46 protein-coding genes are annotated in these 57,671 nt (G+C 62.6%); 26 read left to right on the top strand and 20 right to left on the bottom strand.

The genetic code is table 11. The features are described 5' to 3' along the window. The first annotated feature begins 73 nt into the window (after positions 1-73). Positions 74-538, top strand: coding sequence for a hypothetical protein (locus AUR04nite_RS11300; RefSeq protein WP_141365052.1), 465 nt, complete (start codon positions 74-76; stop codon positions 536-538). Positions 539-654: 116 nt separating this feature from the next. Further along, positions 655-1,095 (top strand): hypothetical protein, encoded by a 441-nt coding sequence (locus tag AUR04nite_RS11295; RefSeq protein ID WP_141365050.1) that lies wholly within the window; start codon positions 655-657, stop codon positions 1,093-1,095. A gap of 42 nt (positions 1,096-1,137) precedes the next feature. Here the strand turns inward: AUR04nite_RS11295 and AUR04nite_RS11290 are convergent, their stop codons facing one another. Continuing rightward, a complete protein-coding gene (locus tag AUR04nite_RS11290) occupies positions 1,138-1,653 on the bottom strand; it encodes a CGNR zinc finger domain-containing protein (RefSeq protein WP_141365048.1) in 516 nt (171 codons plus the stop codon). A 25-nt stretch (positions 1,654-1,678) separates the two neighbouring features. On the opposite strand from AUR04nite_RS11290, the gene AUR04nite_RS17925 reads away from it, so the two are divergent. Continuing rightward, entirely contained in the window at positions 1,679-1,849 is a 171-nt protein-coding gene (locus AUR04nite_RS17925; RefSeq protein ID WP_170184188.1) for a hypothetical protein, read from the top strand. Between the two features lie 79 nt (positions 1,850-1,928). Here AUR04nite_RS17925 and AUR04nite_RS11285 read toward each other — a convergent pair whose 3' ends face one another. The 8 genes from AUR04nite_RS11285 to AUR04nite_RS11250 form a co-directional block, all read right to left on the bottom strand. Next, a complete protein-coding gene (locus tag AUR04nite_RS11285) occupies positions 1,929-2,339 on the bottom strand; it encodes a hypothetical protein (protein WP_141365046.1) in 411 nt (136 codons plus the stop codon). An 80-nt stretch (positions 2,340-2,419) separates the two neighbouring features. Continuing rightward, positions 2,420-3,718, bottom strand: a complete 1,299-nt coding sequence (locus AUR04nite_RS11280; RefSeq protein ID WP_141365044.1) for a glutathionylspermidine synthase family protein — start codon at positions 3,716-3,718, stop codon at positions 2,420-2,422. Between the two features lie 6 nt (positions 3,719-3,724). Continuing rightward, complete coding sequence (locus AUR04nite_RS18040) at positions 3,725-4,180, bottom strand: hypothetical protein (protein ID WP_174787876.1); 456 nt, start codon at positions 4,178-4,180, stop codon at positions 3,725-3,727. Between the two features lie 90 nt (positions 4,181-4,270). Continuing rightward, positions 4,271-4,912, bottom strand: coding sequence for a Maf family protein (locus AUR04nite_RS11270; RefSeq protein WP_141365042.1), 642 nt, complete (start codon positions 4,910-4,912; stop codon positions 4,271-4,273). Beyond that, positions 4,909-8,415 (bottom strand): MMPL family transporter, encoded by a 3,507-nt coding sequence (locus AUR04nite_RS11265; RefSeq protein ID WP_141365040.1) that lies wholly within the window; start codon positions 8,413-8,415, stop codon positions 4,909-4,911. The genes AUR04nite_RS11270 and AUR04nite_RS11265 overlap by 4 nt, the downstream gene beginning before the upstream one ends. A gap of 3 nt (positions 8,416-8,418) precedes the next feature. Continuing rightward, positions 8,419-9,090 (bottom strand): TetR/AcrR family transcriptional regulator, encoded by a 672-nt coding sequence (locus AUR04nite_RS11260; RefSeq protein ID WP_141365038.1) that lies wholly within the window; start codon positions 9,088-9,090, stop codon positions 8,419-8,421. Between the two features lie 205 nt (positions 9,091-9,295). Then, on the bottom strand, positions 9,296-10,669 hold the full coding sequence (locus tag AUR04nite_RS11255; protein WP_174787875.1) for a dicarboxylate/amino acid:cation symporter: 1,374 nt from the start codon (positions 10,667-10,669) through the stop codon (positions 9,296-9,298). Positions 10,670-10,875: 206 nt separating this feature from the next. Then, positions 10,876-11,415, bottom strand: a complete 540-nt coding sequence (locus AUR04nite_RS11250; RefSeq protein ID WP_141365034.1) for a DUF2975 domain-containing protein — start codon at positions 11,413-11,415, stop codon at positions 10,876-10,878. Positions 11,416-11,637: 222 nt separating this feature from the next. Between AUR04nite_RS11250 and AUR04nite_RS11245 the strand changes: the two genes are divergently transcribed. Continuing rightward, the gene (locus tag AUR04nite_RS11245) at positions 11,638-12,027 is read left to right on the top strand and encodes a VOC family protein (RefSeq protein ID WP_141365032.1); all 390 of its coding nucleotides are present in this window, start codon (positions 11,638-11,640) and stop codon (positions 12,025-12,027) included. Positions 12,028-12,105: 78 nt separating this feature from the next. Here AUR04nite_RS11245 and AUR04nite_RS11240 read toward each other — a convergent pair whose 3' ends face one another. Further along, complete coding sequence (locus AUR04nite_RS11240; protein WP_141365030.1) at positions 12,106-13,773, bottom strand: DUF885 domain-containing protein; 1,668 nt, start codon at positions 13,771-13,773, stop codon at positions 12,106-12,108. Positions 13,774-13,943: 170 nt separating this feature from the next. Here AUR04nite_RS11240 and AUR04nite_RS11235 point away from each other — a divergent pair, with 170 nt between their 5' ends. The 12 genes from AUR04nite_RS11235 (at position 13,944) to AUR04nite_RS11180 (ending at position 36,376) form a co-directional block, all read left to right on the top strand. Then, a complete protein-coding gene (locus AUR04nite_RS11235) occupies positions 13,944-14,354 on the top strand; it encodes a RidA family protein (protein ID WP_141365028.1) in 411 nt (136 codons plus the stop codon). Positions 14,355-14,566: 212 nt separating this feature from the next. Further along, a complete protein-coding gene (locus AUR04nite_RS18320; RefSeq protein ID WP_246055503.1) occupies positions 14,567-20,914 on the top strand; it encodes an Ig-like domain-containing protein in 6,348 nt (2,115 codons plus the stop codon). A gap of 36 nt (positions 20,915-20,950) precedes the next feature. Beyond that, the gene (locus AUR04nite_RS11225) at positions 20,951-21,955 is read left to right on the top strand and encodes an AAA family ATPase (protein WP_141365229.1); all 1,005 of its coding nucleotides are present in this window, start codon (positions 20,951-20,953) and stop codon (positions 21,953-21,955) included. Next, the gene (locus tag AUR04nite_RS11220) at positions 21,952-23,286 is read left to right on the top strand and encodes a DUF58 domain-containing protein (protein ID WP_141365026.1); all 1,335 of its coding nucleotides are present in this window, start codon (positions 21,952-21,954) and stop codon (positions 23,284-23,286) included. Before AUR04nite_RS11225 ends, AUR04nite_RS11220 begins: the two co-directional genes overlap by 4 nt. Next, the gene (locus tag AUR04nite_RS11215; RefSeq protein WP_141365024.1) at positions 23,286-25,649 is read left to right on the top strand and encodes a transglutaminase TgpA family protein; all 2,364 of its coding nucleotides are present in this window, start codon (positions 23,286-23,288) and stop codon (positions 25,647-25,649) included. The genes AUR04nite_RS11220 and AUR04nite_RS11215 overlap by 1 nt, the downstream gene beginning before the upstream one ends. Positions 25,650-25,651: 2 nt before the next feature. Next, positions 25,652-27,199, top strand: a complete 1,548-nt coding sequence (locus tag AUR04nite_RS18425; protein ID WP_141365022.1) for an RDD family protein — start codon at positions 25,652-25,654, stop codon at positions 27,197-27,199. Next, positions 27,196-28,005 (top strand): PP2C family protein-serine/threonine phosphatase, encoded by an 810-nt coding sequence (locus AUR04nite_RS11205; protein ID WP_246055502.1) that lies wholly within the window; start codon positions 27,196-27,198, stop codon positions 28,003-28,005. The genes AUR04nite_RS18425 and AUR04nite_RS11205 overlap by 4 nt, the downstream gene beginning before the upstream one ends. A gap of 2 nt (positions 28,006-28,007) precedes the next feature. Next, positions 28,008-29,666 carry an FHA domain-containing protein gene (locus tag AUR04nite_RS11200; RefSeq protein ID WP_170184186.1) on the top strand — a complete coding sequence of 553 codons (1,659 nt, stop codon included), beginning with the start codon at positions 28,008-28,010 and terminating at the stop codon, positions 29,664-29,666. After that, the gene (locus tag AUR04nite_RS11195) at positions 29,663-31,201 is read left to right on the top strand and encodes a serine/threonine-protein kinase (protein ID WP_141365018.1); all 1,539 of its coding nucleotides are present in this window, start codon (positions 29,663-29,665) and stop codon (positions 31,199-31,201) included. The genes AUR04nite_RS11200 and AUR04nite_RS11195 overlap by 4 nt, the downstream gene beginning before the upstream one ends. Positions 31,202-31,237: 36 nt before the next feature. Further along, on the top strand, positions 31,238-31,939 hold the full coding sequence (locus AUR04nite_RS11190) for a hypothetical protein (protein WP_141365225.1): 702 nt from the start codon (positions 31,238-31,240) through the stop codon (positions 31,937-31,939). 1,201 nt (positions 31,940-33,140) lie between these two features. Continuing rightward, positions 33,141-33,890 carry an ABC transporter ATP-binding protein gene (locus tag AUR04nite_RS11185; protein WP_218024678.1) on the top strand — a complete coding sequence of 250 codons (750 nt, stop codon included), beginning with the start codon at positions 33,141-33,143 and terminating at the stop codon, positions 33,888-33,890. Next, positions 33,887-36,376 (top strand): FtsX-like permease family protein, encoded by a 2,490-nt coding sequence (locus tag AUR04nite_RS11180; protein ID WP_141365016.1) that lies wholly within the window; start codon positions 33,887-33,889, stop codon positions 36,374-36,376. Before AUR04nite_RS11185 ends, AUR04nite_RS11180 begins: the two co-directional genes overlap by 4 nt. Positions 36,377-36,528: 152 nt before the next feature. Here the strand turns inward: AUR04nite_RS11180 and AUR04nite_RS11175 are convergent, their stop codons facing one another. Further along, complete coding sequence (locus AUR04nite_RS11175) at positions 36,529-36,750, bottom strand: acyl-CoA carboxylase subunit epsilon (RefSeq protein ID WP_141365014.1); 222 nt, start codon at positions 36,748-36,750, stop codon at positions 36,529-36,531. 46 nt (positions 36,751-36,796) lie between these two features. After that, on the bottom strand, positions 36,797-38,407 hold the full coding sequence (locus AUR04nite_RS11170; protein WP_141365012.1) for an acyl-CoA carboxylase subunit beta: 1,611 nt from the start codon (positions 38,405-38,407) through the stop codon (positions 36,797-36,799). A 195-nt stretch (positions 38,408-38,602) separates the two neighbouring features. Between AUR04nite_RS11170 and AUR04nite_RS11165 the strand changes: the two genes are divergently transcribed. The 7 genes from AUR04nite_RS11165 (at position 38,603) to AUR04nite_RS11135 (ending at position 46,265) form a co-directional block, all read left to right on the top strand. Then, positions 38,603-39,460 carry an SDR family oxidoreductase gene (locus AUR04nite_RS11165; protein ID WP_141365010.1) on the top strand — a complete coding sequence of 286 codons (858 nt, stop codon included), beginning with the start codon at positions 38,603-38,605 and terminating at the stop codon, positions 39,458-39,460. A gap of 40 nt (positions 39,461-39,500) precedes the next feature. After that, positions 39,501-40,367, top strand: coding sequence for a biotin--[acetyl-CoA-carboxylase] ligase (locus AUR04nite_RS11160; RefSeq protein ID WP_141365008.1), 867 nt, complete (start codon positions 39,501-39,503; stop codon positions 40,365-40,367). An 89-nt stretch (positions 40,368-40,456) separates the two neighbouring features. Beyond that, complete coding sequence (locus AUR04nite_RS11155) at positions 40,457-41,005, top strand: hypothetical protein (RefSeq protein WP_218024677.1); 549 nt, start codon at positions 40,457-40,459, stop codon at positions 41,003-41,005. After that, positions 41,002-42,213 (top strand): adenylate/guanylate cyclase domain-containing protein, encoded by a 1,212-nt coding sequence (locus AUR04nite_RS11150; protein ID WP_174787874.1) that lies wholly within the window; start codon positions 41,002-41,004, stop codon positions 42,211-42,213. Before AUR04nite_RS11155 ends, AUR04nite_RS11150 begins: the two co-directional genes overlap by 4 nt. Then, a complete protein-coding gene (locus AUR04nite_RS11145) occupies positions 42,213-43,142 on the top strand; it encodes a PP2C family protein-serine/threonine phosphatase (protein ID WP_141365004.1) in 930 nt (309 codons plus the stop codon). The genes AUR04nite_RS11150 and AUR04nite_RS11145 overlap by 1 nt, the downstream gene beginning before the upstream one ends. Before the next feature lie 40 nt (positions 43,143-43,182). Next, positions 43,183-45,456 carry an NAD-dependent DNA ligase LigA gene (gene ligA / locus AUR04nite_RS11140; protein ID WP_246055501.1) on the top strand — a complete coding sequence of 758 codons (2,274 nt, stop codon included), beginning with the start codon at positions 43,183-43,185 and terminating at the stop codon, positions 45,454-45,456. Between the two features lie 2 nt (positions 45,457-45,458). Next, complete coding sequence (locus AUR04nite_RS11135; protein WP_141365000.1) at positions 45,459-46,265, top strand: inositol monophosphatase family protein; 807 nt, start codon at positions 45,459-45,461, stop codon at positions 46,263-46,265. Here AUR04nite_RS11135 and AUR04nite_RS11130 read toward each other — a convergent pair. Further along, positions 46,262-46,837: a hypothetical protein gene (locus tag AUR04nite_RS11130; protein WP_141364998.1), complete on the bottom strand. Its 576-nt coding sequence runs from the start codon at positions 46,835-46,837 to the stop codon at positions 46,262-46,264. The genes AUR04nite_RS11135 and AUR04nite_RS11130 overlap by 4 nt on opposite strands. A 249-nt stretch (positions 46,838-47,086) precedes the next feature. Between AUR04nite_RS11130 and AUR04nite_RS11125 the strand changes: the two genes are divergently transcribed. Beyond that, positions 47,087-47,548 (top strand): hypothetical protein, encoded by a 462-nt coding sequence (locus tag AUR04nite_RS11125; RefSeq protein ID WP_141364996.1) that lies wholly within the window; start codon positions 47,087-47,089, stop codon positions 47,546-47,548. A gap of 34 nt (positions 47,549-47,582) precedes the next feature. Here the strand turns inward: AUR04nite_RS11125 and AUR04nite_RS11120 are convergent, their stop codons facing one another. The 7 genes from AUR04nite_RS11120 to AUR04nite_RS11090 all read right to left on the bottom strand — a co-directional run bounded on the left by AUR04nite_RS11120 (position 47,583) and on the right by AUR04nite_RS11090 (position 54,866). Further along, entirely contained in the window at positions 47,583-48,023 is a 441-nt protein-coding gene (locus tag AUR04nite_RS11120; protein ID WP_141364994.1) for an SRPBCC family protein, read from the bottom strand. Between the two features lie 9 nt (positions 48,024-48,032). Beyond that, positions 48,033-48,839: a glucosamine-6-phosphate deaminase gene (locus tag AUR04nite_RS11115; RefSeq protein WP_141364992.1), complete on the bottom strand. Its 807-nt coding sequence runs from the start codon at positions 48,837-48,839 to the stop codon at positions 48,033-48,035. A 116-nt stretch (positions 48,840-48,955) separates the two neighbouring features. Next, entirely contained in the window at positions 48,956-50,371 is a 1,416-nt protein-coding gene (locus AUR04nite_RS11110; protein WP_141364990.1) for a glycoside hydrolase family 3 protein, read from the bottom strand. 3 nt (positions 50,372-50,374) lie between these two features. Then, a complete protein-coding gene (locus AUR04nite_RS11105) occupies positions 50,375-51,211 on the bottom strand; it encodes a carbohydrate ABC transporter permease (protein ID WP_141364988.1) in 837 nt (278 codons plus the stop codon). Next, entirely contained in the window at positions 51,211-52,161 is a 951-nt protein-coding gene (locus AUR04nite_RS11100; protein ID WP_141364986.1) for a carbohydrate ABC transporter permease, read from the bottom strand. Before AUR04nite_RS11100 ends, AUR04nite_RS11105 begins: the two co-directional genes overlap by 1 nt. Before the next feature lie 105 nt (positions 52,162-52,266). Further along, positions 52,267-53,634: an extracellular solute-binding protein gene (locus AUR04nite_RS11095; protein ID WP_246055500.1), complete on the bottom strand. Its 1,368-nt coding sequence runs from the start codon at positions 53,632-53,634 to the stop codon at positions 52,267-52,269. A gap of 80 nt (positions 53,635-53,714) precedes the next feature. After that, the gene (locus AUR04nite_RS11090) at positions 53,715-54,866 is read right to left on the bottom strand and encodes an ROK family transcriptional regulator (protein WP_141364983.1); all 1,152 of its coding nucleotides are present in this window, start codon (positions 54,864-54,866) and stop codon (positions 53,715-53,717) included. Between the two features lie 254 nt (positions 54,867-55,120). On the opposite strand from AUR04nite_RS11090, the gene AUR04nite_RS11085 reads away from it, so the two are divergent. Both AUR04nite_RS11085 and AUR04nite_RS11080 read left to right on the top strand, forming a co-directional pair. Next, the gene (locus AUR04nite_RS11085) at positions 55,121-55,654 is read left to right on the top strand and encodes a GNAT family N-acetyltransferase (protein ID WP_141364981.1); all 534 of its coding nucleotides are present in this window, start codon (positions 55,121-55,123) and stop codon (positions 55,652-55,654) included. Positions 55,655-55,701: 47 nt separating this feature from the next. Then, entirely contained in the window at positions 55,702-57,612 is a 1,911-nt protein-coding gene (locus AUR04nite_RS11080; RefSeq protein WP_141364979.1) for a penicillin-binding transpeptidase domain-containing protein, read from the top strand. Positions 57,613-57,671 lie beyond the last annotated feature (59 nt).

Here is a 57,671-nt window from a genome sequence, read left to right as displayed (position 1 = left end):
GTATCTTCCCGGTGGAGTGCGAGTGCCTCCGTAAACTTCTGCTGGGCTCGGTTTGCCTGCCTAGGATCGGTGTATGCCAATAATTCACGATGTCGCTGCGGGCCCAGGATGGATTCTGAGCGGGAAAGACCTTCGTCCCCGCATTACTGATGTCGGGCTCTTTCGCGAGGGCATGAAAGACGACCCATTGGCGCTGGCGATCGAGGCGTTATGGCTGGGAGATCCCGCTCGGGCACTTCGGATGCTAAGTAGGGAAGAGCAAACCCTTCGAGTGCGCGCTTTGAGCGCCGATTGCCTGCGGGATCTTGGGAGAGCCGACGAAGCCTTGGCGGAGTACAACAAGCTGGTGAAGCTGGCACAGGGCACGCGAAGCGAAGCGTTCATGGTCCAGCATCGCGGCAAGGTTCACCTCGTATTGGGCAACCGAAATGAGGCTATTGAAGATTTCCAGCGAAGCGTCAATCTGCGTACCGGCGGAGATGAATCGTTGCTGGCATCGGCGCTTCAAGCGCTGGAGTTTGCGCAGCAAAGTGCCTAGAAAGCCGGCAGGGAAAGCGTGCTTGGATAACGTTATCGACTCGGTTTTTCGAAACTGAGGAATATCTGCATTTCGTCAGATAGGCTCGGCTCAACTTGAGTTGAGGAGGATGTCTGGTGAAAGCACATTTTCTGGGTGCATCGGCAGTAATTGGAGTTTCAGCATTATTGCTTTCCGGGTGTACCAGCGCCACCGGAATCCCTGCCTTGGATAGAGAAGCCCAAGAGGCAGATCGGTGGCCAGGAGATCCGACGCAGCTGGACGATACAGGGATGGATATCAATACGTCGCGCTTTCTGATATCAAACGAGGGTACAGATTATTATGTTTTGACTTCTTCCGACCAAAAGATGGCTTGCTTGTTTGTTTTCGACCAGAACGCGGCTGACGAATTTGGTGGAGGCGGCTGTGGGGGAGTGACAGGCGCCCCATTCCTTGTCGGAGTAGAGCTCCCCGGTCATAAGATGGCGCTGGTCCGCAACGATGCGCGGATCAGCGACTACGAGGCAGAAGGCTGGAAGCAAATCCACGAAAACATCTTCGTTGGTGATTCATAGGCGCCCGGCCGCTGTGGGCATGATTATTCGTTCACGGCAGACTTAGCCACGCGTTCTGTGGCGGCGCACCGCAGCACGATTCGCACAGCGGACCGAACAATATTTTTGGCGCCCGTTTCTCGTGATGTCGACAACGACATTGACGCATGGATCCGCTTCGCAGCGGTGCAGCCGATGCATGCCGCGAGTCGTCAGATGCAGTGCGGTTCCTGTGCAGATCACCGACCTCAACACTTGGGGCATGCTCTGTCCGTCGTCCCGGTAGTGCAGATGCCATCCCTCATTGTCGTGGTCGACCAGCCGCGGGTAGGCGGCGGCCGTAGCCAACTGGACGTTGAGCAACAAGGCACGCTGCGGGTCGGACGGTGCATCGACAACTGCGAGCCAATCGTCGATGACTGCACGAACCTGGGCGTGGTCTGATGGCAGGTCTGGAAAAGGCATTGTCATGCCGACGTCGCGGGTGCGTTCTTCGATGCCGCTTCTGTCCGAGGGCCAGTCGTTGGCCAAAGATGCGGCTAGGAGGACAGCATATTCGCCGTAAGGGTTGAGTTGCATAAGGACATTACATCATGCTGAACTCATGACCAACACAGCAAAGGCTAAACAGCCTGAAATCACCATCCATACCGACCTCTGCAGCCATGACTGGGGCATTGAATCACGGCACTGGACCTCGGAAGGAGAAGTGCTCTACCAGCGGTGCAGCATCTGCTCCACCCGTCGAATGCGGCTGCGCGCCATGGTGGACTAATCAGCAATGCACAGCCACGAGCTTCCCGGGTGGACCGCCCGGACTTAAGGAAGCAATGGGTGCTGGCTGCTAGGCAAAGTCATGGATAGGGCACATGGCATGAGTGGCGTCCCAGCTGCCACTGCATTCGGTCCTCATCAATCATCACTGTGGTCGTGGAACCCTTCCAAAAACGGCGCCGAGTTTCTATGTGCGCCTTGCCGCTCAAATAGGAATGAGCCACCCGGCAAATGCGCCGAATATCGATTGCTTTCGTTTCATCAAGGTCGTCGTTGAAAAGTATGGCCCCGACTCCGAAATCAAGGATGTCGATATCCATCCACTCGTAGCTGACGCGGATGCGGACGGATCGCTCGATATCAAAATGAGAACTCACCTGGATTGCATAAGGTGCAGTTGGATCATTGGAACCAGCTTTTTCTACCGAGAATCGGGAATCGAAAACTTCGGTCGCCACGAGGTCCAGCAACGCCTTGACATCAATTAGCACGGCAAGGCCCTTTCACATATCTGTACGAAATTCTCAAACAAGAGTTGAGGCTGGCTGCCTGTGACGAGAGAGATGCTCGACTAGTGGGTGACGACGTGGGGAATGAAGTTGGCGAAGTTGTCAGTGATCGGGCCGTCGCTTTCACGGATGGCAAGCCCTGAAGGTTCGCCGTCAATCATCCACACACCCAGCACCGTGCTGACGTCCTTGTTCTCGTCATCGCGGTGGAAGACCGGCGGAAGCGCCAGCTCCTGGAGGATGAATCCCTCTTCGCCGTAGCCTTGGACCTCGCCCATGGTGCGCTCGCCGTTGGACTGGTGCAGCGTGATGTCTGCTCCTTCACGGCTCAGCAGCGGCTTGCGCACATAGCCCAAGCGCTTCAGGTAGTCCGGCGTCTGGTCTTCGAACCATGCAGGCAGCAGGTACTGCGAGCGCTCTGGGTCGCTGCCGAAGAGCTTCCACAGCACGGGCAGGATTGCCTTGGTGCTCCAGAGCATCTTGTAGGGTGGCTCGATCCAGATGGTTCCGCCCTGATATGGCGCTCCGTTGAAGCCAGAGTCGAGCATGTCGTTGAACAGGTCGTCTGCATGCTCGGTGTGCACCATGTGCTCCCATGGGTACAGCTTGAAGATGACCTGGATCAGCGGGCCGTTTTCGCCGGCGCGGTAGCGGCCGTCGCCGTCCACCCACAGGTTCTCGATATAGATCGTTTCGGTCGGATAGCCCGCCGCCGCGCAGGTATCGCGCAGCACTAGGGTGTTCATTTCGTCCTCGTGGGACAAATCCAAGGCGCTGCAGGCGAAGTAGACGGTGGGCACGCTGCCGATCTTGCGGGAGATCAGCCCCAGGTTGCGCTGCCAGGCCGCAACGAGGTCTTCATACATGTTGGTCCACTGGGTGGCGCCGAGGCGCCGGTTGTCCTCGAACCATTCCCACTGCACCAGCGACTCAACCAGCGAAGTGGGGGTGTCTGCGTTGAATTCGTAGAGCTTGGGGATGCGCTGATCCGGCTCCGGGTGCCGCAGCCCGCCGAAGCGGAAGTCGAAGCGCCCATAGACCGATCCGCAGGCAGGCTCCTCGTTCCAGCTTTCAATAATGGAGCGCATGGCGCGGTAGGGGATGCCGAAGCGCGCCAGATCGGCGGACCCGGCAGGGGAGAGCAGGTAGTCTCCGGCTTCTTCCAGCATGGAGAACACGGTGGTCGAGGCCTTGTGCAGCACCTCGATCTCCTTGGGAGTCAGCTCGTAGTAGGCGTCGTCCCGCCAGTAGCGGTAGAGCTCGGGAGAGGTGCTGTCCAGATCCTCATGGGTATAGACCAGCCCTGAGGCATTGACCTTCGCCAGGTAGTCCGGGCGGGCTGTGGTCATCTTGCGCTGCATAAATCCCTAGCCTCCGGAGTGTCCGCCGCCGAAGCCGCCCGAGTGGCCGCTGCCGCTGCGCTGCTTGGAGCTGGAGCCGAATCCGGCAGGCTTGCCGGTGGACGCCGAATAGCCGTTGCGCACGGTGCCGGAGAGTCCTGCCTTGGCGCGGGCTGCGGTGTCATTTGAGCGGAAGCGCTGGGTGGACTGCGAGGGATCCAGCTGGGTGCCGGGGCGCAGGCCGCCGGCAAAGCGCCCGATCATGAAGAACATCAACGCGGTGCCCACTCCGCTGTGGTGCGTGGTGGACGGATGGTCGTCGTTGCACTGGGCTTCGTCGACGACAACATTGTTCTTATCGACGCAGTACACGGTGTCTTCGGGGGTGGATGATTCAAAGCCCGAGTCGCTGCCGCAGCTGGTCAAGACCAGCGCCGCGGCGGCGGCTACCGCCGGCAGGGTGAATCGTCGTGAGGCGCTCAAAACGGTAATACCTTCAAACTGTGAAACGGGAAAGCACTAGTAATTCTACCTGCTGGAGGTAGCCTGCGGGGCCGCGGCCCCGCAGGCCCGCTACTTCCACAGGTCGATGATCTGCACGCCGGCCTGGGCCAGCAGGCTGCGCAGGACCGAAACGTCCAGTCCGACGACGTTTTGGAAGTTGCCCTCGATCGATTCAATGAAGGCGGCGGCCAGCCCGTCGATGGTGAACGCTCCGGCGCAGGGCAGCGGCTCGCCGCTGGCCACGTAGGCTTCAATTTCAGCATCCGAGACCTTGTGGAAGCGGACGACGGTGGAGGAAACTCTGCCCCGCGCCGAGGCAGGATCTGCGGTGTCGACCAGCCAGTGCCCGGAGTGCAGCACGCCGGTGGCTCCGCTCAGCTGCCGCCAGCGTTCGCGGGCCACCTCCGGGGTGTGCGGCTTGCCGTAGGCCACACCGTCCAGTTCGAAGACCGAATCGCAGCCCAGCACCAGGGTGCCTGCCGGATGATCCGACGCCGCCACGGCGAGGGCCTTGGACTTGGCCAGCAGCAGCGCGGTCTGCGCAGGAGTCTGCGGGCCGTGCTCGGCCTCTGCCTGTGCGAGGACCGCATCCTCGTCGACATTCGAAACCTGGGTTTCGAAAGCTAATCCGGCATCGCTCAAGACTTTTTTGCGGCCCCAGGACGCGGAAGCGAGCAGCAGCCGGGCCGGCGCTGTGGTTGATTCACTCATACTGCGACATTCTCCTTGGTGCTTGCGTCGTTGCCGTCTTCATAGCCATCGTACGATTCTTCGGCATCCAGCAGCTCGTTGAGCTTGGAGCCCTCGACGTCCACGTCCGGAAGGATCTTGTCCAGCCACTTCGGCAGGTACCAGGCCTTGTCGCCCAGCAGGTGCATGAGCGCCGGGATCAGCGTCATGCGCACCACGAAGGCGTCGAAGAGCACGCCGAAGGCCAGGGCGAAGCCCAGCGGGCGGATCATCGACAGATGCGAGAACACGAAGCCGGCGAATACCGAGATCATGATCAGCGCCGCTGCGGTGACCACCGGGGCGGCCATGGAGAAGCCCGAGCGGACAGCATCCTTGGCCGGCTCGCCGTGCGCGTAGCGTTCGCGCATCGCCGAGACCAGGAAGACCTGGTAGTCCATGGCCAGGCCGAACAGGATGCCGGTGAGCAGGATCGGCAGGAAGCTGAGCAGCGGACCCGGCACGTTCACGTCGAAGACATTGCCCATCCAGCCGAACTGGTACACCGCGGTGGTGGCGCCGAAGGCAGCCAGCAGCGAGAGCAGGAATCCGCCGGTGGCAAGGAACGGCACCACGATGGAGCGGAAGACCAACAGCAGCAGGATCAGCGACAGGCCGACCACGATGCTCAGGTACGGCACCAGCGCCTCGGTGACCTTTTCCGACACGTCGATCTGCGCCGCAACCTGGCCGGTGACGGCAATTTCTGCGCCGGTGGCGTCGTGGATCTTTGCCCGGTCATCGCGCAGCTCGTGCACCAGCGCCTCGGTGGCCGCCGAGGACGGGCCGTCGGTGGGGATCACCTGGATGGCTGACAGGGTCCTGTCATCGGTCATGGTCACCGGGATGGCCGCGACCACCCCGTCATAGTCGCGCAGGGTGTCTGCGACATCCAGGGCCATGGAATCAGCATCCCGCTGGGACAGCCCCGCGGGCAGGTCTGCCAGCACCAGCAGCGGGCCGTTGTAGCCTGCGCCGAACTTGTCGCTGGTCTGCTCGAAGGCCTGGAAGGCCTGGGAGTCCGCGGGTTCCGCACTGCCGTCGGGCAGGGCGGTGCGCATCTGGGCAGCCGGCAGGGCGATGGCTCCGAGCAGCGCGATCACCACCAGCGCTGCAGGGATCGCCACCTTGGTCACCAGACGGACCCAGCGGGCGGAGACCGGCTCCTTGATCACCGGGTGTTCGGCCTGCTCGGCGGCCTTGCGGAAGGCCCGCTTGGACACCAGCCGGGTGCCGGCCAGGGACAGCAGGGCGGGCAGCAGGGTGATGTTCAGCAGCACCGAGCACAGCACCGTGAAGGCCGCGGAGAAGCCCAGGATCGAGAGGAACGGAAGTCCCGGAACCGCCAGGGCCGCCAGCGCAATGATCACCGTCAGGCCGGCGAAGACCACCGCGTTGCCGCTGGTTCCCACCGCGCGGGCAATGGATTCGCCCACTTCCATTCCGCCCAGCAGCTGGGACCGGTGCCGGTGGATGATGAACAGGGCATAGTCGATGCCCACCGCCAGGCCCAGCATGAGAGCCAGCGCAGGGGTGATCGATGCCATGGAAATCATCGAGGAGAAGGCCATAGTGGTGCCCACGCCGGCGCCGACGCCGAGGATTGCCAGCAGCAGCGGCAGCCCGGCGGCGACCAGGGTGCCGAGCATAACCAGCAGCACCACCGCTGCGATGACCACGCCGATGATCTCAGAGGTGCCGAAGACCTGGGACATGTCCTGCAGGATCTCCTTGGAGAAGAGCACCTCGACGCCGTTGGCCTGCGGGCCGGCGGCGATGGCGGTGATCATCTCGCGTTCTTCGCTGGTCAGCGCGTCGGTCTGTCCCTTGAAGGAAACCTGGGCGACCGCGGTGCTGCCGTCCTCGGAGATGAAGCGCATGCCGTTGCTGGCGTTGACCTGTCGTGAGGCGAATTCGAGCTCGGCGCGTCCGGAATCAAGCTTCTTCTCGCCCTTGGCCAGGTCCTTCTCGGCCTGTTCCAGCTGGGCGGTCTTGTCCTTGATGGTCTTTTCGCCGGCTTCCAGCTGCTTCTTGGCGTCGGCCAGCTTGGCCTTGCCCGCCTCGAACTCGGCCTTCTTGGCGTCGAATTCCTTCTGGCCGGCATCCAGCTTGGCCTTGCCTGCGCGCCACTGGGCCCAGCCCTCGTTGAGCTTGGCTCGATTGGCGTCAAGCTCCTTCTTGCCAGAATCCAGCTGGGTCTTGGCGGCGGTCAGATCGGTCTTGGCGGTGACCAGCTTGGCGCGGTTCTTTTCAAGTTCCTTCTTGCCCTGCTGCGCTTCGGCCTTGCCCGAATCCAGCTTGGCGCGGGCAGTATCGAGCTGGGCCAGCCCGGCCTGGGCCTGGGCGATCTGGTTCAGCGCGCCGTTGGCCTGGTCGATGCCTGACTGGGCTTGGGAAGCGCCTGCCACTGCCTGCTCGCGCTGCGAAGTGGCGGTTTCCAGACCGGATTTCAGTCCTGCCAGGGTGGCGGTGTACTTGGCGATGTCTGCTTCATTGCCATCTGCGGTGGCTTGGTCGAGCAACTTCTGGGTCTGCGAGATCTGGGTGTTCAAGCCGGCAATGGCTGCATCGGCCTGCTTGATGCCGGAGTTGGCGGCGGCCAGTCCGTCCTTAGCGGTCTCCAGCCCTGCCTCGGCGTCCTTTTTGCCGCTGCTCAGCTGCGCGTCCATCTCGGAGCGGGACTTGCCCTGGAGGATCTTGTCCATGCCGGAGGTGTACTGCTTTTCGCCCGCATCCAGCTTGGCCTGGGCGTCATTGAGCTTCTTTTCACCGGCCTTGAACTGGGCCAGCCCCGACTCGTATTGCGCCAGGCCCGCCTTGTATTTCTTCAGGCCCTGGTCGTACTTCTTCTGGCCCTGATCCAGCTGTGCCTGGCCACTGGTCAGCTGCGCTTTGGAGCTTGCCAGTTCGCTGCGCCCGGTGGCCAGCTGCTGCTCGGCAATGGCGATCTGGGGTTCGCCGGCAGTGATCTTGTCCTGGCCTTCGTTGTATTCCTTCCAGCCGTCGGCAATGCCCTGCTTGCCTTCCTCTAGCTGCTTTTTGCCGTCTTCGATCTGCTTCTTGCCGTCGTTGATTTCATCCTGGCCGTCAACGAGCTTCTGTTCGGCCTTGTCCAATTCAGGCTGCGCTTCATCGAGCTGCTTTTGCAGTTCAAAGGGGCTCATGGCGTCGACGACCGCCGGGTTGAGCTTCAACTGCTCCAAGGAATCGTTGATGGACTGCTTCTGGGCGTCGTTCAGCGGCTTGTTGGAGCTTTCATGGAACACAATGGATCCCGAGCCGCCGGCCAGGTCGGGGATCTCCTGCTTGAGCCGGTCCAGCGTGCGCTGGGTTTCGGTGCCGGGAATGGTGAAAGTGTTGGACAGCTGGCCCATGAACAGGCTCGCCGAGATTCCGATGAAGATGAAGGCCGCCAGCCACATCGCAATGATGCGGTAGTGGTGCCGGTGGGCCCAGCGCGCCAGACGGTAGAGCAGAGAAGCCATGGGTCAGTCTTCCTTGGTGTGTTGCGAAGGGGATAGTGGCAAGGCAGAAAGCCCTTGATCAAGGGTGCTCATGGCTTGGTTGATCAGCGTGTGAAATTCTGCGATCTGGGCATCGGTGATGTCGTTGGAGACTTTGCCCAATGCCGGGAGGCGTTCAATCCATTCATCGAAGGCCGCCTGGCCTGCGCCGAGCAGCGCATGGGTGAAAACGCGGATGGCGAAGCCGTCGGCATTCGGAGAGCGGCGCGCCAGCTTTTCGACGACGTCGGAGGTGGCCTTCTGCCATTCGTCCATATTCGACGGATAGCATCCGCTGGGGGAGTCCTTGGTCAGCAGGGCCCCGAAGAGAGCTACCCGTCCGAGCAGGTCTGCCACCTCGTCTGACTTCAACGCCACCACGATGGCATCCATGAGCGGCATGGAATCGGTCAGCTCGCTGATGGAGTCGACCATGGTCTCCAGCACCCGGTGCAGCGGGTAGGAGATGATGGCATCCACCGTGGGGAAATAGTTGAAAAGGGTGCGTCGGGAAATCCCGGCTGCGTCCGCGATCTGGGTAGCGGTCAGCGCCGCGCCGTGTCCGTCGTGGAGCAGCTGCGAGACGGCATTCAGGATTGCTTCCCTGGTTGCCTGCTTGTTTTTCTCGCGACGCGTGCCCATGCTTTGAGTAGTCACATACTTACACTACGTGCAAAGTTGCACTCTGTGCAAAATCTGGGTCTATTCACAGCTTGGGACGTCATTTTCTGGTGGGCTTCCCTTCCCCTGCTTGATGAATCGGCGCATCGTGTTCTTTCTGCGCAATGGCGGCTTAAAACAGCTGGATCCGGTGAACAGAAATTCTGTTCACCGGATCCAGCTGGTGCTCACGTGCTAGAGCCTAGGCCTTGGATGACTCCAAGATCTGGGACTCTTCGGCCTCTTCCTGGGCGAAAGGATTGCCATTGCGGTCTGCGTTGTACAGGTCCAGATCCAAGATGCCTTCGCGCTTGGCGACGATGGTCGGGATCAGCGCCTGTCCGGCAACGTTCACCGCGGTGCGGCCCATGTCCAGGATCGGGTCGACTGCCAGCAGCAGGCCGACGCCTGCCAGCGGCAGACCCAAGGTCGACAGGGTCAGGGTCAGCATCACGATGGCGCCGGTGGTGCCCGCGGTGGCCGCGGAGCCGAGGACCGAAACCATGGCGATCAGCAGGTAATCGGTCAGCGACAGGTCGATATTGAAGAACTGTGCGACAAAGATTGCCGAGATTGCCGGGTAGATCGCTGCGCAGCCGTCCATCTTGGTGGTGGCGCCCAGCGGCACTGCGAAGGAAGCGTAGCCCGATGGCACACCGAGGTTGCGTTCGGTGACGCGCTGGGTCAGTGGCAGGGTGCCGATCGAGGAACGGGAAACGAAGGCCAGCTGCACTGCAGGCCACACGCCGGAGAAGTACTGCTTGACGGACAGGCCGTGGGCGCGGACCAAGACTGGGTACAGGGCGAACAGCACCAGGGCCAAGCCGACGTAGATGGCGACGGTGAACTTGCCCAGGGCACCGATGGTGTCCCAGCCGTAGGTGGCAACTGCGTTGCCGATCAAGCCGACGGTGCCGATTGGCGCAATGCGGATGATCCACCACAGCACCTTCTGAATGATTGCAAGGATCGATGCCGAGAAGTTCAAGAACGGCTCAGCGGCCTTGCCGACCTTCAGTGCTGCAATGCCTACGGCAATGGCGATCACCAGGATCTGCAGGACGTTGAAGCTGATCGAGGTGCTGGCTGCGCCTTCGACGACCTTGGTGTTGGCGGCCAGGCCCAAGAAGTTTTCCGGGATCAATCCGGTAAGGAATGCCAGCCAATCGCCGGTGCGGCCCGAGTACTCAGCCGGCATATCCTGCCCGGTGTTGGCACCTGGCTGGAAGACCAGGCCGAGCACCATGCCGATGGTGACGGAAATCAGTGCGGTGATCGCGAACCACAGCAGGGTCTGCCATGCCAAGCGGGCGGCGTTGGTGACCTTTGACAGGTTGGCAATAGAAGCAACTACCGCGAAGAAAATCAGCGGGATGACAGCTGCGCGCAGAAGCGAAACATAGCTGGAGCCGATGATCGACAGGGTTTCACCCAGGGCGTTGGGCGCTTCGGCGGTGCTGCCGGTGTACTTGGCAACAAGGCCGAGGATCAGGCCGAGGATGAGCGACGCAATGATTTGCGGACCAAAGCTTGTAACCCAACGGGGGAGTTTGGATGAAGGTGCGGAGTTAGACATGCGTTCCACCGTAAAGCACTGAACTTCAGCCGATGTAGTTGGTGTTACGCAACATTACAGAATCGCAATAATTGTGCCATGAGACACTTGATTTAAGCTTCAACAAGGAAAAATTCCTGAAAAATCAAGGTTTGTTTCAAATAGTTGCACTCTGTGACCATAATGTGACAGCGCTGTAGGGCAAGCGCGTAGTGCGGGCGTTTGGACTATCCGGCCTGGTTGTGGTTAAGCCGTGGAGCCGGATGTCTTGTGAGTCCTGTTGGCCAGGACGCTTCCATGTTCTGTTGCTGGTCAAGGTGGATCGACTTGTTCAGAAGCTGCCGCCCGATCAGCATGAGCGAGCAACAAGATGCTCCAATGAGCGTTGCGCTCAAGGCGGTGAAGGCAACACCTGGGCCGCCCATACCTGAGACGATGAGCAGGTGCCAGCCTAGGGCTGCGACGCAGACGGTCGATAGGCCGACAAAAGCGGCAGTGGCGGTGCTCCAGCGCAGTGATGTGGGGTGGAAGATGATTCCCCGTTCAATTCTGCTCAGAAGGGCAATCAGGCAAACCAGCGCGGCCTGCGCTCCGGCAATGCCGAGGACAATGACTGCTGTGTACCAACCTGCGCGTGGCTGCATCTGCGGAAACTGCAGGATGACTTCTGAAACAAACATCGGCACGATCACCGTTTGGGCCAGCAGGCCCACGCTGATCATGGCCATTAGCAAGACGCGCACTGTGTAGTTGAGGAGGGTGCTCATGGTGCAAGCGTCACATTAAACCTATCGTTAAACAATAGAAAAAATCTGTTTTGCGGTAAATTTTTGAGTTCTTGCCGACCTGCTCGCTCAGCCTTGCTCTGAAATTTTTTGACACGGACGGGTTCTGTAGGTCAGTGCCAGTAGCCTTGTGGGTGAGTCGGTGTCCAACGGGCACGGTGCCACCACGGCGGCTCGCAAGCTGCCCGAAGCAAGGATGGATCAATGCGCGTATACGTAACCAGCGTCTTCGTTGACGACCAGGATAAAGCTGAAAAGTTCTACACCGAGGTGCTGGGATTCAAAGTCAAGCACAGCATTCCCGTTGGAGAATACCGATGGCTGACCTTGGTTTCCACAGAAGATGAAAACGGCACCGAGGTGTTGCTGGAACCCTCGGACCACCCCGCGGTCGGCCCGTACCGTGCCGCCCTGATGGCTGACGGGATCCCTGTCACCTCGTTTGCCGTCGACGACGTTCAAGCGGAGTTCGAACGCCTGTCAGCGCTGGGCGTGAAATTCACCCAGGAGCCCATGGATGCAGGAATGGTGGACATCGCGACCTTTGACGATACCTGCGGCAATCTGATTCAGATTTCCAGCTACAAGGGCTAACAGCCCAAACAACGAAAACTGGCGGGTTTCAAACGTAAAAGTTTAGAACCCGCCAGTTTTTGCGTGCGGAGGCTGGCGCTACTTGACTAGCGCGCGCTTGAGCGTGTCAAGGCCGACCGAACCCAGCTGCAGCGCCTTGGTGTGGAAGTCCTTGAGCGAGAACTGCTCGCCCTGCTCGGCTTCCAGCGTGTCGCGGATCTGCTCCCAGAGCCGCTGGCCCACCTTGTAGGCGGGAGCCTGTCCCGGCCAGCCGAGGTAGCGGGTGTACTCGAAGTCCAGCTGGCCCTCGGAAATGTCCAGATTCTTCTTCAAGAAGTCGTAGCCATTCTCAGAATTCCAGGTGCCGGTGCCCCACTGCTCCGGCACCGGCAGGGACAGGTGCACGCCGATGTCGAAGACCACGCGGGCCGCGCGCATCCGCTGCGCATCGAGCATGCCCATGTAGTCTCCCGGATCTGCAAGGTAGCCCAGCGAGTGCATGAGGCGCTCGGAATACAGGGCCCAGCCCTCGCCGTGGCCTGAAACCCAGCAGGCCATGCGGCGCCAGCTGTTGAGCGTATCTGCCTGCAGCTGCGCGGTGGCCACCTGCAGGTGGTGTCCCGGGACGCCCTCGTGGTACACGGTGGTCAGCTCGGCCCAGGTGGTGAACTGGTCTTCTCCAGGTGGAACCGACCACCACATGCGCCCCGGACGGCTGAAGTCTTCGGACGGGCCGGTGTAGTAGATGCCGCCGTCCTGGGTCGGGGCAATCATGCACTCGATGCGGTCCATCGGCGCTGGGATGTCGAAGTGCACGCCGCTCAGATCGGCGATTGCCTTGTCGGCCTTCTCCTGCATCCATGCCTTGAGTGCATCCGTGCCGTCGAGCTTGCGGGCAGGATCCTGATTCAGGATCTGCTTGGCTTCCTCGATGGTGGCGCCGGGCTTGATCAGCTGAGCGGTGCGCTCCTGCTCGGCGATGATCGCGTCGAGTTCTGCGACGCCCCAGGCATAGGTTTCCTCAAGGTCCACCGTGGCCCCGAGGAACTGGCGGGACATCAACGAGTAGTACTCGCGTCCCACGGCATCAACTTCTGGAGCCTGGTCCAGCAGCTCGTTTTCCAGGAAGTCGGCCAGCTTCAGGTAGGCCTGCTTCGCTGCTTCTGTTCCGGAGGCCAGCGCCGATTCAAGCGATGCGTCAACCGCGGTGCCGGCTTCGGCCAGCTGGTCGAAGAAGCCGCCGTCCTTGCCGTAGTCCTTGGACTGGGTGGTGACGATCTGCACCTGGCGGCGGGCGGCAACCAGAGACTTCGACGCAGAGTCGCGCAGCGAGGCGATGTACCCGTCGATTGCCGCCGGGATGTTGGCCAGGCGGGCGGCGATGAAACCGTAGTCGGCGGAGGTTTCCTGCGGCATCAAATCGATGATCGCGCGGATGCCCTGGGCTGGGCTGGCGATATTGTTCAGCTCGGTGCGGCCGGTGAGCAGGATCTCCAGATCCAGTCCGAGGCGTTCGGTCATGGCATCCAGGGTCACCTCGTCGATGGCGTCGACGGGTGCAGCCTGCTCCAGGAGGGCAAGGGTTTCACGCAGCAGATTAATCTGTACGGTAGAGCCGGCAGGGGAGTAGTCGGAGTAGCCCGACTCGTATCCGGGGATTCCGAGCGAAACGCCGAATTCGGGGTTGATCTCAAGAGTTTTCGAGAAGAATGCTTCGGCAATCTCGTCGATGCGTGACGGTTCACGCTGTGTGGCAGAAGATGTCATGTAGCTAACACTAAATGATCTGAAAGATTTGTTGAAGACTTTGCGGCTTCTGTTAACCAGATTGCTTCACAATACATCGAAAAAGCAGAAACATGTTCGCCGCTACAAGGTGCGTGACGGAGTTTCCTTCTATGCTCGACATTTGACTCGCAGACAAATCAGAGGAACTCGTGGATCACGCCGCCCAGCACCATTTCAGCCAGAAGCTCTTTGCCTCAAAGGCACCGTTTTCTCATTTTGCAGCGCGCTCGGGGCTCGGATTTACCGCGGGAATCATCGGGCAGGACCCGCAGCACGGACGGCTTGTGGCAGACGGCGCAGCGCAGCAGTGCACCGCGATGCTGGAAAATCTGACAACACTGCTTGGCGAAGTCGGCCTGGACTTCTCAGACATCGTGAAGACAACCATCTACCTCGTTGACTACGAAGATTTCGAGGCGATCAATGACGTCTATGCGCAGTATTTCCACGAACCATATCCAGCACGTACAACGATCGCAGCAGCCTCCCTGCCCCTGGGAGCCAAGGTACAAATTGATGCGGTGGTGGATCTGTCGGCCGCCAGCGGTGCGGCCAGGTAAGTTCACCAAATGGCGGATGCCGTCGGAACGTTGAATATGACGCGGCCGAAAGATTAAAAACCGATGATGAAACCCCCAATGCAGGATGGGTAGTCCTCTCCATGGAGAAGGTTTTATCCTTTCAGTAGAATAGAGGTGGATTTCCTGCGTCTTGATCGGCATTTTTGGTGATCTAGGCAGGCAAAAAATCAACACCTTAAGGGACACGGCACATGGGGAACTCTGAGCGTACCGGCTTCTTGGGACTACTTAAAAGCACCGGCTTCAAGGCAACCGCGATTCCGGTAGTAGCGGCGCTCGCCGTCTCCGGAGCAATCTTCTATCCCGGCTTCGAGACCGCCGACGTCGATCTCAACGACGGCGGCGTGTGGGTGGTCAACAAGGCTGAAGGCAAAATCGGCCACGTGAACTACCAGTCCCGCACCCTCGACGGCGGCGTGGTCACCCCGCTGGCCAACTACGACCTGGCCCAAAACGGCGAGAACATCCTGGTGCGCAACCTCGAACAGGCAACCGTCACCACCATCGACCCCGCGATGGTGCAATTCGCCGGAGACAACAAGCTGCCCGCCAACGCCACCTTCTCCTTCGGAACCAACGTCGTTGCCGTCACCGATTCCAAAAACGGCAAGGTCCAGGCCACAGACCTTGAACACATCTCGGAATTCGACTCCGATGGCAACGAGCCGCTGCTGGAAGCATCCGGCAAGGTTGACGCCGTGGTCGGCGCCGATGACACCATCTGGGCGGTGGACTACAGTGCCAACACCGTGCAAAGCTTCACCCTCGACGACGACGGCTACCCGGTCGACGGCGAACCCCGCCAGATCGACGGCCTGGACAAGATGAAGGACCCCCAGCTGAGCGCCGTGGGCCACACCGCGGTGGTCTTCGAGGCCTCCACCGGCACTGTGGCGACCTCTGACGGAACCACCAGCCAAATCCAGTCAAGCGCCAATGCCAAGATCCAGGCTCCGGGCCCGGAATCCGACGCGGTGGCCATCTCCACCGAGCAGACCCTGGTCAAGGCCTCGCTCAAGGGCAAAGACATCGCCTATGACCAGGTGAAGACCGCCGGCACCCCCATCCAGCCGGTGCGCGTGGGATCCTGCACCTACGCCGCCTGGCAGACCAGCGGCGAATACCTGCGCTCCTGCGACGACCTGCTGCAGAACCAGTCGGTGCGCGTGCCGGAAATGGCGGCCCAGGCAGAGCTGGTCTTCCGCGTCAACCGCGACGTCGTGGTGCTCAACGACATCCAGTCCGGCCAGGTGTGGCTGACCAACGAAGGCATGGAAATCGTCTCCAACTGGGCTGACCTGGAGCCGCCTGCCGGCGAAGGAGAGTCCGAGGAAGAAGAAACCAAGGAGATCACCGACGCGATCGAGCTGCCCGAGCGCACCGAGGAAAACCAGGAGCCCATCGCGGAGGACGACACCTTCTCCATCCGCCCAGGCCGCACCACCGTGCTGCCGGTGCTCTTCAACGACGTTGACCCGGACGGCGACCTGCTGACGGCGAAAATCGAGGGATCCAACCCCAGCTTGGGAGACATCAGCCCGGTCTACGACGGCACCGGGTTCCAGATCGCGGTGTCGGAGGACGCCAAGGGCTCGGCAAGCTTCAGCTACGTCACCGAGGACGGCCGCGGCGGCATGGACCTTGCCACGGTGAACCTGAAGGTGGTCAATGAAGAAACCAACAAGGCCCCGGAGCAGAAGCGCATCACCACGCTGCACGTGCAGAAGGGCGAGTCGGTCAGCAAGAACCTGATCCCGGACTGGGTCGACCCCGAGGGCGATGACCTGCAGCTGCTCGGCGGCACCTCCAAGGGCGATGACACCATCCGCGTGCGCCCCGACGGCACCCTGATCTTCCAGGACGACGGCAAGCAGCTGGGCCAGAAGGAAGTGGCCATCCAGGTCTCCGACGGGCGCGAAAGCACCAAGGGCCGGATCATCGTGGAGGTCTCCGCGAACTCCACCGTTAAGCCGGTGACCGCCACCGACCATGTGGTGGCGCAGGTCGGCGAGGCCACCAGCTTTGAACCGCTGGACAATGACACCGACCCCTCCGGTGACGGCCTGCGCCTTGCGGGCATCGACGACGTCGCCGGGCTGGAGCTGAAGGCCAACAACCAGTCCGGCCGCGTCACTATCACCGGCGAGCGCCCGGGCACCTTCTACACCGAATACCTTGCAACCAACGGGCCTGCCAGCGCGCCGGGCCTGGTGCGCATCGACGTGCGCCAGCCCAAGGATGAGAACACCAAGCCGGTGGCCGTGCGGGACATCGCCCAGTTGCCGGCCGGCGGCAATGTGCTGGTGGACGTGCTGGGCAATGATACCGATGCCACCGGCGGGGTGCTGGTCGTCACCGGCGCCACCGACGGCGCGGACAAGCAGTTCTCCGTAAGCGTGGAGCGCAACTCCTTTGTCCGCATCACCGATGTGCGCGGCGTAACCACCCCGAGCACCATCAACTACACGATCTCCAACGGCCGGGAATCGGCCACCGGAGAGATCCGCGTGATCCCGATCCCGGCCCCGCCGCGGATGGACCCGCCGCAGGCGAACCCTGACACGGTCAACGTGCGAGAGGGGGACGTGACCACTGTCAAGGTGCTTGACAACGATGTACACCCCAACGGCGCGCCGATGAAGCTGAGCTCCAAGCTGGAGGAAACCGACAAGCTCGGCGAAGGCTCGCTGATCTCCGTGGCGGATGACGAAATCCGCTTCCGGGCCGGAAACTTCAACGGCAAGCCGCGCCAGGTCTCTGCGGTCTACACGGTGCTGGGCCCGGACAACCAGGAATCCAGCGCCCAGGTGACCTTCAATGTGCAGCCTGCCGCCAAGGATGAATCAGACCTGGAGAAGAATTCTCCACCCAACCCGGAGCCCGTCTCCGGGCGCATCTTCGCCGGCTCCACCGCCACGGTGCAGGTGCCGCTGGACGGCATCGACCCCGAGGGCGACTCGGTGACCCTGGTGCAGCTGGGCGACGCCCCGCGCCAGGGCGTGGCGAACATCAAGGGCGACACCATCGAGTACACCGCCAGCCACCAGGCCAGCGGCACCGACCAGTTCACCTATGTGGTCGAGGACCGCCTGGGCGCCCGCGCCACGGGCATCGCCAAGATCGGCATTGCCCCGCTGGCGCAGTCCAACAACCCGCCGGTGGCGGTCAACGACATGGTCACCGTGCGCCCCGAGCGCCCGGTGGCGGTAGACGTGCTGAACAATGACACCGACCCCGACGGGGACCCGGTGGCGCTAATGAAGGACGTGGAAAGCCGCAACGGCGCCAATGTCTCGGTGGTGGACGGCCGGGTCATGCTCACCAGCCCTGAAGGCTCGGGCAGCACCTCGGTGCGCTATTCGATCTCCGACGGCCGCGGCGGCATCGGCAAGGGCACCGTGACGGTGGTTTCCAACCCGAACGCCCCGCTGCTGGCGCCGATTGCGCGCGATGACAGGGTCACCCTGGAGGATGTGCTGTCCAATGACGAGGTGTCGGTGGATGTGCTCTACAACGACGAGGACCCGGACGGCGCCACCACCGAGCTGAACCTGTCGCTGCCCGATTCCCCGCAGACCGCGCGCATTACCGAATCCGGGATTTCGGTGACCCCGGTGGATGATCCGCAGGTCATCGCCTACACGATCACCGATCAGGACGGCCTGGACTCCACCGCGTTCATTCACGTGCCGGGACTGGAAGGCGCGCGCCCGATCCTGCGCAGCAACCTGAACCTGCAGGCCAAGGCAGGGGAGAGCCTGGAGCTGAACCTCAAGGACCTGGTGCTGGTCCGCGACGGGCACACCCCGCGCTTGGCCACCGAAGATTCGGTCAGCTCCATGCCGGTCTCCGACGGCAAGCTGGTGCAGTCTGCCACGCAGCTGCGCTACACCGCACCGGCCGACTTCGACGGCATGGGCGCTGTGACCTTTGAAGCCACCGACGGCAAGGGGCCGGATGACCCCGAGGGCCTGACCTCCATCCTGACCATTCCGATCAACGTGGCCCCGTCCACCAACCAGCAGCCGCAGAACCAGCCGCGCAATGCCAATGACGACGGCGCCCCGGAGGACCGCAAGAAGAAGGAGAAGAAGGACGAGGACAGCGCTGAGCCGAAGAAGGACGAGAAGAAGTCCGATTCGGCCAGCGAGAAGCCCAAGGAAGAGAAGGAATCCCAGAAGCCGGAAGAGACCAAGGAAGAGCAGACTCCTGAAGAGCAGCCGGTCGAGGAATCCCCGACTCCTGAGGAGCGCCCGGACCCGGAGAACTTCCCGCCCACCCTTGAAAACAACACCTTGAAGGTGGAGCAGGGCGGCGATGCCGCGCGCCTCGACCTGCGCCAGGCCGCCAATGACCAGAACAAGGAAGACGTCGCCAAGCTGAAGTTCAACCTCGAGGAGAACCAGGTGCCCGGCGTCGATGCAAAGATCGTCGAGAGTTCGGTGCTTGAGCTGTCCGCCGGGCCAGAAACCGCCAAGGGCACCAGCGGCACGGTCGGGGTTTCGGTCTCCGACGGGGTGAACTCGCCGGTCAAGGCCACGATGTATGTGACTGTCACTGGCTCCACCCGGGAGCTGCCGGTCGCCGTGACTGACGAGGTGCCGCAGGCGGCCAACAACAAGACCGAAGTGGTCGACGTGCTGGCCAACGACTTCAACCCCTATGAGGAGGAAGGCCCGCTGACCATCATCAGCGTGCGCCCGCTGGAGGCCGATTCCGGCACCGCGCAGATCGCCGACGGCCAGGTGGCGGTGACCCCCAAGGAGGGGTTCGTGGGCAAGATGAACGTTGAATACCTGATCGGGGATGTCACCAAGGATCCCGCGCGCAATGTGGCGGGCACCATCACCCTGAACGTCAAGGGCGCCCCGGATGCGCCGGGCCTGCCGCGCATCCAGTCCACCGGCGACAGCCAGGCGGTGCTGTCTTGGGATGCGCCGTCAAACAACGGCGCAGACATCACCAAGTACATGGTGCGCGACCAGAGCAACGGCGTGGCGCAGGATTGCAAGACCACCACCTGCACCATCACCGGGCTGAAGAACGACATCACCTACACCTTCACGGTGACCGCGTTCAACGAGATCGGTGAATCCCCGGCCTCGCCGGCCTCCGCGGAGGCGCGCCCGGATGTGGAGCCGGAGCAGCCGGCAGCGCCGTCGGGCAAGGACGGGGACACCAAGGCCACGTTCAACTGGACCGCACCGGTCAGCCGCGGCTCGGCCATCCAGAGCTACACGCTGGAGATCTCGCCGGCCCCGGCCAACGGGGTCAGCCAGGTCACCGGCATCACCGGCACCTCCTACACCTGGGAGGGACTGAAGAACGGCACCGCCTACCAGGCCCGCGTGCGCGCCGTGAACAAGGCTTCCAAGCCTTCGGTGTTCAGTGCCTACTCGGCGGCTGTCACCCCTGCGGGCAAGCCTTTCAAGCCTTCGGCCCCGACCGCCGTCCGCAAGGACTCGGCGGTGGACGGCGGCGTGGTCAACGTGGCCTGGAAGGCGCCGGGAGCCAATGGCGCGGCGATCTCCAGCTACGTGCTCAAGGTCTACCAGGGCGGATCCGAGGTGCGCAGCATCGGCGGCATCGCAGCCAACCAGACTACCCAGTCGGTCACCGGGCTGAGCACCTCAGGCTCCTACACCTTCCGCATCGCCGCGGTGAACCGCGTGGGCACCTCGGAATACAGCGCCAATTCGGCGGCTGTCACCCCCTATGGGCGGCCCAAGGCCGTCGGGGCGGTGAACGCCAAAGCCACCGGCGCCGACACGATGATCCAGCTGGATTTCACCGCCCCGGCAGCCAACGGCTCGAAGATCACCGGCTTCCAGTACTCCGCCGACGGCGGGGCCTGGACCTCCTTCGGCGGCCCGGGCTCTGCCATTGCCGCCGGAGCCAACGGCACCGCGCACACCTTCAGGGTGCGCGCGCTCAACGCCGCCGGACCTGCAGAGCCGAGCGCCGCCAGCAATTCCATGAGCCCCTACGGGCCGCTGCGAGACAACGCGAACATCACCGCCAGCGGCGGCGACCAAGCGGTGTCCTTCAGCTGGAATGCGAATGCTGGCGCCGACAACGGACGGTCGATCGCCTATGCGGTGAGCATCAACGGAGCCGGCACCGCCAACGACGGCAGCGAATCGGTGGGCGGCATCGGCTATTCGGCATCGCGCACGCTGAGCATCACCGCCACCGACGCCCAGGGGCAGACGCGCACCTGGAGCGCCACCGCGACCTCCAAGCCGAAGCCTGCGCGCAAGGTGATCCTGAAGCGCGGCCCGTACAGCACCAAGTACTGCGGCACATCGAACTGCTACCAGTACGACGTGACGATCAAGAACTTCAAACCGAACACCACCTACCAGGTGCGCTGCCACAACCAGAACCCGGGATCCTTCCAGGACGTCTACAACCGTCCGATCTCTACCGACCGAAACGGCAACGGGCACACAATCCCCACCTGCGAGAACCAGTCCGGCTACGCCATGCCGGTGTGGGTCACCGTGGACGGCACCGACTCGAACCGCGTGAGCTGGTAGGAGAACAAGACAATGAACAATGAGGAGCAGAACTACATGAGCATGAGCACCGAGCAGGCGCAGTGGTACCAGGAAACCTTCGCCAAGCTGGTTGCCAACGTGGGCAAATCGGTGCTGGGCAAAACCCAGACCATCGAACTGGTGCTCACCGCGCTGCTGGCCGAGGGCCACGTGCTGCTGGAGGACGCCCCCGGCACCGGCAAGACCATGCTCGCCCGCTCCCTGGCGGCCACCGTGAAGGGCAGCCACTCGCGCATCCAGTTCACCCCCGACCTGCTGCCCTCGGATGTCACCGGCATCACCATCTACGACCAGCGCACCCAGGAGTTCGAGTTCCACCACGGGCCGATCTTCGCCAACCTGGTGCTGGCCGATGAAATTAACCGCGCCTCGCCCAAGACCCAGTCAGCGCTGCTGGAAGTCATGGAAGAAGGCCAGGTCACCGTGGACGGCGCCACCTACACCCAGCCGCGCCCGTTCATGGTCATCGCCACCCAGAACCCCATCGAGCAGGCAGGCACCTACCGGCTGCCCGAGGCGCAGCTTGACCGCTTCCTGATCAAGACCTCCATCGGCTACCCGGACCGCGAGGCCACCGTGCAGCTGCTGGGCGGCAGCGCCCTGCGCGACCGCTCCGCCGCGCTCTCCCCGGTGATCACCACCGAGGCCATCGCCGAAATGGCAGACCTGGCCGCCAGCGTCCACGTGGACGACGCGGTGCTGGACTATGTTGCCGCGCTGTGCGAAGCGACCCGCGAAGCCCCGGAAACCCGCCTGGGCGTCTCCGTGCGCGGCGCGCTGGCCATGGTGCGCGCAGCCAAGGTCTGGGCCGCCTCCCAGGGCCGCAACTACGTGCTGCCCGACGACGTGAAGGAACTGGCCCAGCACGTGTTCAGCCACCGCCTGGTGCTTGACCCAGAGGCAGAATTCAGCGGCGCCACCGCCGCCGCGGTCATCGACGCGGTGCTGCGCGCCACCGCCGCACCGACCCGCCGCGGCAGCACCACGCAGGACGAGCTGGCAGAGGACAGCTCTCGATGAGCCGACGCGGCAGACGGTCCAAACAACACGACGCGAAGAACCCAGCGGCGTCCCTGGCCGGGGCGGCCAAGGTTTCCGCCACCCTGGCCGGCGAGGTCTTCGCCCTGGTGCGCCAGCTGTGCACCCCATGGCTGCGCGCCGCCCGGGCCCTGGCCCAGCGCTACCTCGAGCCGGTCAGCTCGGTCGTCTCCGCCCTGGGCTTCGTGGTGGCAGGCACCGCGGTGCTGCTGTGGATCCTCGGCGCCGCGTTCGGCTGGCAGGAGGCGCTGATGGGCGCGTTCATGGCCACCTTGCTGCTGCTGATCGCCGTGGCCTTCGTGCTGGGCAGCCACGACTACAAGGTGGAACTGGACCTGAATCGCACCCGCGTGGCAGTGGGCCAGCGGGCGGTCGGCGCGCTGAAAGTCCTCAACCAGGCCAAGAGCACCTCTGCCGCGGTGGTCATGGAGCTGCCCGTGGGAGCCGGCGTGGCCCAGTTCCGCATCCCGCAGCTTTCAGCAGGCAAAGACTATGAAGACCTGTTCACCATCCCCACCCACCGCCGCCAGGTGCTGCAGGTGGGCCCGGTGCGCTCGGTGCGCCAGGACCCCTTTGCGCTGCTGCGCCGCCAGGTGAAGTGGACCGGGAACTACGAGCTGTTCGTCCACCCGAAGACCACAGTTCTCGACGGCTCCTCGGCAGGATTCATCCGCGACCTTGAAGGCATGCCCACCAGGGAGCTGTCCAGCTCCGATGTGTCCTTCCACGCCCTGCGCGACTATGTGCCGGGCGATGACCGGCGGCACATCCACTGGAAGTCCAGTGCGCGCACCGGGGACTTGATGGTGCGCCAATTCGAGCAGACCCGCCGCTCCCACCTTGCGGTGGCGCTGACCACCAACCTCGACGAATACTCGGCGGCGCTGGGCGAGGAAGACTTCGAGCTGGCAGTGTCAGTGGCCGCCTCCATCGGCCTGCAGGCGGCCCTGGACCAGCGCAAACTGGAAATCATGACGCAGTCCGGGCCGGTGCGCACCGCCAGTGGGCGCGACATGATGGACGGGCTGACCCGGCTGGCAGGCGCCTCCGGGCGCCGCACGCTGACCGACGTGGTGCGCAGCACCGTGGACGCGGTGCCGGGAGTCTCGGTGATGTTCCTGGTCACCGGCGCCGGCACCACCGCCCGCGCGCTGCGCGAAGCATCCAAGCATGTGCCCTTCGGCGTGCGCGCCATCGCGATCCGCTGCGGGGTGGGCCTGCAGCCTGCCCAGGCGCGGATCGGCGAATTGAATGTTTTGACCCTGGGCCAGCTCGACGAGCTGGGCCTGATGCTGCGCCGGGCGGTGGCTTGATGAAGAAACTTCCACTGTGGCGCTACGGCGTCGACGCGGCGGTGCTGGGCGCCGCCCTGGCCCTGGGGGCGTTCGGCCTCTGGGACGCCTATGGCGGCAGCACCAGCTTCCTGCTCGCCTCGCTGGGCGGCATCATCGCGGGCCTGGGCCTGGCCTGGGCCAATGTGTACTTCCGCTGGGGAACCTGGCAGACCGCCGGAGCCTTCGCACTGGTGTACCTGGTGCTGGGCACCCCGCTGGCGGTCCCGCGCGAGGCAAGCTACTTTGTGCTGCCCAACCTGGAATCGCTGCGCACCCTGCTTAGCGGCGTCGTGCTGTCCTGGAAGGACATGCTCACGGTCGCCCCGCCGGTGGGCTCCTTTGGCGGCGTGCTGATCGTCGCCTTCCTCTCCACGCTGCTGTCCTCGCTGCTGGCGGGGCTAGCCGCCTGGCATCTGCGCAGCGCCTACTACACGGTGATACCCGTGCTGGCGATGTTCGTGGTCGGCATCATCTTCGGCACCCGCAATGTGCCGCTGCCCATCGCCCGTTCGGTGGTGTTCATTGCTCTGCTCATCGGCTGGCTGGCCTGGCGCCGGCACATCGGCCGCCAGCTGCCCGCCGGCGGCGATGTGCTGGAACGCGGAAGCGAAGAAGCCAAGGGCAGCCGCGAGCTGCTGCTGCGCCGGGTGGCGCTGGGCACCGCGGTGCTGCTGGGCGCCGGCGGGCTGACCGCCGCGGCCACCCCGCTGCTCAGCCCCAACAGCCCGCGCCAGGTGCTGCGAGATGTGCTCGAGCCCCCGGTGGACCTCTACGACTATCCCAGCCCGCTGACCGACTTCCGCAAGTACGTGAAGACCATGAGCAAGTCCACGCTGTTCACCGTGCAGGGCCTGCCCGAGGGCCAGCGCATCCGGCTGGCGGCGCTGGACTCCTACAACGGCATGGTCTTCACCGTGGATCCCGAATCCAGCGGCAGCTACTCGCCGGTGGGCGACTCCACGCAGATCCGCTCCGGCTCCTCCGAGGCCCAACGCCCGGAGGGCAAGCTGCAGATCACCGTTGACGGCTATTCCGGGGTGTGGGTGCCCGGCGGCGGCAAGCTCGAATCCATCGACCTGGGCGGCCCGCGCAGCGATGAGCTGGCCCGTTCGCTGTTCTACAGCCCCGATGCGGAGACCATGCTCAGCTCCCAGGGCCTGCAGCAGGGGGACAGCTATTCGATGAACGTGCAGTTCCCGCTGGCACCGGGGGACCAGGAGCTTTCCGACGCCAAGCTCGGCGGGCTGCGCATGCCCAAGCTGGCCAATGTGCCGCCCATGGCAGGCACCAAGGCGGTGGACTTCATCGGCGCCTCCAAGGGAGACCTGAATCGCATCCGCAGCCTGGAAACAGCGCTGTCCACCGGCGGCTTCCTCTCCCACGGCACCGAAGGCGAACCGCAGTCGCTGTCCGGGCACGGCGCCGGGCGCATCACCAGCCTGCTCTCGGCCAAGGAGATGATCGGCGACGACGAGCAGTTCGCCGCCGCCATGGTGCTCATGGCCCGCGAGCAGGGCATCCCCGCCCGCGTGGTGATGGGCTTCTACCCGCGGCAGTACAACCCTGCCCAGCCGGTGGCGATCACCGGCGCCGACGTGCACGCCTGGGTCGAGATCAACTACGAGGGCCTGGGCTGGGTGCCGTTCAATCCGACGCCCACCAAGAACGACGAGCCCACCCCTCCGGAGAAGGAGCCCAAGGCCGTGCCGCAGCCGCAGGTGCTGCAGCCGCCTCCGCCAGCGCAGAAGGTGCCGGACCTGCCTCCGCAGACGGCGCCGGATCCGCAGGCCCTGCAGGAGCAGCCGCAGAACCTCATTGCCCAGTACGGGCAGATCATTCTGGTCATTGCCATTGCCCTGGGGTCCATCCTGGTGCTGTTGGCCCCGTTCCTGCTGATCGCGCTGCTGAAGAAGCGGCGGCGCACCAAGCGCGCAACCTCCGGCAGCACCTCGCAGCGGATCGACGGCGGCTGGCAGGAGCTGCTCAGCGCAGCCACCGACCACCGGGTGATGACCCAGGCGGGGGCCACGCGCCGGGAGAACGCGGCGCTGCTTGCCGCCGGATTCAGCTCCCTGGACGAGCAGGCCCATGCGCTGGCGCGCAGGGCCGACGAGGCGAACTTCTCAGCCCGGCAGCCCACCGAGGCTGAAGTCAAGGAATACTGGGAAGAAGTCCAACGGCAGTCCACGGCGATGGGGGAGAAGATGGGCACCTGGCAGAAGCTGCGCGCCAAGTATTCACCGCGCTCGCTGGTCCACGAACTGCTGGGCAGGGTCAACCTGAATCCCAAGTTCATGGACAACATCAAACTCACGAAGAACACCGAACAGGCAGGGGACTAGCGATGGCCGCACAACTCAAACTCGTGGATGCCAGCACCGCGCAGCGCGTATTGTCGTGGCTGATCGACGGGCTGCCGCTGTTCATCCTCTGGCTGGTGTTCATGCCGCGGGTCATGGGCAAGGCGGTCCAGGCGACCGTGGCGCCGGAGATCATCGGCCAGATGATGGCCATGAACCTGGTGCTGCTGGCCGTGAGCCTCGGCTACACCTTGTTCCTGTGGTGGTGGGAGGCCACCTCGGGCAAGACCCTGGGCAATGTGGTGATGAAGATCCGCACCACCGACATGGAAGGCCAAGCTCCCAAGTGGAAGGGCGCGATCGTGCGCCGGCTGCTGATCGGCTTGGCGGGGGTCATCCCGATCATCGGCTCCGCCCTGATGGCTGCCTCCAATGAATTCGACAAGAACGGCAAGCGCCAGGGCTGGCATGACAAGGTGGCGGGCACCCTGGTGTTCGACATCAAGGCAGGGCGCAATCCGCTGGTATCCGGCGGCAGCGACGGGCCGAGCTCCTTTGCGCCTCCCGCCACCAATGGACGCCGCGAGTTCAAGGACGGCGACGTGGAAGTGGAGCACGATGTGGACGCGGCCCACAGCATGATCCTGCCGCTGGGCACCCACATTGCCTCCCAGGCAGAGGCCAAGTCCGCGCCGAAGGATTCCGCTCCGGCGGCGAAGAAGCCTGCCGCCGCCAACAAGCCTGCGCCAGCCAAGAAGCCAGCCGCCAAGACTCCATCCGCCAAGGCTCCGGCGGCAAAGAACGGGGCTGCTAAGCCTGCAGCCAAGCCTGAGGCGAAGAAGCCGGCCGCCGACTCGGACCAGCCAGAGGTCATCAGCTCGGTGCCCGGAGCGAAGAAGCCGGAACCAGCGCCGAAGGCTGAAGCCAAACCTGCGGCGGCTGCACCAGCCAAGGCTCCGGCAAAGCCAGCTGCCAAGCCGGCGGCTAAGGCCGCCCCTAAACCAGCTGCCGCCAAGGCCCCGGCAAAAGCGGCGCCAGTAGCGGCCGCGGCTGCTGCCTCTGCTGCGTCCAAGGAAGATGCCAAGCCAAAGGCCCAGCCAAAGGCAGCCTCACAACCAGTGGCGGCCAAAGAGCCGAGCGCCGCTCAGGCACCGGCCGCACCACCAAAGGAGCAGCCAGCCGCCGCGCCGGAAATTGTTCAGCCTGCAACGTACGATCCGGACATGGACGGGGGCGAGACCAGGCTGCGTCCTGCTGCTGACGTTGAAGTGCACCTGCTCTTTGACGACGGGGCGGATATCCTCGTGGAGGAAAGCGCGCTGATCGGCCGCAACCCGCAGCCAGCCGAAGGCATGGACGTGGCCGAACTGCTGGTCGTGGACGACCCGCAGCGCACCGTGTCCAAAACCCACCTCCTGGTGGCCGCAGGCCCGCAGGGCGTTTGGGTCACCGACCAGGGCTCTGCCAACGGCACTTATATTTCGAATGCCGACGGTGCGGAGCGGAAGCTGGAGGCCGGCACCCCTGCCGCCGCGGTTTTCGGCAGCATCGTGCACTTTGGCGAACGCTATTTCAAGGTCAGCAATTCGTGAGCGTGTTTCCCACCGGGGTCATCCCCACGCTGAAATTCGGCTGCGCCACCGACAAGGGGCTGCGCAGGGTGCTGAACGAAGACAGCATGCTGGCCCTTGACTCGCTGGTTGCCGTGGCCGATGGCATGGGCGGGCATGAAGCCGGTGAAGTCGCCAGCTCGCTGTGCTTGAAGGTCGTGGCGGAAGGCTACGCCAGGACCGGCGGCGAATTTACCGCACAGTCCATGGACCAGCTGCTCACCGAGGCGGACCAGGCGATCATCGAGGCAGGTTCGGCCCGCGCCGGAACGACGCTGACAGGAGCCGCAGTTGTCAGCTCGGCCTCCACTGCCCAATGGCTGGTGTTCAACATTGGAGACTCGCGCACCTACCGGCTGAGCGGAGGGGTGTTGGAGCAGATCAGCATCGACCATTCAGAGGTGCAGGAGCTGCTGGACCGCGGCGAGCTCACCACAGCGGAAGCCGCCACCTATCCCAAGCGCAATGTCGTCACCAGGGCATTGGGGATGAGGGCAGACAGCCGCCCGGATTTTTGGATGCTGCCCATCGACTCGACCGACAGGCTGCTGGTCTGCTCGGACGGATTGAGCAGCGAACTGGGAGACGAGCAGATCCAGGAGATCCTGCGCCGCTTCCTCGACCCGCAGCAAGCAGCCGATGAGCTGGTGCTCTGTGCATTAGCCCATGGCGGGCGCGATAATGTAAGCGTGATTGTTGCGGATGTGGCAAGCACTGAAATTGACGAGCCATTGGATGTAGAGATTACAGTTCCGCGTGAACAGCTTGAGATCAAGATAGAGGAATGACAATGAACACCCTTCGCTACCTTCCCGGCGACTGGTACGCACTGGTCTCAGCCAATCATGTGGTGGTGCTGCCGCCGGACACCGCCGCCGATACCGTCAAGAGCCTTTGGGACGCCATGGACGGCACCGAAGACCTCGAAACGCTGCTGTCCGCGCTGCTTGGCACCGTGGGCATGAAAATTACCGCCATGCCGGACTTCGCCATGGTCAGCCGCGCCAAGGCACCCCACGTCATGGTCCGCGGAGCAGTGCAGTTCAACTACACCGATGAACGCGGCTCCCACCAAATCAGTGCTTCGGGGATTGCCACCTGGACCGAGCAGCGCTGCTCGGAGACTTCGGCGTGGTCGTTGGATTCCGGAGCAGTGCAGGCAGAAGCAGCCGCCGGCCCGGTACTGCACATCACCGAAGGCATGGTGCTCGCCAGCAAGCTGTCATTCGGATCCGAGCAAACAGCCGCGGCCGGCAAAATTTCGGCCGAGGCTCAGAAAGTGATAGACGAAGCGGTAGAGGATGCACGCGGACGGCGGGCTGCAGACGCAGCCAGCGAGGCTGAGCCCGAAGAAACCCAGCTCGCAGTAAAGCCGGCAGGCAAGCGCGCCGCCGAGCCGAAGAAGCAGGAGACGGCAGCAGCAGCCGCACCTGCCACTTCAGCTGCCCCCAAGGCCTCTGCAACGCCTGCCCAAGAACCGTCAGCACCGGCAGTGCAGAAGAAGGCGGTTTCATCCGAAACGCCAACAGCGCCTGCGCCAGATGCCAAGAAGCCGGAGGCCGCGGCTCCAGCGGCCAATGAGCTCGCCACAGTGGCAATGAAGCGAACTTCAGCCAATCTGGAACCGAACGCCGACTCTGCACGCCAGCAGCAGGGCAGCAAGAAGGTCCCTGCGGCCGCGGCAGACGACGCGGACACCATGGATCCCGAGGCAGAAGAAAGCTCGGGAATTTCCGAGGAAGTCTCGCTGGCCAGCATCCTGCTGGGCAAGCGCGACGATCCGAGCACCCAATACCAGACGGAAGAACCCGACAACGCGGATACCATCATCAAGGCCCGCGCCTCCAAGGTTTCCGTGCTGCCTGAGAATGAAGAAGTGGACAACGAGGACACCGTCTACAGCACCTCGCTGCGCAGCCGAGCCTCTGCGCCGGCACAGCCTGCCGCAGAACCGGAAATGAGCACCATCTCCTCGCACCAGATGATCCTTGCTAGAGTCTGCAGCGGGGGACACCCCAACCCTCCCGAATCCACCAGCTGCCGCACCTGCCATGTGAAGCTCAGCGGGCAGGCCACCAGGGTGCGCCAGCCATCCATGGGCCGCATGTTCGTCACCGAACAGTCCTCCGGCCCGGGCTCCACCCACCTGCTGACCCGTTCGGTGATCATCGGACGCCAGCCTGTTTACAAGGGGCCAGCCGGTGCCTCTGAACCGAAGCTGATGAAGGTGCTCAGCCCCAACAACGATATTTCCCGGTCCCACGTACAGGTGAAGATCGATGGGTGGCATGTTGAACTGGTGGACCTCGGCGCCACCAACGGCACCGTGCTGCTGCGCGAGGGGCAGTCCCCGCGCCGCCTGGGCACCAAGGAGGCAGTACTGCTGCTCAGCGGCGACGTTGCAGACCTGGGCGACGGGGTAACCCTCAGCTTTAAGGACCTGCCGTGAGCTCTCACCGTCCGCCCGCTCCGGCGCCGGTGATCGACGGGTTCAATTACGTCAAGCCACTGGGCTCCGGCGGATTTTCAGACGTCTTCCTCTATGAGCAGCACCGGCCCCGCCGCAACGTTGCGGTGAAGGTTCTGCTGGCAGACATGGGCGTCAAAGACGCGAGGGAACGCTTCGAAGCCGAAGCCAACCTCATGGCATCTTTGTCCACCCACCCCTATATCGTCACCATCTACCAGGCGGAGATCACCGAAGACTCCCGCTCCTACCTGGCCATGGAGTACTGCTCGCGGCCCGGCCTTGATGCGCGCTACCGCAAGAACGTGCTGAGCGTCGCCGAGGTGCTCGCCCTGGGCGTCCAGCTGTGCTCCGCGGTGCAAACGGCGCACCAAGCTGGCATCATCCACCGCGATATCAAGCCCGCCAACGTGCTGACCACCGACTACAACCGTCCGGCGCTCACCGACTTCGGCATCTCCGGGGCCCAGGGCTCGGACGTGATGGGGTTGTCGGTTCCATGGTCGGCGCCGGAGGCCTTCATCTCAGGACACCAGGCCAGCGTGTCAATGGACGTCTACTCGCTGGGAGCCACCCTCTACACGGTCCTGGCCGGGCATTCGCCATTCGTGCGGCCCGGACAGGACAATTCGCAGCCCACGCTAATCCAGCGGATCCTGGATGAGCCGCTGGTCAATCTGGACCGCCCCGATGTCCCCGAGGCACTGAACCAGGCGCTCGCCGTCTCGATGGCCAAAGACCCGGAAAACCGCTTTGCCTCCGCGGCCCAGCTGGCCAAGTCGCTGCAGCGGATCCAGGCTGATCTGGGACTGTCGGTCACGCCATTCGAGATTCTTGAAGAGCTTAGCGGCGAAGACACCCAGGATTTCGGGGGCGAGGCCACCAGGGTGCGCCGAGTCGTGTCCATTGACGATGCCCAGCTGCCGCTGGGAGGAGAGCCGCTGATCTCCCGGGTTCCGGGGCAGCGCGCCTCGGTTGAGGCGCCGCCAGAACAGGTGGAAGAACCTGTGAAGCAGCGTTTCCGGGCGCCGTTGCGTGATGACCAGGAAGTTCCCAACCCTGAGGAACAGGAGCGGGAACCGGTGGTTCCGGTGGTCCGCAAGCCGCTTCCAAAGATTCTGGGCCTGGCCATTGCCGCGATCTGTGTGATCGTTGCGATTGCCGTGGCGGTGAATGTCTTTGGCGCTCCCGAAGAGGAAGCGACGCCCAAGGGCCCGGTGATCGCTTCGGATACGCCTGCAGATGCATTGCTTGGGGCGGGTGTGAAACCCGTGGAGAAGTTCAGCTCGGCGGTCAACGGCGACACCGTCAAGTTCAGCTGGAAGAATCCGGATCCTGATGACGGGGACTTCTACCAGTGGGCCACGGTGACTGCCACCAAGACCGGTGAGCTCAAGCGCACCAAGGAAAACTCGGTGAGCGTGCCCAAGGCCGGTTCGGAGACCTGCATTGAGGTCAAGGTCGTCAAGGCCACGGGAGATGTCTCTGCGGCGGCGAGTTACTGTGCGAAGAGCTGAGATGAGTGAGAACGGGTGGCAGAGATGAGCGAGCAGATGCCGGATGTAGCGAAAATTGAATACTGCGGGGAGTTCTTCCCCGTGAATGAAGTGCAGGTTTTCACGGTAGGCCGTGAAGGGGATCTGGACATCGACGACAACCCGTACCTGCACCGCCAGTTCCTCACTGTTTCGCGACATGAGGGACTGTGGTGGCTTGCCAACGTCGGGGCCCGGCTGACGGCGACCATTGCCGACAGGACTGGAGGCCTGCAGGCCTGGCTGTCGCCCGGCGGGCGCATTCCGCTGGTGTTCAGCCGCACCTCGGTGGTCTTCACCGCCGGGCCGACCACCTATGAATTTGCCATCCACATCTCCCAGCCGGCGTTCCGCCAAGAACAGTTTGTTGCTGACCCTGACGGGGCCACGACCATAGGGCCGGTGCTGCTCACGGAGAGTCAGCGTGCCTTGGTGGTGGCATTGGCCGAACCGATGCTGCGCCGTGATGGCACCGGGCTCAGCGCCATCCCGTCCAGCGCCGCCGCGGCTGAACGGCTTGGCTGGGGGATCACCAAGTTCAATCGCAAGTTGGACAACGTCTGCGACAAGCTGGACAAGAACGGCATCGCTGGCCTGCGTGGCGGCCCGGGCAAGCTGGCCAGCAATCGCAAAGCCAGGCTTGTGGAACATGCCGTGAGCTCGCACCTGGTCACGCGCGCGGATCTGCCGATGCTGGACCAGGACCTGTCGCAGATCTAGTACATGGAGAGCAAACGTTTATCCAGGCATTACTTGACGGATGGTCTGCTCTCAACGAACTTACATGATGTGATGTCTCTGAATGTTTCGGTACCCGCAATTTTTGGAGACAAGTATCGAAGGGCATAACTCGGATCCGAGTAATTTTGCATGGAAAGCCGGCGCACCAGAAGTGCCTTAATTTTCCGTTGTAGTAGCCACATGGCTGAAACGACATATGCTCCACTCTACTGTTCGAATCGTTGAAAGTTGCGACGGGTGAGTGCTGCCATCAAGCTCTAAAGAGTGCAGAACTTTGAGTTCGTGTCTGCCTTGCACCAGTCAGTTGCTGCGAAGTCGGGCATAGATCTCAACGTGAACTGCGAAAACTATGCGGCACCGAGATAACAGCATGTTCAAAGTTCTGTTAGCTATGCGTAACATGCTCAACTTCGCGAAAGTTTAATTCGGCTGAAATCTATTCATGCCGTTAATGCGGAGCACGAGAAGAACCACTCGGCCTGACTTGCTGCTGACCGCCCGATGAGGCGCTTGGGATACAACTTGATAACCCGTGGAATCTATTAGTTGCGAACCGGAACATCTTCTTTGGCGACTTCCAATTTCCAATTCAATATCACTCTGAAAACCAACATTATCTATGCTCCTCGTGTCCAGAGTGGAGCTTAGGCGGAAAATGCAATAGATTTCGTGAATCGAATCTCTTATTACGAATATGAAGATTTCAAATCGCGTGCAGGTTGTTGATTTTGACATCTCTTGATGCTTTTCCCTAAAGCTGATAAAAATACTTCTTATCTGCAAGAGCGGAACGAATTTTATTGGGGCCAAAAATCCCTTCTGGAAGGGACGAGCGGTGAAAAGAAAATTAGCATCATCTGCAATAGAATCAACGGACCTCGTGATAGCCATCGTGGATGCTGGAGCTCATGCATCACCGAGCCAACAAAATGCGAACTACATGAGTTTCTGTATGGCAACGCAGGGCAAATTCACTGTCATTGAGGAACGCAGTGGCTTTTGGATTCGACTCAAGGAAGTCTGTGGCGAATAAAAAGACGTGGCAGATTTATGCGCATACTTCTCCAGAGTTCACAAAAACTGACTAGCAAAAGAAGTATGAGGACGCGGGAAAGATCGTATTGTCCCCGGGCCCTGTAGGGCAAGAATTTCGTACTACGACGAATACCAAGACTCCTCAATGAAAACTAAGAACGGCTGCCAGATCATCGAAAATCAAGAGCAAAGGATTAAATCAATGGAGACGACGCAGATTCGCATCCAAGGCGTCAGCAGAATCTATACCAGTGAAGCCGAAACAGTTGTCGCTGTCGACTCCATTGATTTCACAGCTCAAGAAGGAGAATTCATTTGCCTTCATGGCGCAAGCGGCTCAGGAAAAACCACCATCCTGAACCTGCTCGCCGGACTCGTCGAACCATCGTCAGGAGAAATCACCGTCGCCGGAAACGATCTTGGAACAATGAGCCAAGAGAATAAAACCAAGCTCCGACGCACTGTCGTTGGAATGGTGCACCAAGATGACGCGCTCATCGACGAATTCACCGCCGTCGAAAATGTAGCCCTACCACTGGAAGTTGACGAAACGCCCTTAGACGTTGCACTTACTGCCGCCCTGCACGAGCTTGACCGAGTTGGCCTTGCCGATCTTGCCAAACGATTCCCTCATCAAATGTCAGGAGGGCAACGGCAACGAGTTGGCATCGCCCGTGCATTGATCGGCAACAGAAAGATTCTTCTTGCCGACGAGCCAACTGGCTCGCTAGATTCCCGCAGCGCACAAACCGTGTACGAAATCTTGTCAGAAATTGCTGCCAGCGGCGTACTTGTTATCGTCGCGTCCCATGACCCCGAATGCCGCAAATACGCCACACGTGTTCTGGAAGTGCGCGACGGCTCGCTACTTGTACCGGCAGGATCCGCCTCATGAACCTGTATCTGAGGTTCGCCCGCCGATTTGCCCGCACCACCCCACGACTACGCAGTGCATTGCCGAGCTTCGCCGCAGCATTCTTCGTCTTGGCCGTAAGTAGCTTCTTTGGAAGCCAAGTTCTCGCACCAAAGCACGCTGTAGAATACAGGCTCCATGGATTTGACGCAAGCTACCGGCCACCAGTCACAGTACCGTTGGGAGACCCAGGCACTAATACGTTCATCGACGACATCAGAAAAGCAGATACCACAGCAACAGTCGGCCTTATGGCCCCCGACATGCCAGTCATCGGCTTGGTAGATGATGGACTGACCTATTACGAAGCTGAGTGGGGTGGCCCAATGGGCGAATCCTATGTCCTGGACAATGGCCGTTGGCCCACCCGCCCTGGTGAGGTACTCGTCATTGGCAATACTGCCCGTACTCCCGAAATTGGGCGATCACTGCAATTATTGGGCAAAGCCGAAGCCACCATTGTGGGTACCGGACGCGACAAAGCATATGGCGGAACCTTCCTGTTAGCGGCCCCTGGCACCTGGGCAACGATGCACCCCACCAATGACGCGTCGTTGACTGGGGTCTATGGCAAAGTCGAAGTCCTCCTGCCAACTCTGGATAATCTTGACGACTTCAAGAAATCCGTTACCGAGGCAGCTACCGCAGCTAACTACGAGATGACTTCTGACGCTGAATTTCTCATGACCGAGAACGTTGTCATCAATCTGCTTCCGCGACCATGGATTGACCGATCACCGATCCTCTTCTGGGTTCCGAGTTTGGTGATTATCCCCTTCGCAGCTGTTCTGACGTTCTTGTCCCAACATCGACGCATCGTACCGGCTATCTCCAATTTAGTTCGCAATGGAGCTGCATCAAGGCTCTCCCTGAGCGCACCACTAACTCCCATCGCCCTCTGGTGTTTTCTCGGCTCCGGGTCCGGTGCGATGGCAGGAACTGCGGCAGGGCTTGGCATTGCTGTTGCCGGTGCTGGAACGTTCGCTGCGCCAATGCCGACGATAGCGATTCCAACTTCAGGATTCACAGCATTAGCTGTAGGCATGGTGCTGGGTATAGTAGCCGGCGCCTGGAGCATCGCCTTGCGTGCGCTGCCACGCACCAAAAAATCATCACGACAAGCCAATATTTCTAGATCAAATAAGTGGGCGACATACCGCCGCATAGCCCTGATCGCGCTACTGGGAATGACTATCTATTGGATGCTGTCATCCCGCACTTCGTGGAACATATTGCAAACAGTGTGTTTGGCAATGGGAATTCTGCTTCTTGCCGCACCAGAAGTGCCACGCCTCCTCGGTGATGCTCTGCCACAGCATCAGCTATCCACAATCCTGACCCGCAACCTCATCAAGAAACACTCAGGACAGGCCAGCGTATTCTTCGCAGTCATTGCCATCGGCATCGGCCTCACTGCGGGTGTGGTGACATCAGTTAACAGCGCTGTCGCGGCCGAAGAAGCCAAACTGTCAATTACTGCGCCCGTAGGCCAGCTGACTCTCGATAACGACGGAGCACCGTCTTACCAGGTATCCCCGGAAGTCATCGAAGCGGCCGAGAAAGTGCCGGCACTGGCTCAGCAGCAGCCGGTACAACTGTGGAGCACACTATTGGTCACAGCGAAGAATCAAAAGCCGAAAGGAGATGAATCCTATGTGACTTCCGCTAATGACTATGGAGTTACCTTCGCAGTCGAAGACGTCGAGGACCTCGAAAGGCTGTTCCAACGTCCACTCACCGACATTGAAAAAGCAACATTTACTAGTGGCGGCCTTATCACGGTTAATCCTGAAGCGCTCACAGATCCCGACAGCATCTCGCTCAAGGACTCTGTGAACAGTAATAAAACCTATGGCACCATCCCCGCCGTCATTGCCGAGGTAGAGCCAGCACCATGGTTCGTATTCACCGCTGGTTTCGTCAGTAGAGCCACTGCCGAACAGCTTTCCTTGCCACAGCTTAAGGCCAGCCTTGTCTATACAGACCTGGCCGAGAAAGATTCGCAGGAAGTCCTTCGAGAATTGACTCACGCCGGGATCAATCCAGAGCAAGCTGGGGTGCATTATGAACACCCTCCGGTCATTCCCGATGCCGCACTGCTGGGAATCAGCTCAATGCTCATCATCATTTCCGTCAGCATTGCCAGCTTGGCCACGCGCGGACAGATTGCCGGAATGCGGAAATGGATACATACCCTCAGCCAACATGGTGTTCCATCGCAATGGATCAGTCGAGTACTTGTGCGCCAGATCCTGGTACTTTCTGTGACTGCAGCGCTTGTTGGAACCGCTGCCGGGGTAATTCCGATGGTGATTGGCAGCTACGTAGTACCACAGGTTCCATTCGAGCTTCCATGGCTGTTGATTATCCTTACGGCACTTGTACTCTGTGGGCTGTGCGCTATAGTTTCCTGGCTCACTGTCCGCGCTATTACCCAGAGCAGCCCAGTTTCTCACAACAGAGTCTGAACCTATAACGATCCAAAACACTGACATTCTGCCAGCCGCCTCATGATGCTGGATCAGGACCTGTCGCAGATCTAGCGCTTGGCAAAAAACTGGCCGGTGCGTCCACTTCATTTCGAAGTGGGCGCACCGGCCAGTTTCTAGAACTCGGCGGCCTAGCGGCGTCCCAAATTCCACGACAGGCGCGGGGTGGTCAGCGCACGGCGGCGGCGCAGCAGCGTCATCCGCTTCGGCGGCGCTGCCTGCTCCTGCTCATTGCTGCGGGCATTGCCCATGGCAGTCAGCAGCGCTGTCACTGCCGCCAGTTCCTCGGCGGTTGGATTGCCTTTGGTGATGCAGATCTGCGCCGCATCGGTGGATGCTGCTAGCTGATCCATGGCGGTACTCCTTGAACGTGGATGGAAAGAATGACGGGAACCGCGCTTACAGCGGAATGTTGCCGTGCTTCTTTGGAGGCAGCGTCGCGTGCTTGTCGCGCAGGGCGCGCAGGCCTCGCACCAGCTGAAGGCGGGTGTCGCTCGGGGCGATGACCGCGTCGACGTAGCCGAGCTCCGCCGCCTGGTACGGGTTGAGCAGTTCTGCCTCGTAGTCCTCGATGATCTGCTTGCGGCGTGCTTCGACGTCGCCGCCCTCAGCCTCGATGGCTGCCAGGTCGCGGCGGTAGAGGATGTTCACTGCGCCCTGTGCGCCCATCACGCCGATCTGCGCGGTAGGCCAGGCAAGGTTCAGGTCGGCGCCGAGCTTCTTGGAGCCCATCACAATGTAGGCTCCGCCGTAGGCCTTGCGGGTGATGACAGTCAGCTTCGGCACGGTGGCCTCGGCGTAGGCGTAGAGCAGCTTGGCGCCGCGGCGGATGATGCCCTGGAACTCCTGGTCCTTGCCCGGTAGGAAGCCCGGCACGTCGACCAGGGTCACGATCGGGATGTTGAAGGCGTCGCAGTTGCGTACAAAGCGTGCGGCCTTCTCCGAGGCGGCGATGTCTAGGGTGCCGGCGAACTGCATCGGCTGGTTGGCGACGATGCCCACGGTGCGGCCTTCGATGCGGGCGTAGCCGATCAGCACGTTCGGTGCGTACAGCGCCTGCAATTCGAAGAAGTGCTCGTCATCCACGATGGATTCGATGACTGCGCGCATGTCATAGGGCTGGTTGGCAGAATCCGGGATCAGGGTGTCGAGTTCCAGATCCTCATCGGTGATCTCCAGCTCTTCGTCGAACTCCGCGGTCAGCGCGTCGGTCAGGTTGGAGGAAGGAAGGAAATCGAGCAGGTCCTTGCAGAACTCCACCGCGTCTTCCTCGTCGGCGGCCAAGTAGGTGGCGGTGCCGGTGTTGGTGTTGTGCTGGCGTGCGCCGCCCAGGGTTTCCATGTCGATTTCTTCGCCGGTGACGGTCTTGATGACATCCGGGCCGGTGATGAACATGTGGCTGGTCTTGTCGACCATGATCACGTAGTCGGTCAGCGCAGGGGAGTAGGCGGCGCCGCCGGCGCTCGGGCCCATGATCAGGGAGATCTGCGGGACGACGCCCGAGGCATGGACGTTGTTGCGGAAGATATCGGCGAACATGGCCAGGGATGCCACGCCCTCCTGGATGCGGGCGCCGCCGCCGTCGAGAATGCCCACCACTGGGCAGCCGTTGCGCAGGGCGAACTCCTGGACCTTGACGATCTTCTCGCCGTTGACCTGGGAGAGTGAGCCGCCGTAGACGGTGAAATCCTGGGAGTAGACGGCGACGAGGCGTCCGTCCACGGTGCCGTAGCCGGAGACCAGGCCGTCGCCGATCGGCTTCTTCTTTTCCATGCCGAAGGCGGAGGAGCGGTGCACGGCCAGGGCGTCGAATTCCACGAACGAGCCTTCGTCCATGAGCATGTCGATGCGTTCGCGGGCGGTGTGCTTGCCGCGGGCATGCTGCTTCTCAATCGCTGCTTGGCCGCTGGGCGCTTCGGAGAGCTTCTGGCGGCGGCGGAACTCAGCCAGCTTGCCGGCGGTGGTGGACAGGTCGATCTGCTGCTCTGCCTCGGTGCGGCCCTGCGTCATGCCTTCGACTCCCTTGGATAGTTGTCTATGTGTAGGAATGACACAAGAAAAATGCCATCCAAGCCAGTCTAACTGGGAAAACAGCTAGTCCGTTTGTAGAAACCATACAAAATGCGTCTTTTTTGAGGGTGACGCACGCCAGAATAAGTTACTTACGAGTAGCTTAGTTGACCGGCTTCTAGTAATCTGAGTCACATGACTTCTGAATTGCGCAACCACATCGCCCCGGACGCATCGCGTCTGGCCGGACGCACCATCCTCATGAGCGGCGGCAGCCGCGGCATCGGCCTGGCCATCGCCACGGCAGCGGGCAAAGCAGGCGCCAATGTCGTGCTGCTGTCCAAGACTGACACCCCGCATCCAACCCTCGAAGGAACCATCCACACCGCGGTGGACCAGATCATCGCCGCCGGCGGCCAGGCGGCGGCAGTGGTGGGCGATGTGCGCGAAGACGTCGACGTGCAGCGCGCCGTCGACAGCGCGGTGGAAGCCTTCGGAGGCATCGACATCGTGGTGAACAACGCCTCGGCCATCAACCTGGCCAAGACCGACGCGCTGGACATGAAGCGCTATGACCTGATGCAGGACATCAACGTGCGCGGAACCTTCCTGCTCTCCAAGACTGCGCTGCCGCACCTGCGCAAGTCCGAGCATGCCCACATCCTGACCCTGTCGCCGCCGCTGAACCTGGATCCCAAATGGGCCGGAATGCACCTTGGCTACACCATGGCCAAGTACGGCATGTCCATGACCACCCTGGGCCTGGCCGAAGAGCTGAAGGACGAAGGCATCGGCGTGAATTCCCTGTGGCCCGAAACCCTGATCGACACCGCCGCCATCCGCAACTTGCCAGGGGGCATGAAGATGATCCAGGGAGCGCGCAGCGCGGACATCGTCGCCGACGCCGCCATGGCAATCCTCTCCAGCGCACCGCAGAAGCTCAGCGGCAACTTCTTCACCGATGGCCAGGTGCTTGAACAGGCCGGCGTGCAGGACCTTGGAAAGTACTCGATCAACCCGCAGATTCCGCTGGTGGAAGACATCTTCCTTTAAAGGAGCGGTGCCGGGCATCGGGGTGTCATAGGCTGGAAGCATGAATGCGCAGAACACCGATGCCCGTGCGGCACTGAAGCCTGAAGAATTCACGGCGCTGGCCGCCGAGTTGGGGCTTGGGAGGATCATCATCCGCGAGACCTCCGATTCCACCAACACCGAGCTGGCGAATCTTGCGCAGAGCGGCGAAGCCGCAGACCGCAGCGTGTATTTCACCGAATTCCAGCAGCATGGCAAGGGGCGCCTGGGCCGCACCTGGCAGACTCCTGCGGGTTCCGCGCTCACCGTCAGCGTGCTGGCGCTGCCGGGAACATCTATGCCCACCGAGTCGCTGTCCTGGTACACCATGCTTGCGGCCCTGGCCTGGTGCAAGGCGGTGCGCGAGCAGACCGACGTGGCGGCCCGCATCAAGTGGCCCAATGACGTGCTGGCGGGGGACAAGAAGATCTGCGGCATCCTCGCCCAGCTGGTCGCCACCCCCACCGGCTTCGGCGTGGTCGTGGGCACCGGCATGAACGTGGACCAGGACCGCAGCGAAATTCCTGTCGACACCGCCACCTCCCTGAAGCTCGCCCATGGCTCCTCGGTGTCGCGCAGCGCCCTGCTGGCCGACTACCTGCGGGCATTTACCGCCCTCGATCACGCTTTCCGCGAAGTGTCGGGCGACGCCGCCGCAGGGCTGAAAGGCTTCGGCGGTAAGCCGCTGAGCGAACTGGTCAGCGATGAACTTGCCACGTTGAATGTGGATGTCCGCGTTGAATTCCCAGATGGGAACCAGCTTGAGGGTGTAGCAATGACCTTGGAAGCCGACGGCGCGCTGCTGGTGCGCGACGCCCAGGGGACCACCCACCGGGTGCTGGCCGGCGACGTACACCACGTACGGCGCGCCGACGGCAAGTACGCCTAATATATTGGCGGCTTTGGCACCGGGACTAGTATTAGTTAAGACTGGATATTTATTGGCATAGCAGGGCAGGAGGGGCGAGGAAGTCGACGATGAAGGTCCCGCTGCATGAAAAAGAGCGCGTAATCATCTCCACGCGCGAACATTCCCGGGTGTTGTTTCAGCCTCTGACCGCCTTCTTGCTGCTGACCGTTTTGTGCACCTTTGTCCTTGGCTACCTTTCCCGAAACGACCTGTCCTCCTGGCTGTCGCAGAACGCCGGGCTGTGGCAGGTGGTGACGCTGGTGCTCTACGGGGTGCTGGTCCTGATCTGGTGCGTCGCGCCGTGGGTCCGCTGGCTGCGCAGCCGAATTGTGCTGACCACCGAACGCATCTTCTTCCGCTCTTCGCTGAATCCCGGCAAGCTGCAGTCCGTGGGGCTGTTCACGATCAGGGACCTGATCGCCTATACGAAGAAGCAGAACTCGATGACCCGGGCTGGAACGCTGGACATCGTTTTGAGCCACGGCTACGTGCGCCTGGCCCATATCCCGTCGGTTCCCTACTTTAGAACGCTGGCCATCGAATCGATGGCGAACCTGCGCAACGCACGAATTCCGGCGCAAGCCGAGGCATCCAACAGTGAAGGCATGGGGCAATGAGCACCGAGCACAATAATTCGACGCGAGCAGACTCACCGCAGTCTGCCTCTGCCGCTGCCCACCAAGCCCGCGAACATGCGCCAGCACCCAGTGCGGCGGAAGCCGCGGATCCGATCCGCGAGCTGGCCCAGGCCATGGAATCTCCGCTGAAGATCCCTGCCCACACTCCTGACGAAATCAGGGACACCGTCGCAGCACTGGAGCGCCGGCTTATCGGCGGCCAGCGCGAATTCCGCCGACGCGAGGTCGCCGCCCAGGCAGGCGTGTCGCTGCACTCCGCCCGCAAGCTCTGGCGCGCCATGGGCTTCCCGGAGCTGAGCGACGACGAAGTATTCTTCACCCAGCGCGACGAGGAAGCGCTGGCCACCATGGTGGGCATGGTGCGCGATGGCAAGCTCACCGAGGAAACTGCCATCTCGCTGATGCGCTCGGTGGGCCAGATGACCGACCGCATGGTGGTCTGGCAGATCGAAGCGCTGGTGGAAGACATGATCGCGAACCAGAACATGTCCGACCGCCAGGCCCGCCGCAAGCTCTTCGACATGCTGCCCGACCTGATCCCGCAGATCGAAGACCTGCTGGTCTACTCCTGGCGCCGCCAGTTGAACTCGGCGGTGCACCGCATGGCGCTGCGCGCGGAGGCAGGCGTCGCCGCCTACACCCACGGCAGCGGAGGCGACGGGGACACCCCGCTGCCGCTGGCCCGCGCGGTGGGCTTCGCCGACCTGGTCTCCTATACCTCCCTGTCCCGCAGGATGAACGAGCGCACCCTGGCCCAGATGGTGCAGCGCTTTGAATCCAAGAGCGCGGAGATCATCTCCGTGGGCGGCGGCCGCCTGGTCAAGACTATCGGCGACGAAGTGCTCTATGTGGCGGAGACCCCCCAGGCAGGTGCGCAGATCGCGCTTTCGCTCTCCCGGGAGTTCGAGGCCGACGAGATGCTGCCGCAGACCCGAGGTGCGGTAGTGTGGGGCCGTCTGCTGTCCCGACTAGGCGATATTTATGGACCAACCGTCAACATGGCGGCCCGCCTGACCTCGCTGGCGCAGCCGGGCACGGTATTGACCGATGCGGTGACCGCCAATACGCTGAAGAACGATACTCGGTTCGTGCTGACCGCCCAAGAGATCACCGCAGTGCGAGGTTTCGGAGACATTCAGCCATTTGAACTCTCAGCAGGCGTTGGCGCGGGATTGGTGATTGATTGATGAATGCATCGGTGCAGCCGGTCCCTTTCGAGCTTGCGGCGGCCGGGTATACGGACGTCGGGCTCAAGCGCGCCGACAACCAGGACCGGATCCTGATGAGCAAGATCATCTTCGCCGTGGCCGACGGCATGGGCGGGCACGAAGCCGGCGAGGTGGCCAGCCAGCTTGCGGTGGAGACTATGGAAGAAATGTGCACCTTCGCCAACAAGACTTCGGTGCGCAAGCTTCCTGCAGTCCCTGACGTGCAGCGCCAGGTGCAGCTGGCCGACGACCGCATCCGCGAGGCCCTGGAAGCCCGCGGCGGCACCACCCTGTGCGCGCTGGTGATGATCAAGGCCACCAGCAAGGGGCGCGATGCGGTCACCGCCCCGGTGGCGATTCCGCCGTGGACCCAGAACTTCAGCCTGGAACGCAATACCGACGTGATCGCCAAGATCACCCCCGAAATGCTCCAGGCTCACCGCGACCTGAAAGCGGCCACCGCCCAACTGCCGGTGGTGGAAGAAGTCCCGAGCCTGGCACTGGTCAACGTGGGGGACTCGCGCGGCTACCGGCTGCGCGACGGGGCGCTGCAGCAGCTGACCCGCGACCACTCGGCGGTGCAGGAAATGGTCGACGCCGGCCAGATCACCGAGCTGGAAGCGCGCAACCACCCGCACCGCAACCTGATCACCCGTGCGCTGGGGGCCGGCGCTGAAAGCCAGCCGGACATCACCGTGCTGCAGCCGCGCATCTCCGACCGCTACCTGCTGTGCTCGGACGGGCTGAGCGGGGAACTGACCGAAGAAGTCATCGAGAGCATCCTGGTCACCTACAAGGACCGCGACCAGGCCGCCCAGGTGCTGACCTCCGCGGCCCTGGAAGCCGGCGGCAGGGACAATATCGCGGTGATCGTCATCGACGTGCTGGAACCTGACACCAGCGAATAAAACAGGGGAACTGTAGGGTGCGTGGGGCACAATTGGATACGTGAGTGAAAATCCTGTAACGCCAGTTGAAACGACGAATGCCCCGCCAGCGCAGGCCCGTGAACGCTACGAGGTGCTGGTAGAGCAGATCCGCGCTCAGCGCGAGGCCTACTACCAGCAGGATGCACCGCTGGTTTCCGACGCCGAATATGATGCGCTGTTCCTGGAGCTCGAACAGCTGGAAGCCGCCTACCCGATCCTGGCAGGCCAGGACTCGCCCACTCAGGAGGTCGGCGGAGAAGTCTCCTCGGCCTTCTCGCCGGTCACCCATGCCAGCCGCATGTACTCGCTGGAAGACGTGTTCTCCCTTGAAGAACTGGAAGCCTGGCTGACCCGCGCCGAAACCAACGCCACCCGGCTGCAGCCGAACACGCCGGTGCGCTGGCTGTGCGAAGTCAAGATCGACGGCCTGGCCCTGAACCTCACCTACCGGGACGGCAAGCTGGTGCGCGCCGCCACCCGAGGCGACGGCACCACCGGCGAGGATGTCACCCACAACGCGCTGACCATCGCTGACATCCCGCAGCAGCTGGAAGGCTCCGGCTGGCCCGCGGAATTCGAGGTCCGCGGCGAGGTATTCATCGCCACCCAAGACTTCAACGCCTACAACGAGCAGCTGATTGAGCAGGGCAAGGCCCCGCTGGCCAACCCGCGCAACGCCGCCGCCGGCTCGCTGCGCCAGAAGGACCCGGCGCAGACCGCCAAACGCCCGCTGCGCATGTTCGTCCACGGCCTGGGCCGCAGCCACGACTTCGATCTGACCGAGCAGTCGCAGGCCTACGAGATCATGCGCGCCTGGGGCCTGCCGGTCTCTCCCTATGGCAAGGTGGTCGGCTCGCTGGGCGAGGTCATGGACTTCATCAAGGAGAACGGCGAAAAGCGCCACGAACTAATCCACGACATCGACGGCATTGTCATCAAGGTTGACGACCTGGCCACCCAGGAGCAGCTGGGCTACACCTCGCGCGTACCGCGCTGGGCCGTGGCCTACAAGTACCCGCCAGAAGAAGTCCACACCAAGCTGCTGGACATCCAGGTGCAGGTGGGGCGCACAGGACGCGTGACTCCCTTCGGCATCATGGAGCCGGTCTTCGTCGCCGGCTCCACCGTCGCCCGCGCCACCCTGCACAACCAGGAAGTGGTCAAGGCCAAGAACGTGCTGATCGGGGACACGGTGATCCTGCGCAAAGCGGGAGACGTGATCCCGGAGATCGTCGGCCCGGTGCTGGCCTTGCGCGAAGGCAATGACGAACTGCGTGAATTCGTGATGCCAACCAACTGCCCTTCCTGCGGCCAGCCGCTGGCCCCGGCCAAGGAAGGCGACGTGGACATCCGCTGCCTGAACGCCGAGTCCTGCCCGGTGCAGCTGACCGAACGCGTCGCGTACCTGGGCGGCCGCAGCGCCCTGGACATCGAGGCTTTGGGCTATGAGGCGGCCGCGGCGCTGACCAGCGGCCCAGGCGAAGACCCCGCAACCCAGGGCGGCCAGATCCTGCCGGCAGGATCGGGCCCGCTGCACAATGAAGCAGAGCTCTTCGGCCTGAAGGACAAGCTGGAGGAGCTGGCCGAGGTCAAGGTCTGGCGCGAAAAGCGCTCCAAGGGCGAAGGCACCGGCAAGTTCGAGCTGGTCCCGTACTTCTTCACCAAGGCCACCGCCAAGAAGCCTTCGGTGCCTACCAAGAGCACCGAAAAGCTGTTCGCCGAGCTGGAAAAGGCCAAGGACAACCCGCTATGGCGTGTGCTGGTGGCGCTGTCCATCCGCCACGTCGGCCCCAATGCCTCGCGGGCCATCGCCACCCGCTACGGCTCCATGCAGGCGCTGCTGGAAGTGATCGACGCGGGCAATGCAGTGGAAGAACTCAGCCACATCGATTCCGTCGGCTCGATCATCGCCGAGGCGCTGGTGGACTGGTTCCAGGTGGACTGGCACCGCCAGATTGTCACCAGCTGGCAGGAAGCGGGGGTGAAGATGGTCGACGAGCAGGATGTCAATACCCCCAAGAACCTCGAAGGCCTGGCCATCGTGGTCACCGGAACCCTTGAAAACTACTCACGCGACACCGCCAAGGAAGCCATCATCGTCCGCGGCGGCAAGGCCACCGGCAGCGTATCGAAGAAGACCGATTTCCTGGTCGCCGGAGAAGCCGCCGGATCCAAGCTGGACAAGGCCCATTCCCTGGGCGTGCCGGTGCTGAACGAGGCAGGCTTCGAAGTGCTGCTGGGGCAGGGCCCGGAAGCGGCCCGCGAGGTCGCACTGGAAGCAGAAGGAGAATGAGCATGGACCGCACAGTAGCCCACGACCCGCTGGTGCTTCTTGCCCGGAAGGCGGCAGCCGCCGGTGCCGAGGTGCTTTCGCGCCGCGACGAATCAAAGTTCAACACGGATGAAAAGTCTGCGGCGGGGGATTGGGTCACCGACTTCGACCGCGCCGCCGAAGAAGCGATCCGCCGCACCATCCAGACCACGCGCCCCAACGACGAGCTGACCGGCGAAGAGTATCCCAGCGCCAAGCCGGTGCACCCCAGCGGCCTGCGCTGGAGCATCGATCCGCTGGATGGCACCACGAATTTCGTGCGCAACATCGCCTACTACTGCTCATCGGTGGGAGTCTGCGAGAAGCAGGCCGATGGCAGCGAAGTGTGGGTGGCAGGCGCCGTGGTGGCCCCCGCCTTGGGCGTAGAGTACTTTGCCGGGCGCGGCCTGGGAGCTTTCAAGCGCGACATCCGCACCGATTCGCTGGTGCAGCTGACGGGCCCGAAGCCCAGCGATTCCAAGATCCTGGCCACCGGCTTCGGCTACGATCCGAAGCGCCGCGAATTCCAGGCATCGGTGCTGCAGCAGCTGCTGGGTGAGTACGTCAACGTGCGCCGGCTGGGGTCTGCTGCGCTGGACCTGTGCCTGGTGGCTGAGGGATCCTTGGACGCCTATGTTGAATTCGGTACCCAGGAATACGACTGGGCCGCTGGCGCGCTGATCGCGGAGGAAGCAGGAACCCCGGTGGGCCGCCCCGTCGGCTACCCGGGCTGGCAGTACGCCGGCCTGGTAGACCCTTCCGTCCTGCCGCTGCCCGATGAGGATGCCTAGGACAGCCCGCCGGCAATAGCCATCGAGCCGTAGTAGACCAAGACAGCAACGAACACGCCGCCGCAGACCTGCGAAGCGGTGTGTTCGTTGCTTTTAATGCGTGCCCATGACAGCAGCGCGATGAAGCAGATGATCAGCGGGTACAGCTCCGGGATGGCGTCGCCGAACTGGAGCGCCACGAAAGTCCCGACGGCCAGATGTACTGACACTTTCCACCAGATATTGATCAGCGCCACCACTGCCAGACCCAGCAGGATGGAGCCGACTTCGCTGTAAATCGCACCGCCGGAATTCATGAGGCGAAGGACCAGCAGGCCGGCGATGATTGATCCGGCAGTGACAGCGTAGAGCCAGTGGCGCTGCTGCCGCTGGGTCACGTGCAGGTCGCTGACCACGCCTCGGAGCCTGGCCGAGAGCAGCATACCCCACGGAATGATCGTGGTGAACAGCGCGGCAACTGCGGCCTGCGACCACGACACCGAGGCATTGCGCAGGGGAGAGGTGACAATGTAGAAGGTTGCCACCACCACGGGAGTCAAAATATGGGAGGCGGCCACAGCCGCCTGGAACACGAGATTGCTAGATGGCCGAGTTTCATTGCGCAGCATATTCAGTGGAAGACCTTTTCGTGGGGGCGAATGGTCACTACCCTACCGTTTGGCTTGGCAAGGCATCAGCCAGTGATTGACTGACGCGTCGGCTGTCCGGGGTGGCAGCGAGGTCCAGACCGAAAGTTTTTGTTATCTGCTTGTGTCCCGATCCCCAGAGACTTCCGGGGATGGCATCGATAGGCTTTGGCAAAGCCAATAGGGAGGGCACACATGTACCGGATCGCCAGTTTTGTTGCCCGCATCAGCATGATTCTCGCAGTTCTGGTGGCGGTGGCCACTGCAGGCTACTTGCTGTCGACCAGCCTGGTAGGCACGCCAAAGGCTGTCGCGTGCGAATACCAATCGCCGAACTTTGCCCAGAATGGAATCCAGATGGGCAAGGAAGTAGTCATCGAAGCAGGACCGGTTGACTGCCTTGATCCTGCCAGCGTCCCGGGCACCGTGGACATCACCTTGAAAGTCGAAAACTCGAAATTCAACCAGCTGCTGGAGACCAGCGCGCCGATGAATTCCGACGGATCGTATCAAGCTGTGCTGCCTTTGGATCCGCGCACTAGCGGCAACGCTGCAACCATTACCGTCGCGACCACCACCTCGGTGCCCAACTGCAAACCCGAGGATGCGTCCAACTGCGCAATGAGCCGTCACCTGCTCAGTGCCGTTGTTGACTAGGAAATCCGCTGTCGGCTAGGAGATGCTCTGTTGCCTAGGAGACGAGGAACTCGTTGCGGGTGCGGATCAGCTTCGGCATATACCAGCCAAGCACCAGGCGTTCGGCGATCCAGCCCAGCGGACCCAGCGGGGCCTCGAAATGGATCCTGTCCACCATGATGGTCTCGCCCCGCGCGGCGATGAATTCGTGCTCGTGGCGGAAGAACTTGAAAGGCCCGCGCTGCTGCTGGTCGGTAAAAGAGCGCGGCGCATCAAGCGCAGTGATTTTGGAGGTCATGGTGAACGGGATGCCGAAGTGCCGTGCCCGCCAGGTGACCTGCTCTCCCAGTGTGATGCCGCCGGCGGTGACCCCGCCGATGGCCTTCTCACCCGAATGCGCCATGGAAGCGGTGTGGGCGTCAATGCTCAATGACTTCTCAAAGAGCTGCTCGACGCTCATCGCGGTCCGGGTAACGCACTCAAAATACACTGCCATGAGGCGAGACTAGCCGACGACCAGATTTTCGTCGGTAATTCCTGCGGCGGCATCATCGTAGTACTCGCGCTGGGCCAGCTTGGACGCTGCAGCCTCGTCAAGCACCACCACTGCATCGCGGTGCAGCTGCAGCACCGAGCCCGGGCAGGATGCCGACAGAGCGCCTTCCACCGCGGCGGCAATGGCATCCGCCTTGCCCGCGCCGGTGGCCACCAGCACCAGGCGACCAGCTTCGAGGATGGTTCCCAAGCCCTGGGTGACGCAGTGGGTGGGGACATGCTCGATGCCGTCGAAGAAGCGGGCATTGTCCTGGCGGGTCTTGGAAGCCAAGCGCTTGATGCGGGTGCGGCTGGTCAGGGCGCTGCCCGGCTCATTGAAACCCAGATGGCCGTTGGCGCCGATGCCCAGGATCTGCACCTGGATGCCGCCGGCGGCCTTGATCGCCGCATCGTAGGCGTCGGCCGACGCCTGGACCTCTGCCACGGTGGACCCGGTTCCCTTGGGCACGTTCAGCCCGGAGACCGGCAGGCCGATGACATTGCAGACCTCGTTGACCAGGGTCTGGCGGTAGGACTGTTCGTGGGTGTCGGGGATACCGATGTATTCATCCAGGGCGAAGCCCAGGGTGCTGGAGAAGTCGGCGCGGCCCTGAGCCGCGGCCACTGCCAGCTCGCGGTACAGCCCCAGCGGGGAGGAGCCGGTGGCCAGGCCCAGCACCTGCTGGGCGCCGTTGCCGTGTTCAGCCAGTCCGGCCAGGACATTGTCGGCGGCGATTCGTGCAACTTCTTCGGGGCTGGAGCCAATGAGTACGCGCATGAGTTTCCAATCTTCAAGAGTGTTTGCGCCGCGGGATGCGGCGGCGAGTCGAAGGCAACGTCATCGTTGGCGCTATTGCCATTTATTATTTCAGCGCAGGTCCGTCCGCGGCATCTTTATGCCGTGGGCACCTGCAACATTTCAAGCACCGTGCGCGCAAGCACCGGGGAGGCCCCGTAGGTGGTGATGTCCGCGCCGTCAGCAGGCCAGCCGAAGTTGCACACCAGCACCTGCTGGCCGCTGCGGCGAAGGCGCGCGGCCAGTTCGTGCACCGCATGCTCCTCGTCCACTGCCCGGGCCGCCAGCAGGACCTTTGCCCGCGGATCGACCTGGTCTGCAGGCACCGTGTCGGCGACGCTGGCAAAGCCCCAGGGCACGCGCCCCACTGCCATATTGCTGTCGGTGTCCACCTGGACCAGCTGCACCGGAGCGCTCGATGCGCTCCAGGCTTCCAGCGCTTCGGAAGTTTCGAAGGCGCGGGCCCAATCGCCCACCGCCAGCTGAACCGGTTCGCAGGCCTCGTCGCCAAGGCGGTAGTGCACGGCCAGCGCGGTGGTGCGTTCGGCCGCGTCGCGCAGCCGCTCAATGTCCAGGGTTCCCTCATGCACCGCATGGATGATCGCGGCGATGACCAGTTCGTAGTCATCACGGGTCATGTCGGTGCCCAGACACAGCAGGTCGGCTCCCGCGCGCAGGGCGCGCACGGCGGCCACCGGGATGCCGGTTTCAGCGCTGGCTCCGGCCATGTCCAGTGCGTCGGTGACGATGACGCCCTCGAAGCCGAGCTCGCCGCGCAGCAAGTCGCCGAGGATCGCGCTGGAGAAGGTGGCGGGGTTTTCAGGATCCAGGGCGGGGACCATGATGTGGCTGGTCATGATCGCGGCGATGCCGGTCTGGATGGCCGCGGTGAAGGGGGCTAGCTCCCGCTCGGCCAGGGTGAAGGGGTCCACCGCCACCACCGGAAGGGCCAGGTGCGAATCGGTGGAGGTGTCTCCGTGGCCGGGGAAGTGCTTGGCGCAGGCGGCGACCATTTCACCCTGCAGGCCCACGGTGAAGGCGGCGGTGTGCATGGCGACCTTGTGCGGGCTGATACCGAAGGAGCGCACGCCGATCACCGGGTTCTTGGCATTGGTGTTCACGTCGGCATCCGGCGCCAGATTCAGGTTGAAGCCGAAGGAGCGCATTTCCCGCGCGATGGCGCGGGCGCTGGCCCGGGTCAGCTGCGGGTCATCCAGCCGCCCGAGCACCGCATTGCCCGGCTGGTTGGAGCCGTCGCGGTAGTGCAGTCGGGTGACGTCCCCGCCTTCCTCGTCCAGGGCCAGGATGGCTTCGGGGGATGCTTCGCGCACCTGGGCCATGAGGGCTGCCAGCTGCTGGTTGTCGTGGATGTTGCCGCCGTAGATGCACAGCGAGCCGAGTCCTGCGCGTAGTTCTTCGGCCACCCAGTCAGGCAGGGTGGTGCCGATGAAGCCGGGCATCAGCACGCGGCGGGCCAGGGTGCGCACGGCGGCGTCGTTGGCAGTTGTATCCATAAATTATCCCTTCACGGCGCCGCCGACCAGGCCGGAGGACATCCGGGACTGGACCAGCAGGAAGAAAATGATGACAGGTACTGCGACCAGGGTGGAGGCGGCCATGACCATGCCCCAGTCGGTTTCGCGGGTGGCGGAGGCTTGGATGAAGGAGCGCAGCCACAGCGGCAGGGTCTTGGACTGCTCTTCGGTCATGACTACCAAGGCCACGGTGAACTCGTTCCAGGCCTGCAGGAAGGCGTACACTCCGGAGGCCACCAGGCCCGGGGCCAGCAGCGGGAAGGTGATGCGCAGGAAGGCCTGGGTGCGGGAGAGCCCGTCCACCATGGCAGCCTCTTCCAGTTCCACCGGGACGCCGGCGACGAAGCCGCGCAGCATCCAGATGGTGAAGGGCACCACGGCCGCGGCATAGAGCACCGTCAGGCCGATGACCGAGTTGAGCATGTTCAGCGAGGAGAACATCTTGTACTGGGCGATGAACATGCCTTCGGCGGGCAGCATCTGGATCAGCAGCAGCGCCAGGATGAATGACTTGCGTCCGCGGAAGCGGAAGCGGCTGATGGCCAGCGCGCCGAGGAATGCCACCACCAGGCAGACCAGCACGGTGGCCAGGGTGACTGTCAGCGAGACGCCCAGGGCGCGCACGAATCCGCCGTCGGCCAGCACCGCCTTGAAGTTGTCGAAGGATCCGCCCAGCGGGAGGAAATGCGGGGTGGTGGACTGCAGGGTGGTGTTCGGCAGCAGGGAGGAGTTCAGCATCCAGTACACCGGGAAGGCCCAGATCACCGCCGCTGCCAGTGCCAGGATTCCTGCGGAGTATGTGGCGAGCTTGGTGCGCATCAGTTCTCTTCCTTCATCAGGGAGCGGACGTAGTACCAGCTGATGGCGACGGTGATCAGCAGCATCAGCACCGACACGGCACTGGCGACGCCGAAGGATCCCGATCCCACGCCGGCCTGGTAGATGTAGGTGCCCAACAGGTGGGTTTCATTGGCGACGCCTCCGGCGTCCTGCAGGAGCTTGATCTGGGTGAAGACCCGCAGGTCCCAGATCAGCTGCAGCAGCATCACGATGGAGAGCACCGGAGCGATCACCGGCAGGATGATCAGTCGGGTGCGCTGCCAGCCGGTGGCCCCGTCCATGGCTGCGGCTTCCAGCATCTCCTCGGAGATCTGGGTCAGGCCGGCGTAGATGCTCAGCGCGACGAAGGGCACCGAAGCCCAGACGACGATGACCAGTGCGGTGATGAAGAAGGTCACCGGGTCGGCCAGCCAGTTGTGCCCCTGCGCATCCACGCCGAGCTTCACCAGCAGCCAGTTCAGCAGGCCGCGGCGCCAGTCAACCAGCCAGACCCAGACGGTCATCGAGGCGACCACCGGCATGGCCCAGGCCAGCAGCAGGGCGATCTGCAGGATCAGCCGGATGGACTTGTGCACCTGCTTCATCAGCAAGGCCAGCAGGAAGCCGAAGATGACGGTGAATCCGGCGGCGAGCAGGCAGAACAGCAGCGAGCGGCCCAGCACCACCCAGAAGTTCGAGTCGCTCAGCAGCTGGATGTAGTTGTCAAAGCCTACGAATTCCGGCGGCTGGCCGAACTGCTGCTTCAGGCCGAATTCCTGGAAGCTGGTCACCAGCTGCCAGCCCACCGGATAGCCCAGGGCAAGGACGAGCAGCACGATGGTGGGCAGGATCAGCAGCCAGGCGCGCGACCGGGGGCGTTGGGGCGCCGCATCCGGTGCCGGCTGCGCCCGGTCCTTCGCCTTCTTCGGCGCGGAGAGCTGGGAGGTCATGACGGGGTTCCTTGCTGGGTGTCAGTGCAGGGGTGCTGGGCGGCGGCGCCAGTGGTGGCCGAAGCGCTGTGCGCTTCGACCACCGTTGGCGCTGCCTGCTGGGAACTACTTCAGGTTCAGCATCGGGGTGATCTTGGCGTCGTATTCCGCCGCCAAGGCCTTCAGATCCGTTGCCGATTCAATCTTGCCGAAGAATTCTTCCAGGACCTGGTTGGTCTCAACTGCAGCCCAGCCCGGTGCGGCAGGGGTCAGCTTGGAGTTCTTCATGGCCGCGATGGCGGTGGTGGCGAACTGGTCGTCACCCAGCGAGGAGGAGTACTTCAGGTTGCCCGGGCCAAGGCCTGCCTTGCCCAGCATGTTCTGGTATTCCTCGGAGAAGATGATGCGCAGCAGTTCCTTGGACAGTTCCGGGTTTTGGCTCTTGGCGGAGATGCCGATGTTCGAGCCGCCTGCCAGCACTGGGGCCGGCTGGCCGTCGTTGCCCGGCAGGGCGAAGATGCCGAAGGTGTCGTCGTTCCAGACGCGGGTGTCCTTGCCGTCGACCTTCTTCATGTCGCCGATGGACCAGCGGGCCCAGTTCGGAGCCATGATGGTGGCAGCGGACAGCGAAGTCTTGCCGGTTGGCTTGCCCGCCTCGTCCAGGATCTGGTCGGCGTCGTTGATGTAGAGCCACGGGGTGACGTCCTTGGCATCCGAAGGGGCCTTGGAAGCGTCCTTGTAGATGGCCTGCAGCTGCTCAAGGCCCTTGAGGGTGTTCTCATCGGAGAGGGTGGAGACCCACTGGTCGCCGTCTTTCTTGGCCAGGTCGCCGCCGTTGGCGTAGATCCAGGAGACGCCGTTGCGCCAGTCCTGGCCGCCGAGGAAGAAGCCGGAGAAGTTCTTGATTTCGCGCGGGTTCTTCTCGGTGATGGTCTTCACTGCGGAGTTGAAGTCATCAAGGGTCTTCGGCGCTTCGACGCCTGCTTCCTTCCACAGGTCCTTGCGGAAGAACATGTAGCGGGAGCCCGCATAGTAGGGGAGGGTGAACTTGGCCCCGTCAACGCTGCCTGCCTCCACGAAGGAAGGGATCAGGTCCGCGCCGCCGAGCTCGTCGAACATGTCGCTCAGGTCAAGGAAAGCGCCGATGTTGGTGAAGGTCGGTGACTGGGTGTTGCCCATTTCCACAACGTCGGGGGTGTTGTTGGCATCCGGCAGCGCGGTGGTCATCTTCGTGATCAGATCGCCCCAGCCCTGTTCCTCGATCTTCAAGGTGGCGCCGGTCTTCTCCTTGAAGGTGTCCTTCAGGTAGGTGCGCAGCTCGTCAGGGGTGTCGCCGCCGGCCAGCCACAGGGTGATGGACTTGCTGGCGTTGGCTTCCTTGTCCATGGCGGTGGGAGAAGTCTGTGCAGGGGCAGTCGAGCCACCGCCGCAGGCGGTCAAGGCAACGGAGGCGGCCACCGTGGCGGCCAGAGACAGCATTGTCTTCTTCTTCACGTCGAAGGTTCCTTTCGGGAATGGTGTTGCGAGTGAATCTAACTAGGTTCTGAATGAAACAAAGGAAGGTGGTTGATTGCTTAGGCCACCCCCAGCTCGTTGAACAGCACATTCACGGCTGCACCGCGCAGCACGATGTCATCCGGGTTTTCGGACAGCTGGACCGTGAAATTCGGGCGTTGTGACGCATTGGTGCGTGCGGTGATGGTTTCCTGCAGCGCCGCGAGCAGCTGGTCGTCGACGAAGCGCGCAGGACCGGCGATGACCAGGTCTTGGATGTCCAGCACCGAGACAATGGGTGCCAACACGATGCCCAGGCGCTCGGCGGCCTGCTGCATGATCTTCGCGCGGTGTTCTTCCGGGGAGATGCCCTCGGGCCGCTGGGCCAGGGCCCGGCGGATGGAGGGGATGGAAACCCAGGATTCCAAGCATCCGTGCTTGCCGCAGATGCACAACGGGCCCTGGTCGGTGCCCACGATGACGTGGCCCAGTTCGCCGGAGGCGGCATTGGCGCCGCGCACCCGCACGCCGTTGACCAGGGTTCCGCAGCCCACGCCGCGGCCGAGCTTGACCAGCATCATGTGGGCGCTGCCGTTGCCGAAGGTGTGCTCGCCCATGACGGCGCCGTCGGCGTCGTTGAGCACATGGGTGGGAAGGCTGAAGCGTTCATGGATTTCGCGGTGCAGGTCCACATTGGTCCAGCCGAAGTTCGGCGCGGTGAGGATCAGCCCGTCGTTGTTGACGATGCCGGGGGTGCCCACGCCGATACCGATGATGCGTTCGGTGGCTGCGGCAATTGCCTGCCCGGTCAGGTCGATGACCTGGGCGGTGGCGGCTTCGCCTTTTTCGTCGTTGGTTTCAAGTTCCACGCGGGTGAGCACGTTGCCGTCCAGGTCCATCACCGCGGCGCGCATGACCGCAGAGTCTGCCAGGTCGACGCCGATGATCTGCAGGCCCTTGCGGTTGATGTCCACCAGGATGCTCGGCTTGCCGGGGCGACTGGCATTGGAGGTGCCCAGCTCGATCACATGTCCGCGGGACATCAATTCGGTGACCAGATCTGAAATGGTCACGCGGGTCAGCCCGCTGGCGCGGGACAGGTCCGCCCGGCTCATGGGCCCCTGGGCGTAGAGGTGCTGCAGCACGAGGGCGAGGTTGTGTTCGCGGCCGTGGGATGGCAGGGAAGCGGTTCGCCGGGTCATGCTTCTGCGGGTGCCCGAGGTGGAAGTCATGACTGTTAGTTAACTTTACTAACAAACATTTGGCAAGTGCTGTTTCCGCCAAATGCGCAGGCCGTGGAGCTACCATAGGAAGCCGGAAAATTGGGTAAAGATTTGATAAATGGAATCTGACTAGGAATCTAATCTGTTCCTTGGGTCACTGAAAGCCTAGGTGCGCTCGGCTGTAACGATTTGGAAGCCCCATCTTCAGCAGCGCGGAAACAGGATCGTTCGCCGGCCGGGGAAGGTGGCAAAATTAAGAAACTATGTCTCTGAATGAACACTTCCGAATCACCGATGGTGCGCTGCGCATCGAACTGGCCAGCGAAGCTGACTACGAGCGCGTAGGCGACATCACCGTCGACGCCTACCTGCATGCGGGCCACTTTGACGACCCGGAACACGAATACCTGCAATTTGTGCGCAAGGTCGATGCGCGGGCCCAAGAAGCCGAAGTGTATGTAGCGCGCCGCGACGGGCGGGCCATTGCCTCAATGACGCTGGTGACCTTCGGCAACGGCTACGCGGACATCGCCTTGGAGGGCGAGCTGGAGATCCGGATGCTCAGTGTGGATCCATCGGTGCAGCGTTCGGGAGCCGGACGCGCCATGGTGCAGGCTGCTATCGACAGGGCACGCCGCGAACCCGGAGTCCACACCGTCTCGCTGACGACGGGGCAGGACTGGACAGCGGCTCGGGCCCTGTATGAATCCATGGGATTCGTGCGCAGGGAAGAGCGCGACTGGTATGTGCCCAATACCGATATTCTGCTCATCGTCTACACCCTTGAACTCGATTAATCGTCATGTCATTGCCGGTTCTTGAAGCCGGCCAATAGAATGGCGCCATGAGAGCACTTCGTCGCAAAGTCATCGCCCTATCCATTGCATCTCTCGTCGCAGGCTCGCTCAGCGCCTGCAGCTCGGCACCAGCAGATCCTACGGGATCTGCCGATGCCTTGGTGGCGGCCCTGAACTCAGGCGACTTTTCGGCGGTGAGCTTTACCGACACCGACGCCGCGGTGGCCGCAGAAAATGTGAAGACCGCATTCGGCAAGCTTGACGGGATCGCCCGCAAGAGCTCCCTGGGGTCGGTGGCTGTCGACGAGCAGGAACAAAATGGTGTCAAAACAGCTACCGCCACCATCGATACGGTGATGGATGTCGATGACACGGACCAGGATTTCAAGTACCAGACCAAGGCCGTGTGGGAATACGACGACCAGGGAAAAACCTGGCAGCTGCGTTTCAGCCCGGCAATCCTCGCGCCGAATTTGGCTGAGGGAGATTTCCTCGCCGCCAGCTTTGTACCGGCAGCGCGGGGAAACATCACCGACGGGGATGGCAAGAACATTGTTGCCGATCGTCCGGTAGTGAACGTCGGCATCGACAAGACCCGCGCCTCCAAAGAGGAATGGAAGTCCTCGGCCAAGGCGTTGGCAAAGCTCGTGGAAATCGACCCTGACGCCTACGTAGCCAAGGTCGAGGCTGCCGGAGACAAGGCCTGGGTGCAGGCAATCGTGCTGCGCGATGACTCCACCCGCAAAGCCACCGACGAACAGATCGCAAAGATTCCCGGAGCGGTAGCCCAAAAGGACGAGATTCCGCTGGCTCCAAGCCGCAATTTTGCCAGGCCGCTGCTGGGCTCGGTGGGGGAGGCCACCGCCGAAGTCATTGAAAAGTCGCAGGGCAAGATCCGTGCGGGGGACCAAGTAGGGCTTTCGGGCCTGCAGGCCGCCTACAACGACACGCTGTCCGGTGAGGACGGGGTGAGCATCGCCCGGTACAACGCCGACAAGGAATCCCAGGAAGAACTGTTTACCAGCAAGCCAACCGACGGCAAAGACGTGCAGCTGACACTGGACCAGAAACTGCAGCAGTCGGCAGACGACCTCTTGGAAGATGCCAAGTCGAACTCTGCCATCGTCGTCATCCGGCCTTCGGACGGTGCAGTGCTCGCGGCATCCTCCGGACCGGTGTCCTCTGGGCTGAATACCGCGCTTCAAGGCAAATATGCGCCGGGCTCATCGTTTAAGGTCATCAGCGCCCTGGCCATGATCCGCAATGGGGACAACGCAAATACCAAGGTGCAGTGCCCTGCCACCACGACCATCGATGGGCGCACCTTCAGCAACTACGACGGCTACCCAACCAGCGCACTGGGAACCATCCCGCTGTCCGAGGCCATCGCGCAATCCTGCAACACCGTGTTCCTGAACCAGGGAGCAGAGATCGGTGGAAAGAAGCTGGCCGAAGCTGCGGCCGCACTAGGCCTTACTGGTGAAGACGGCACCGGCGCCGGCGCGCAGCTCGGTTCGGTTCCTACGGATTCCACCGGCACGGAACAGGCTGCAAATATGATCGGCCAAGGCGTCGTGCAGGCATCTCCTCTGGGGATGGCAACCGTTGCCGCCTCGGTCCAAGCCCAGCACACCGTGTCTCCGAAGCTCGTGTTGAGCCCCGAACCCAAGGCACCGGCCGCCCCGGCATCGAAGCTGACCAAGGAGGAGGCAACCGAGCTGGCAAGCATGATGGCCCAAGTGATCGACCACGGAACCCTGAAAGACCTGAAGGGGACAGGAGAGGGCAAGATCATCGGCAAGAGCGGCACCGCGGAATATGACAGCGAACGCAATGCCCACGCCTGGGCCATCGCCGCGCAGGGCGACATTGCGATTGCGGCCTTTGTCGAAGACGGTAATGGCGGAGCGCAAACTGCAGGGCCGCTGGTCAAGTCGATGCTCAAAGCTGCAAACTAGCCAGCCTTCCAGGTAGCAAAACGGCGGCCGGCAACAGACAATATCTGTTGCCGGCCGCC

The sequence above is a fragment of the Glutamicibacter uratoxydans genome, assembly GCF_006539925.1.
In the GTDB taxonomy this organism is placed as follows: Bacteria; Actinomycetota; Actinomycetes; order Actinomycetales; family Micrococcaceae; genus Glutamicibacter; species Glutamicibacter uratoxydans.
Note: the sequence above shows the minus strand (reverse complement) of the source record. Positions and strands in the feature narration are given on the sequence as shown.

Excerpts from the sequence above, each read along its gene's own strand:
- AUR04nite_RS11165 (WP_141365010.1), top strand. The coding sequence starts at position 38,603 with ATGACTTCTGAATTGCGCAACCACATCGCCCCGGACGCATCGCGTCTG.
- AUR04nite_RS11280 (WP_141365044.1), bottom strand. The coding sequence starts at position 3,718 with ATGCAGCGCAAGATGACCACAGCCCGCCCGGACTACCTGGCGAAGGTC.
- AUR04nite_RS11175 (WP_141365014.1), bottom strand. The coding sequence starts at position 36,750 with ATGGATCAGCTAGCAGCATCCACCGATGCGGCGCAGATCTGCATCACC.
- AUR04nite_RS11100 (WP_141364986.1), bottom strand. The coding sequence starts at position 52,161 with ATGACCTCCCAGCTCTCCGCGCCGAAGAAGGCGAAGGACCGGGCGCAG.
- AUR04nite_RS11120 (WP_141364994.1), bottom strand. The coding sequence starts at position 48,023 with ATGGCAGTGTATTTTGAGTGCGTTACCCGGACCGCGATGAGCGTCGAG.
- AUR04nite_RS11200 (WP_170184186.1), top strand. The coding sequence starts at position 28,008 with ATGAACACCCTTCGCTACCTTCCCGGCGACTGGTACGCACTGGTCTCA.
- AUR04nite_RS11250 (WP_141365034.1), bottom strand. The coding sequence starts at position 11,415 with ATGAGCACCCTCCTCAACTACACAGTGCGCGTCTTGCTAATGGCCATG.
- AUR04nite_RS11265 (WP_141365040.1), bottom strand. The coding sequence starts at position 8,415 with ATGGCTTCTCTGCTCTACCGTCTGGCGCGCTGGGCCCACCGGCACCAC.
- AUR04nite_RS11245 (WP_141365032.1), top strand. The coding sequence starts at position 11,638 with ATGCGCGTATACGTAACCAGCGTCTTCGTTGACGACCAGGATAAAGCT.
- AUR04nite_RS11255 (WP_174787875.1), bottom strand. The coding sequence starts at position 10,669 with ATGTCTAACTCCGCACCTTCATCCAAACTCCCCCGTTGGGTTACAAGC.
- AUR04nite_RS18425 (WP_141365022.1), top strand. The coding sequence starts at position 25,652 with ATGGCCGCACAACTCAAACTCGTGGATGCCAGCACCGCGCAGCGCGTA.
- AUR04nite_RS11115 (WP_141364992.1), bottom strand. The coding sequence starts at position 48,839 with ATGCGCGTACTCATTGGCTCCAGCCCCGAAGAAGTTGCACGAATCGCC.
- AUR04nite_RS11135 (WP_141365000.1), top strand. The coding sequence starts at position 45,459 with ATGGACCGCACAGTAGCCCACGACCCGCTGGTGCTTCTTGCCCGGAAG.
- AUR04nite_RS11290 (WP_141365048.1), bottom strand. The coding sequence starts at position 1,653 with ATGCAACTCAACCCTTACGGCGAATATGCTGTCCTCCTAGCCGCATCT.
- AUR04nite_RS11185 (WP_218024678.1), top strand. The coding sequence starts at position 33,141 with ATGAAAACTAAGAACGGCTGCCAGATCATCGAAAATCAAGAGCAAAGG.
- AUR04nite_RS11300 (WP_141365052.1), top strand. The coding sequence starts at position 74 with ATGCCAATAATTCACGATGTCGCTGCGGGCCCAGGATGGATTCTGAGC.
- AUR04nite_RS11180 (WP_141365016.1), top strand. The coding sequence starts at position 33,887 with ATGAACCTGTATCTGAGGTTCGCCCGCCGATTTGCCCGCACCACCCCA.
- AUR04nite_RS11145 (WP_141365004.1), top strand. The coding sequence starts at position 42,213 with ATGAATGCATCGGTGCAGCCGGTCCCTTTCGAGCTTGCGGCGGCCGGG.
- AUR04nite_RS11215 (WP_141365024.1), top strand. The coding sequence starts at position 23,286 with ATGAAGAAACTTCCACTGTGGCGCTACGGCGTCGACGCGGCGGTGCTG.
- AUR04nite_RS11270 (WP_141365042.1), bottom strand. The coding sequence starts at position 4,912 with ATGAGTGAATCAACCACAGCGCCGGCCCGGCTGCTGCTCGCTTCCGCG.
- AUR04nite_RS18320 (WP_246055503.1), top strand. The coding sequence starts at position 14,567 with ATGGGGAACTCTGAGCGTACCGGCTTCTTGGGACTACTTAAAAGCACC.
- AUR04nite_RS17925 (WP_170184188.1), top strand. The coding sequence starts at position 1,679 with ATGACCAACACAGCAAAGGCTAAACAGCCTGAAATCACCATCCATACC.
- AUR04nite_RS11190 (WP_141365225.1), top strand. The coding sequence starts at position 31,238 with ATGCCGGATGTAGCGAAAATTGAATACTGCGGGGAGTTCTTCCCCGTG.
- AUR04nite_RS11225 (WP_141365229.1), top strand. The coding sequence starts at position 20,951 with ATGAGCATGAGCACCGAGCAGGCGCAGTGGTACCAGGAAACCTTCGCC.
- AUR04nite_RS11085 (WP_141364981.1), top strand. The coding sequence starts at position 55,121 with ATGTCTCTGAATGAACACTTCCGAATCACCGATGGTGCGCTGCGCATC.
- AUR04nite_RS11155 (WP_218024677.1), top strand. The coding sequence starts at position 40,457 with ATGAAGGTCCCGCTGCATGAAAAAGAGCGCGTAATCATCTCCACGCGC.
- AUR04nite_RS11080 (WP_141364979.1), top strand. The coding sequence starts at position 55,702 with ATGAGAGCACTTCGTCGCAAAGTCATCGCCCTATCCATTGCATCTCTC.
- AUR04nite_RS11090 (WP_141364983.1), bottom strand. The coding sequence starts at position 54,866 with ATGACTTCCACCTCGGGCACCCGCAGAAGCATGACCCGGCGAACCGCT.
- AUR04nite_RS11220 (WP_141365026.1), top strand. The coding sequence starts at position 21,952 with ATGAGCCGACGCGGCAGACGGTCCAAACAACACGACGCGAAGAACCCA.
- AUR04nite_RS11150 (WP_174787874.1), top strand. The coding sequence starts at position 41,002 with ATGAGCACCGAGCACAATAATTCGACGCGAGCAGACTCACCGCAGTCT.
- AUR04nite_RS11240 (WP_141365030.1), bottom strand. The coding sequence starts at position 13,773 with ATGACATCTTCTGCCACACAGCGTGAACCGTCACGCATCGACGAGATT.
- AUR04nite_RS11170 (WP_141365012.1), bottom strand. The coding sequence starts at position 38,407 with ATGACGCAGGGCCGCACCGAGGCAGAGCAGCAGATCGACCTGTCCACC.
- AUR04nite_RS11110 (WP_141364990.1), bottom strand. The coding sequence starts at position 50,371 with ATGGATACAACTGCCAACGACGCCGCCGTGCGCACCCTGGCCCGCCGC.
- AUR04nite_RS11160 (WP_141365008.1), top strand. The coding sequence starts at position 39,501 with ATGAATGCGCAGAACACCGATGCCCGTGCGGCACTGAAGCCTGAAGAA.
- AUR04nite_RS11125 (WP_141364996.1), top strand. The coding sequence starts at position 47,087 with ATGTACCGGATCGCCAGTTTTGTTGCCCGCATCAGCATGATTCTCGCA.
- AUR04nite_RS11105 (WP_141364988.1), bottom strand. The coding sequence starts at position 51,211 with ATGCGCACCAAGCTCGCCACATACTCCGCAGGAATCCTGGCACTGGCA.